Genomic DNA, 57671 nt, shown 5'->3' on the forward strand with positions numbered 1-57671 from the left:
CCCCGCAAGGGGGGGAGGGAGCCGGGTGGCGTGCGTGGCGCCACCTTTGCCGAGCAGCGAGAAAATCGCTCTCTCAGAATACCACGCCCACCCGCGTGCCGCGCTTCCACGCGATGCGGCAGCGCTTCTTGGTGTTGACGTGCAACAGCTCGAAACGATCGGGGATGCTCACCTGGCCACCGAGATCGACGCAGGCCCCGCCCGGCGAATAGTCGATCAGCGTGCAGTTGATGGCCGGGGCGCGCGCGTCGGTGATGATCTTGGCCTGGCGGGACACCAGCCCCGCCGGTTTCACGCGGGCATATTTGCGCGGATACATTGGCACTCTCCTCCAATGCCGCAGGGACCGCGGCGGATGATCTGTCCCAATCATGGGCAGCAGATCATGCGATCCGGCTAAAGCGCGCCGAAGAATTTTAATGAAAAGTAGCGGCGAAGGAGAAAAGCGGCGGTAGCATGCCACCCTCCCCTGGAGGGGGAGGGTCGATTCACAGCGAGCGTAGCGAGATGTGAAGCGGGGTGGGGTGATCTCTCAGCACGGGCAGTGCGGCGGTGGAGAGACCGTCACCCCACCCCGTCTCACATTTCGCTGCGCTCAATGCGAGCCGACCCTCCCCCTCCAGGGGAGGGTAAGAGAGAGCGCGCTTCACCGTCACCCCGTCACGATCTCCTCCGCCGCCAGCTCCACCCTAGGCGCCACCGGCATCGGCACCGTCACATACTCCTTCGGCATGTTCACCGGCCGGTAATCCGGCTCCACGGCCATCCGCTTCAACACGCTCTCATGCACATGCGCGCCCTCGGGGATGACGCGCGGCTCGCAATCGGGGATGTAGAAGCCGAGAAACACCTTCCGCTCCGGCCACTCCTTGTACTTCGCGCTCTTCGGCAAAAACTCCAGCAGCCGCCAGCCCGCCGTCATCGAATTGTGCAGCATGCCCGTCTTGCCGGTGTAGGCCGGCTCGACATATTGAAACGGCGAGTTCTTGCGCTGGATGCCCCAGGCAAGCTGCTTGATGGTCGCCGGGTTGAAGTTCAGCCCCGCCTTCTCCGCCTCCGCGATCATCCAGAGCAGCGGATATTTGGAGTCTCCGCTCTCGGCTTCCGGATAGCCGCCGCCGACGTCGCTGTGCACGCCCGCGAACCACACCTGCAGGATGTCCTGCGGCACCTTCTTTTCATCGGGCACATAGCGGTTGCTCCAGAACTCCTGCGGCTGTTCGTACTTCTTCAGGCGGAACATGCAGCGCCGCTCGTCGATCGCGATCGCCTGCCGGAAGATCCTGACGCTCGGGTTGCGCAGCGTGAAGGCGAGCTCCTCCAGGCTCGGCCAGAACAGCCGGTCGGCGCGCGGCACGATCACGCTCGCCACCGTGTCCCACACGCCGATGAAATGGATGGTCGGCCAGCGCGTCGAGGTGATCCGCGCGAACTGCGCTGCGAGGTCGAACGCATCCTTCGGCAGCGGCCCCTGCTCGTCGAAAGCGACGTTCGCCGAGTCCTCGACGTCGTTGCCGCGCCCGGTGCCGGAATACTGCTTGTAGGCGACGAGGCCCGAGCCTGCGAGGTTCGCCTGCTCAGGCCTGATCAGCCCGATCTTGTGGATCAGCCCCGCCAGCACGCGCACCGTATAGGCCCCGCGCGAAAAACCGAACAGGTAGATGCGGTCGCCCGGCGCGTAATGCTGAACCAGGAAGCAATAGGCCGAGAGCACGTTGTCGTCGAGCCCGTAACCGGTGGCGAGCCCCAGCACCAGGTTGATATTGGCTTTGAGCCGGTGCCACGTCGTCGGCTCCGTCACCGTGCCGACCCCGGGATCGTAAAACACCATCTGCCGCGGCTGCGTCTTGTCGGTCTTGCGCAGGCAGCGATACAGCTTCAGGACGTTGGAGATGTTCTCCGAGATCTCGTTGCCGGTGCCGTCACAGCAGATGACGAGGTTTTTGGGGGCGGGGTGGGGGGCGGGGTTGGCGGCGTGGTCCATGGGATGCGCCTCGGGGTGATGCTACCGGGGCGAGTATAGCGGAAAATGGTGAGAATAGGCAGAATGTAGACCAAACGAACGGGACACTCTAATTGCTGATCAAGCAAAACAGATGCTTAGATTAGCCGTGATAGATAACCCCAATGATTGCGCGCGCGCTTGTAACAGTTCGAAATCCCTTTTGGGGCTTGCCAATCGAAAGGACCTGAGATGAGCCAAGACCGCCGATGCTTTCGAATTGCCAAAGATGATTTAGTTCGGCCGGTAACGAGGCCCCAATGCGCTTAAAAATACTTGACCCATCGTCGAGAGCCAATGCTACGAGCGCATCTCTATGTTGCCCAAGTTCATTTAGCTCAATGAGCGCTCCTCCTAGTACCACTTGTTTTTCAAGTGCTAGCGGAACAGCGCTGTCGTCGGAAACTCGAAAGGCTATCTCAACGCGCTTCAGAACGCCACTAGCGTCGACTTGAACTGCCTCATCCTGACCTTGTGAGGGCACCAAGTTATGATCGAAAACTATTCCAACTACTCGATGAATAGATACGTCGGCCTCAGGTAGAAAGATGGTCTTAGGAGATTTAGTGCGAGGATCTGGGACCTCTGCGGTGAGACCGATGACATTCGAACTTGCGCTGCGCACCAAGCGCCGCGCATACGTCGTCGTGCCGTGCCTAGCAATTACGAGCCGTCGGTCGGCGACAGGGGCTGGGATCGCCTCGACAATAGCTATCGAATTAGCGGGGGCAGCAAAGCCAAAATTGGAACGTCTCAGAAGGTATGCGGCTGTATTGTCGAAAATACTCGGGGAGAGATGCTCCGGAGCAGCCTGTGACTCGCCTGGCGGAGAGTGGTGGGTGAATGCCGCTAAGTCAGGGCAAACCAAAACGTTCACGCTGGGACTGGTCACCGGAGCAAGCGCTGGCGGAAACACCTTACCCTGAGCCTGGTTTGGGAGTGCGTCCCTGCGCCGCCAGCGATAGCATTCCTCGTACATGGCTTCGACTATTTCAAGAAGCTCGCTTAGATCGCGAGCACATTGCGCAACTTCAGCGGCTCGGATCTCATGGCGCCGACCGTGATGCGACTTATTCATAAGAGCAGTGACAGGAGATCCATCAACAAGTGCCGGATGGTCGACAAAGCGCCTGAAGATGTGAGCGCTGAACATCCCCTGCGGAGCGGACTTTACCAATGGGCGGAGACGTTGCACAAAAGTTGACAAAGTCGGATCGGGATTTGCGATAGTCCAAGCCGCTGAAGCAGGATCGTCAAACATGTCTCCAAGCTTTGCTTCGAGGAAGACGCGGCAACTATCCGCGAATTCCCGGGCGGGCTCCTCCATGTTAGGGTCCGCTTCAAATCGCCGTCTCCGTTGCTCGATGGCGGGAAGCGATGGCGTGGTTCTGATCACGGGCTGTAGGCGTGTCGCCGGATTAACTTCGAGATGCTCAACGCCTCCCGAAATCGGAAGTCGCGAAACTCGCGCAGAAAAGCGGGGATCGTACGACGAAACGACGAGTTGTGCGCCAGTTTCAACCAATGGAACAAGCGCTGACGCTAGACGCTCTCGATTTTCATCATCCAAGAGTTCTTGCGGGTCATCTAGAATCAATATGACGAGCCCGCCACGATCTTTCAGTACATACTCCCAAAATGCGAGAAAGAACGCGACCAAGCTTGCGCGTAGTGCGGAGGCATTTGTCACATGTTGTGCGGGGGCCGCAACGCCACCGGTCTGAACGACCAGATCCAATTCGCCCTTGCGACCGAGCCCCGTATCGATCAATTCGTGGGCGGTATCAGGAAATGCGCCAAGATAGATTCGCTTTCGCCATGCCGCTGCCTCGTCTCTCAAGGTAGCTCGCAGGTGGTCGACTTGCTGGTCGGCGAGTTGGCCTAGGTCGAGAAGATTTAATAGTGCCGCACTTGCAATGCGGTATTCGCGAAGGCGACTTTCGGCCTTGCGCCGCTCTTTTAGATGCTGCCTGAGGCGATCGCACAGCATTATTGCATCGGAGATTGGTTTTGCGTCCTGTACAGTCGTTTGCAGGTGTAGCAGCTTGCCCGTGAGAGTGGTTATCTCCTTAGCGTCGTTCTCTCTAGCTGACCGTCCTAGCACTTTGCTCACTATGTCTCGTACAAGCGTATCGTTGCTTTGGCGCCATCTCGAAAAGCGAATGGCGCAATCAAGCCGCTTAAGAGTTTCACTGAGTGAGTAACATCCCTCTGGGAGGACTATCTCAGTTGGCTCGGGTAGAGCAGCTCGATTCTTGACGATCTCGTCAAAATCAGAAGCGGTTTGTAGCTTCAACTCCCTCAAGACGCCACGGAATGGCTCAAAATTGAAGAGTTCGTCTACAATGGCGGTTCGAAGCAAATCGCATGGATGCGAAGGAAGAGTTCGCGTGCACTCGGCCCGAAGTGCCTCAGGCAAGTTCCGCAACAACTCTCCTTGTGCATTTTCGGCCCAACGACGGATAGTCTGAGAAAGCAGACCCGCATCGGACGCAGCGTCGTGCAGATGTGTTCGCACCGGCACACCTGTTACCGGATCCTTCGCTTCATTAAGATCATTGCCACAAACGACGCAAACATCATCCTTGCGTTCTGGATCGGGGTGATCGGCGATCCAAGTAGCTACTCGCGCGTAGAGGCGGATGCGCGCGGCTTTGGAAGGGTCTTGTGCCAAGGCATCGAGGACCCTTGCCTCGGTGAGAATGTTTTGGATTCTATCGTCGGCCGCTTCCAGTTGTTGGGATTCGATCTGGCGTAAGACTGCAAGTCGAGACGCAGAGGGAAGGTCCTGAGGTCGGCCGCTTCTCTCAACCGCTCGGCTAGTGTTTGACACAAGATCCGAAATGAGAGTCGCGTTCGCCGGATCAAAGCTTTGACCGAGAATATCTTTGGCAGCCTCAAAAGCCGACGCCTTGGCGCCCTCGAAATGACGTGCGATCTCGTTCAGCGCTTCCTCGATATCCGCAGCCCCGGATGGAGGAGGTGCCGGAGGAGCCGAAGACAAGGTTGGATGGCTAAGCAAGATACTACTCAGGTCATCCCTCGCGAGGCTGTAGCTGCGATCGGCCTGCTCAAGTTCGGCAATCTTTGCTTTGATGAATTCTTTGTCGATTTTGGTCTTCGTGCGCCGTGCGTGCTCCGCTAAATCGACGAGAGCGGAAAGGCCCGTGAGCTGAGAAACGGCGCGCCCCAACTCGGACTCTGATCCGACTTCAATCATCGGAAGTAGTCCCGGCATGACGGAGCCGATTCTTATCGCGATTGGATCAATTCCTAGGATCGATAGATCTGGAGGAGTCTCCTTCAACTTTCCTTGTGGCGATCGGCTCTGGCTGCGACGAATAGCCGGTAAGACGACTCCGGCTTCATCAACGAATGTCAGCTCGACCCAGGTATCGCTAGGTATCCATGGCTCGCTAGGGCGATACTGCTCCACATTTGGTAAGGGTGTAATCGGCGAAAGCTTATGTGCAGTTCGATCCTGGCCGGCCGTAGGCGAGTCTATCCAGCACTCAAAGTCTTCTGCAGTTTCGGGAGCGCGCTGCGGACGGAGCATTTCGCCTGTAAGCGTCCAGATGATAGCGTTGAGCAGCGAAGTTTTGCCTGAGCCGTTTCGTCCCTCGAAAAGTGTGAGTGATGTCGAAAATTCGTGGACATAGTTGTCCGGAGCAACTCCCGGCGTTCCAAACTTGTGCAGTCCCGCAAACCGATGTGCCTCGACTTTTTTCAGCCGCAAACGACGATTGTTTGAGTTGATCGAGCCCGCACTGGAAGGAGGCAGTTGGGGTGGCTCCCGAAAGATACTATCGACTAGATCTTCGGCATGAGCCGCGCTCACATTAGCTGCCCATGTCGCCGGATCTCGCTTCCGGTACCATTCTAGCGCGCTACGCGTCCGTTCGTCAGGTAAGGAAAAACTCGTGCCACCACGGATAGAAATTGACTCGCCGCCAATCAGGCTAACAACAAGCGAAGTGAGCGTGTGAAGGTGCAGAGCGCGCGGTTTGAGTTCAGACACGCTTTCTCCAATATCAATGGTCTTCAATTCAAGTTGGTAGTTCTTCGTGAGCTACCCGATCTTATTCGACTGCTAACTGTGCTGTTCATGCCGACAAAAAAGTCGCGGCAGCTGCGCATACAAAAGCAACCATAGGCGGTATGCAAGGTTGCATGCGCGCTAAATCACACCGTGGAAATACGGTCTACCTTTGAGGGATTAGGTCGCCGCCTCGGCAGCGACTGTTTTCATGGCGATAGAAGGGCAGTCGCCCCTCCCCCCCCAACAAAAACGGCCGGATCTTCCGATCCGGCCGCTACTCAAACTCTACTCGGCTAAGCCTACGCCACGCGACGCAACTTAGCCCCCGCCCTGACGGTAAAACTCAGCTGGCCTTCTTCGCCGGTGCGGCGGTCGGGCCGACCTTCTTCTGGATGGCGCGCTTCAGCTCGAGGGCGCGCGGCGACAGAACGTCGGCCTTGGCCTTGAGCAGATAGGCATCGAGGCCGCCATTGTGGTCGACGCTCTTCACCGCGTTGGTGGAGACGCGCAGGCGCACGTTGCGCTCGAGGGCTTCCGAGATGAACGTCACGTTGACGAGGTTCGGCAGGAAGCGGCGCTTGGTCTTGATATTGGAGTGGCTGACCTTGTGGCCGACGAGGGGGCCCTTGGCCGTCAGTTCGCAGCGGCGAGACATGGCATCAATCCTTATCCTAAACCCCCAACGATTTGCGGCCGCCATTCTGGGCGCCACGGGGGCGAATTCTCTGTCCTTGCAGGGAGCGGGCGGACGTATAGGGGGGAAGGGGCGGGACGTCAAGGCGACGGGCCATTTTTGGCCTGTCGTCCCGGGGCGCGCGCGAGCGCGAACCCGGGATCTCAGGCGGCAAATCAGGTGCCATCACCCGCCTTGTGCGCACTGGGGCGGGCGATCCAGTACGCCGCGGCGGCGCGGCTGACCAGAGGGGCCGCGGCGTACCGGAAGCCCCGGTCAAGCCGGGGCATGACGGCGGAGGACGGGGAGAGGTGTCAGGGTCCGGCGCCCCCTCCCGATCACCAAAACGGCAATGTTTGTCGCGCGTTACCATCACATAAAGGGCGTATTCGCCGCCGAAGAGTCCGGTGGAGTTCCGCGCCTCGACATACCCGGACACATTGTTTGCCGCGATTTTTGGCTTAAGTAACTTCGCATCGCGGCCCCGATTGGATTGTTTCGTGCTCATCACGCCCCCTCTTGCGCACAATTTGCGCTCGGTCCGTCCGCGCTCTGCCGGCAGGCTGACGGCGCTTTGCGGCGTGATCCTTCCCCTGGCGCTGGCGTGGGGCGCGGCGCCGGCCGCGGCGCAGGGCAAGCTCGAGGCGCAATATGAGGCCTCGCTGTCAGGCATTCCCGTCGGCAAGGGCGGCTGGAACATCGACATCCAGGACGACGTGTTTGCGGCGGCCGCCGCCGGCGGCACGTCGGGCCTGCTGAAATCGTTCACGGGCGGGTCCGGCACCGGCGCCTCGCAGGGCCGCGTCGTCAATGGCGCGCTGGTCGCGACCGGCTACCAGGCCTCCACCACGACACAGAAGAAGACCGAAGAAATCCGCATCACGCTCGACAAGGGCAATGTGAAGGATTTCGCGATCCTGCCGGAGCCGCCGGTCGATCCTGACCGCATCGTCGTCACCGATGCGCATCGCCGCGGCGTCTGGGACCCCATGACGGCCTCGCTCTTGCGCGTGCCCGGCACCGGCGATCCCGTTTCGCCGGAGGCCTGCCACAGCTCGGCGCCCGTGTTCGACGGGCGCATGCGCTACGATCTCAAGCTCGATTTCAAGCGCATGGAGACGGTGAAGGCGGAGAAGGGCTATCGTGGCCCGGTCGTGGTCTGCTCGCTCTATTTCGTCCCTGTCGCGGGCTACATCCCCGACCGCCCCGTGATCAAATACCTCGCCGCCCAGCGCAACATCGAGATCGCCTTCGCGCCGATCGCCGGCACCCGCATCCTCGTTCCGTTCTGGCTGAAAGTGCCGACGCCGCTGGGGCCTGCCATGCTGGAAGCGACCAGCTTCGTCACCACAGCCCAGCCGCCAAGGGTGGCGAAGACGCAGTAGGGCGTCTTCCCCCCCGCCGTCATTCCGGGGCGCGCCGCAGGCGCGAACCCGGAATCCATCCTGCCACCGTCTCCGCCGCCCAATGGATTCCGGGCTCGCGCCAAGAGGCGCGCCCCGGAATGACGAGCGAATTTTTGGCTCAAAAAAGTGTCAGTAATTTCAAGCGCATACCTACTGTGCATGGGGTTGTTTTCGCAAAAATGAGTCCGGGCAGGCCCAGGTCCGGGGAATCCATTTGACTCCTCCCCGATTCTGATTCGACTCCGCGCCGTCCCCAACTTAACGCTTTGCGCCATCGAAACGCCGCTTGTACGGCAGCCCGAAACTCCATCTAGTTGCGGCCAACAAGACTCCCGCGACATGTTGCGTGAACGGAACGGGACTCAATCTGGAGTCAGCGATTCGGCCGCGATTCGTTCTAGAGTCGTTCCGAAGCTTAACACCAACGGGAAAAGCGTCGCAAAGTGAGACAGTTGCGCGGGATTTGGGCGATGCTCCTACACCCACCGCCGTCATGCCCCGGCTTGACCGGGGCATCCAGTACGCCGCGGCGTCCCGGCTCAATCATTGCTGACTCTGGAATACTGGATCGCCCGGTCGAGCCGGGCGATGACAGCGGTGCGCATGTTTGGGGCCATGCACCTCACCGCCCCAGACAGCACTGACATTCGCCCAAATCGCCATTACCTAATCCCCCAGATGCCCTTTTCCTCCTCCCCCTTCGCTTCCGAGCGCGCCGCTTCCGATCGTGTGCCTGGCGCCGGCGTCACTGCGGTGCTCGGCCCGACCAACACCGGCAAGACCCATCTCGCCATCGAGCGGATGCTCGCGCATCCCTCGGGCATGATCGGCCTGCCGCTGCGGCTGCTCGCGCGCGAGGTCTACAACAAGATCGCGGCACGGGTCGGAGCCGAGGCGGTCGCGCTCGTCACCGGCGAGGAGAAGATCAAGCCGAAGAGCCCGCGCTATTGGGTCTCGACCGTCGAGGCGATGCCGCGCGACCTCGATCTCTCCTTCCTCGCCGTCGACGAGGTCCAGATCGCATCCGATCTCGAACGCGGCCACGTCTTCACCGACCGCATCCTCAACCGCCGCGGCCGCGACGAGACGCTGCTCTTGGGCGCCGCCACGATGCGCCCGATCATCGAACGTCTGCTGCCCGGCGTCTCCATGATCACGCGGCCGCGCCTGTCGCAGCTGGAATTCGCGGGCGATCGCAAGATCACGCGCCAGCCGCGCCGCACCGCCATCGTCGCGTTCTCGGCCGATGAAGTCTACGCCATCGCCGAGCTGATCCGCCGCCAGCATGGCGGCGCCGCCGTGGTGCTGGGCTCGCTGAGCCCACGCACCCGCAACGCGCAGGTGGCGATGTTCCAGAACGGCGATGTCGATTATCTCGTCGCCACCGACGCCGTCGGCATGGGCCTCAATCTCGACGTCGACCACGTCGCCTTCGCCTCCGACCGCAAGTTCGACGGCTACCAGTTCCGCCGCCTGACGCCGTCCGAATTCGCGCAGATCGCGGGGCGCGCCGGCCGTGCCACGCGCAACGGCACCTTCGGCACCACGGGCCGCTGCGCGCCGTTCGAGCCCGAGCTCGTCAACGCGCTGCAGAACCACACCTTCGATCCCGTGAAGATGCTGCAATGGCGCAACGCCAGGCTGGATTTCGCCTCGCTCGGCGCGCTGCAGGTCTCGCTCAACCTCGCCCCCGGCCACGAGGCGCTGACACGCGCCCCGATCGCAGAAGACATGCGCGTGCTCGACCACGCCGCCCGCGACGTCGAGGTGCGCGATATCGCGCATGGCAAGGCAGCGGTGGAGCGCCTCTGGGAGGCCTGCCAGGTCCCGGACTACCGAAAACTGTCGCCGGCGGCCCATGCCGAGCTGGTGACGACGCTCTACGGCTTCCTGATGCGGAAGGATTGCATCCCTGATGCCTGGTTCGCCGCCCAGATCACCCAGGCGGACCGCATCGACGGCGATATCGACACGTTGTCGGCCCGGATCGCGCAGATCCGCACCTGGACCTTCGTCGCCAACCGCCCGGACTGGCTGAAAGACCCCGAACGCTGGCAGGGAATCGCGCGGGAGGTCGAAAATAAATTATCGGATGCGCTCCATGAACGCTTGACTGAGCGTTTCGTTGATCGCCGTACCAGTGTATTGATGCGCCGCCTGCGGGAGAACACGAGCTTGAATACTGAAATCGGCAAGACCGGCGAAGTCATCGTCGAAGGCCATGTCATCGGCCGTCTCGATGGCTTCACCTTTGCACCGGATGCTGCGGAAGCGGGCTCCGATGCGAAAGCCTTGCAGGCTGCAGCGCAAGCGGTGCTCGCCGGCGAGATCAACACGCGCGCCGAACGGCTCGGCAACGCGCCGGACGATCAGTTCGTGCTGACCTCGGAAGGCATCATCCGCTGGACCGGCGATGCCGTGGCGCGGCTGTCTGCCGCAGAGGACGCGCTGCATCCGCGCATCCGCATCATCTCGGACGAGCGCCTGACCGGCGCTCCCCGCGACAAGGTGCAGGCGCGGCTCGAACTGTGGCTCAAGACCCATATCGAGAAGCTGCTCGGGCCGATGTTCGAGCTGTCGAAGGCCGAGGACGTCACCGGCATCGCCCGCGGCATCGCCTATCAGCTCGTCGAGGCGCTCGGCGTGCTGGAGCGTCCGAAGATCGCGAACGAGCTGAAGGATCTCGATCAGCCCTCGCGCGCGGTCTTGCGCAAATATGGCGTCCGTTTCGGCGCCTATCACATCTATTTTCCCGGCCTGCTCAAGCCCGCCGCGCGCGCGCTGGCCGCGCTGCTATGGGCGCTCAAGCAGGACAATGTCGATCTGTCCTCGCTGTCGGGCGCACAGCATCTGGCATCCTCGGGTCGCACCTCGTTCCCGGTCGACAAGGCGCTGCCGCGCGATGCCTATCGCGTGCTCGGCTACAAGCAGGCCGGCGAGCGCGCCGTCCGCGTCGACATCCTGGAGCGCCTTGCCGATCTGATCCGCCCGGCGCTGGCCTGGCGGGAGAATTCGTCCGGCGAAAAGCCGGCCGGCGCCTTCGATGGCCGCAGCTTCGTGGTGACGCAGGCGATGACCTCGCTCACCGGCTCTGCAGGCGAGGATTTTGCGTCGGTGCTGCGTGCGCTCGGCTATCGCATGGAGAAGCGTCCGCCGCTGCCGCAGAAGCCTGTCGTCGCCGAGCAGGTCGTGACTGAAACGGTCGCGGCGGAGACGCCGCCCACCGAGGGCAGTGCGGAGACATCGAGCGAGACCGCTGCGGAGGCCGTCGCCGGCCTGCCCGAGGAGGCATCCACCGAAGCCGCCGCGGAAGCCGTCACGGTCGAAGACGCTCCCGGCATGGACCGGCAGGACGAGGCCGCGCCCGCAGAGCCCGCGCTGGAAGCCTCTTCCGGGGCTCCCGTCACGCCCGAAGATGCTCCCGGCATCGCGCCGCCGGCCGAAGAGCCGGCAACCGCCCCGGAGGCCGCCGAGCTCGAAGCTGCTGCCGCCGAGACCGTGGCCATTGAAGCTGCCGCATCGCCCGACGCTGCCGCGCCTGAAGCCGCGGCGACGCCCGCAGAGCCCGAACTGGTCGAGGTCTGGCGTCCCGGCGGCCGTCACGAGGACCGCAAGCCGCGCCACGAGCGCCATCGCCATCAGCGTCACCACCATCAGCGCCCGCAGGCGGGCGCTGAGGCTGGAGCTGCACCCGGTGCGGCGAGCGCCGCGCCCGGCGAAGCGGCCGAAGGCGCGAAGCCGGGTCACCGTCACGGTGGTGGTCATCGCAGGGATGGCGGCAGGGACTTCCGCAAGCCGCGCGAAGGTGGTGGCGAAGGCGCGCCGCGTCCCGAGGGGCGCGACGACAAGAACCGCCGCTTCGAGGGCAAGGATCGCGACAACAAGGGCCGTGATCGCGACAACAAAGGCAAGTTCGGCGGAGATCGCGACAAGGGCCGTGACGGCCGAGGCCGCGACCGTGACAAGGGCCGCGACCGCCAGGGCGGTCCGTCGCTGCGCCCCTACGCTTCGAGCGCGAACCCGCGCGAGCGCGATCGTCCGGCCGATCCGAACTCGCCCTTCGCAAAACTCGCCGCGCTGAAAGAGCAATTGTCCGGTCGGAAGGAGTGATCCCACGACCGAGCGCCAGCGCCTCGACAAATGGCTGTGGCACGCGCGGGTGGTGAAGGCGCGCACCTCGGCCGCTGAGCTCGTCGAAAAAGGTCACGTTCGCATCAACGGCGCGCGCGAGACCTCCCCAGGACATGCGGTCAAGATCGGCGACGTGCTCACCATCGCGCTCGATCGCACCGTGCGCGTCTTGAAAGTGACGGGCTTCAACGAACGCCGCGGCGATGCTGCCTCGGCGCGGGTGCTCTACGAGGAGCTCGGCGCGCGCAATTAATTGCGCATTCAATTCATTTCTTGGCCGATCAAGCGCACACAAGTGTCATGATCGCGCTTTCACGACCTTGCGGCGCCGGGCCATCCGCGCTACGCAAGCCGCGACTTTTAAAAGAGCTTTTCGGAGCGTTGGATGACTTACGTCGTCACTGAAAACTGCATCAAGTGCAAGTACACCGACTGCGTCGAGGTCTGCCCGGTCGACTGCTTCTACGAAGGCGACAACATGCTCGTCATCCATCCTGACGAGTGCATCGATTGCGGCGTGTGCGAGCCGGAATGCCCCGCCGACGCCATCAAGCCGGACACGGAACCGGGCTTGGAAAAGTGGCTGTCAGTCAATGCCGACTACGCCAAGAGCTGGCCGAACATCACCCAGAAGAAAGAATCACCCGCCGACGCCAAGGAATTCGACGGCATGGAAGGCAAGTTCGAGAAATATTTTTCTCCGAACGCCGGCTCCGGCGACTAATTCGGGCCCAAACTTAACCCTAATAGCGGCGGCGCCGCGAAAACCAGCCCTGAAGACCCCTAAATCATTGATTTTTGCGGGAAATGTGCTATATTGGGCACATTAAGCCGAACCCCGTCAGCCCCGTTGGCCCCTCTGGGTTCCCGTGAAACCAAATGTCGAACAGGGGCGTGGCAGTTTCCGCGCGCAGGCTGTGTCACAGAAAACGCGTAAAAAGAGTACTTCAGCGAGGGCTTCCCATAAGGAGGCCAAGAAAGTCGCCGCGGCCAGCCGTAGCGCATCCAAGGGTCGGACCGCGACGAAGGCGCCGGCTGCAAAGTCCTCGAAGAACAAAAGAAGCGCAATGCCTAACAAGACTGCCAAACCGGCCGCGAAAGCGACCGCCGCTAAGCCTGCTGCCAAGCCTGTGACTGCCAAGGCTCCGGCGGCCAAGGCTCCCGCTGCCAAGCCCGCCGCGCCGAAGGCTTCCGTTGCTGCTGCTCCTGTCAAGGCTCCCGTCGCTGCCGCCAAGCCGGCCGCGAAGCCCGCTGCTGCGCCGAAGGTCGAGGAAAAGAAGGTCGTGACCCAGCGTCAGGGCTTCAAAGCCAACGAATTCGTGGTCTATCCCGCTCATGGCGTCGGCCAGATCCTGGCCATCGAGGAGCAGGAGATCGCCGGTGCGAAGCTCGAGCTGTTCGTCATCAACTTCATCAAGGACAAGATGACGCTGCGCGTGCCGACCGCCAAGGTCGCCAATGTCGGCATGCGCAAGCTGTCCGATCCGGTGCTGGTGAAGAAGGCGCTGGAGACCCTCAAGGGCCGCGCCCGCGTCAAGCGCACCATGTGGTCGCGCCGCGCCCAGGAATACGAAGCGAAGATCAATTCGGGCGATATCGTCGCGATCGCGGAAGTCGTGCGCGACCTCTATCGCTCGGAGTCGCAGCCGGAGCAGTCCTACAGCGAACGGCAGCTCTATGAAGCGGCGCTCGACCGCCTCTCCCGCGAGATCGCGGTGGTGCAGCACTCGACCGAGACCGAAGCGGTCAAGGAAATCGAGTCCCAGCTCGCCAAGAGCCCGCGCCGCAACGCCAAGGCGGAAGCCGCCGAGGGCGAAGCCGACACGGATGCCGAGGGCGATGCCGACGACACCGATGGCGACGACACCACCGTCGCCGACGAGGCCGCGTAAGCGGCTTCGTTCTGCGCAAGCCATCAAGAGCCCGGCCGTTCGGCCGGGCTTTTTGTTGGGCTCGTGACAGCGGCGTCGAGCGCGATCGGCATGCTACGAGCCGCGGACCTGAGTCCATATTCCGATCGGACGCTGGATCCCGCGGACGGCCTGTGGCTCTCGCGCCATCAGCGGCTGGAATGCTTCGGCTGCGCTGCCAAGCTCGTCCTTTGCGCGGCTGATGAGATCGTCGCTTGCCACCAGCGCGCAGTCGAGCGTGCGGGTCAACGCCTCGAGACGGCTTGCAGCGTTGACGGTGGCACCGATCACGGCAAATTCCAGACAGGTCTGCCCGATATCGCCGAGCACCACCGGCCCATAATGCAAGCCGAAACTCACACGCAGCGGTGGCTCCCCCACTGCCGTTCGTTGTCCGTTCCAACCGTCCGCCGCGGCGATCATGGCCTGGGCACACCGCAGCGCGTTGCTGGCATCGTGCGCGCCGGTAAAGGGGGTGCCGAACGTCGCCATCAACCCGTCACCGAGATATTTGTCGAGCGTGCCGCTGTGACGGAAAACCTCCTGCTCCATCAGTCCGTGGAATTCGCGCAACGTCCGCACCACCTCCTGCGGCGCGCGCGCATCGGCAAAGGCTGTGAAGCCGACGATGTCGACGAATAGCACCGCAGCGTGTTGCGTGCGCACCTGCTTCAGCGGCTCGTCCTGCTTCGACAATTCCGCGACGACATTGGGCGAGAAGTAGCGTGCCAGATTGCCGCGTTCGCGCTCGACCGCGGCATGTCGGACCAGCAGGTCATTACTGCGGCGGACCGCCAGCGCCAACGTGACGGCCACGATCATGAATACGACGATTTCCTGGATGCGAAGGTGGAATCCGATCGCATTGGGCGAGATCATTGCCAACAAGCGGTGATCGTCGCCGACTGCGGCCGCGATGCGGGCCGTCAGCGCAGGATCCCGATCGGGCTGCCACCACACCCAGGCCATGCCGACCAGCCAGAGCGCGGCGGTCCACGTTCCGACCGCAATCACGGTCCGCCAGGAATAGGCCAGTGTGGCACCTGCGAGCAGTACGAAGAAATAGATGAAGTTGCCGAAATGGTACTGCATCGCGACCGGCCAGTGCGTAGTCCCGAATGGATTTGGGACCACGATGAGGAGGGTGAGCAACGCCAAATCGCAGAACAGGAGCGCCAATTCGGACCGTGAGACGCCCACCCGCCCAACCCTGACCTGGGCCCAGCCGATCAGTGCGAACAGGCCGAGCAGCGCCACGTAGTAGAGCTGCTCCCACGCGGGATTGATCGCCAGCAGCAGGCAACCGATGACGGCGAGGGCGAAATAGCGCGCCCGCACTGCGAGTTGCAGACCCTCATGCTTGGCGGAGGTCAGCGCGGCCTCTGCGAACTCAACTGTTTCGCTGCCGCGCTGGCCGCGCGCGGGCGAAAGCGCGGCAGGTAGGTCGAACCGCTCGACGAGCATTGTCACGGGAGACTCCTCGCTGGGACCTTTGCAGCAAAGCGACGGCCATCAGCCGCAGCAATCGGCAGTCTAGAGGTGCTTGGCCGCGAGGTCATCAGCCAGGCTGGGCATTTGGACGCTGAAAGACGTGCCTACCTGACCGGTCGCTTCTCGAGCTTCCTTGCCAGCGTGCGCCGGTGCATCCCCAATCGTCTTGCCGCTTCCGAGATGTTGAAATCAGTCTCGATCAGGGTCTGGTGGATGCGCTCCCATTCCAGCGTCTTGATCGAGGTTGGCCGCGCATCCAGCGCGACTTCGGTGTTGCCTTCGGCCTTGTTGAAGGCGGCCTCGATATCGTCGGTATTCGACGGCTTTGCCAGATAATGGCAGGCCCCCAGCTTGATCGCCTCCACGGCGGTAGAGATGCTGGCAAAGCCGGTGAGCACCACGATCAGCATGTCCGGGTCGTGGGTGTGCAGGAGCTCTACGCAGGCGAGGCCCGAGGCGCCGCCGAGCTTGAGATCGACCACGGCATGGCCGAAGGAGCGCTCCTCCAGAACGTTGCGGACCTCTTCGATCGAGGCGGCCAGCACGACCTCGTAGCCGCGGCGCTCGAACGAGCGCTTCAGCGTGCGCGCGAAGCCTGCGTCGTCCTCGACGACGATGAGCGAACGGTCAGGCGTCAAAATTTCCTCCGATCGCCAGCGTTGCGAGCGGCAGCGTCAGGCGCACGGTGGCGCCCCGCTTCCTGTGATTCTCGGCGGTCACGGTGCCCCCCAACTTGCGCACCACGTTCACCACCAGGAACAGCCCGAGCCCGCCGCCGGCGCGGCCCTTGCTCGACTGATAGGGCTTTCCGAGCTGCGCCAGCATCTCCGGCGCAAAGCCCGGGCCGCGATCGCTGATCGACAGCACGAGGTTGTCGCCCTCGCGCTCGGCCACGAGTTCGACCCAGTCGCGCGAGACCTCATAGGCGTTGTCGAGCACGTTGAAGATGACCTGCTTCAACGCGATGTCGGAGACGATGGCGACGTCCGCGCCGAACGTATTGACGAAGTAGAGCGTCCGTGCCGAGCGCGCGTCACGCCACTCGTCGACCAGCGCGGTCACGAACGCCGTCACCGTCGTCGGCGAGGAGCCTTCGCCGCGCGCTTCGCCCGCCGACACCAGGATGCCCGTCACGATCGACTTGCAGCGTTGCAGCGAGGTTTCCATCTCCGCAAGGTCCTCGGCGAGCTCCTGATCCGCGGCGAGATCCGGCATGCGACGCCAGTCGCTGAGGATCACCGACAGCGAGGCCAGCGGCGTCCCGAGCTCGTGCGCCGCGCCGGAGGCGAGCAGGCCCATGCGCACGATGTGATCCTGCTCGGCGGCATGCTGGCGGAATGCCGCCAGATGCGCATCGCGCTCGCGCAGGTTTCGATTGATGCGGGTGACGAACACGACCAGCAGCACGGCGTTGAGCACGAAGCCCAGCAGCATGCCGGCGACCGAGAGCGTGTAGGTCTCGCTCAGCGGGTTTGGCGGCAGGTCCAGCGGGCGGTATGCCAGCGTCAGCCACACGAAGCTCGCGCAGGTCAGCGCGACCAGCGACCAGGTCGAGCGGGCATCGAGCAGCACCGCGCCGAGCGTCACCTGGAGCAGGAACAGCGAGGTGAAGGGATTGGTGGCTCCGCCGGAGAGATAGAGCTGCGCGGTCAGGGCGGCCACGTCCAGCATCAGGGCGACCAGCAACTCGTTGTTGGTGATCGCGGCGCGATGGCGCACCCAGATCAGGCTGGAGACGTTGAGCAGCACCAGCGCGCCGATCACCGCGCCCATCCGCTCCAACGGCAGCGGAATGCCGAGCCCAAAATGCACGCCGCCGATGGTCACGATCTGGCCGACGACCGCGGTCCAGCGCAGCTGGATCAGCAGCGCCATGTTCTTGCGATTGGTCTCGTCGTCGGTCGGCGCGGCACCGATCAGCTCGCTGCGCGCGTCCGCCGGCGATTGCAGCGTGACGGCCAGCCCGCCATGCGCAAGTGTTTGGGAAAGCGTCTTCCCGTCGTCAGGCCTGTTCGACGATCGTTCCAGCATCTGATCCCGTCCTGCGCGCGGCGGCATCCAGGCCGCCGGCCGGTTCGTGGACGAAGCGCCGGCGGCGGAACGGCCCGCCGCCGAATGTAACGAGAAGTTTGCCGGCCAGCATGAAGGCCAGGGCAAACCACGTCAGCGCGTAGATCAGGTGGTTATTGGGAAAGCGGACCACGGTCAATCCGCCGACCGGCCCGCCTGCGATTTGTGATCCGGCGTCGGCATCGACGAAGAAGGGGGCGACATCGTGGAGGCCGCGTGCCGCCGCGATCGCCGCGACATCCCGCGAGTACCAACGGTTGTGCTGGGGGACGTTGTTTCGGAGGAACCCGCCTTTGGGCTCCGTGATGCGGAGCAGACCGATGATCTCGACCCGGCCGTCCGGATTGCCGCCTCGGCGGGTCGATGCGTCGCGCCGCTCGGACGGTACGAAGCCGCGGTTGACCAGGACTTGCGTGCCGTCGTCGCGCAGAAGCGGCGTCAGCACCCAATAGCCCGGGCCTTCCTCGGTGACGGCCTGAACCAGCGTCTCGCGATCATGCAGGAAGCGGCCGGTGACGCTGACATGCCGGTATTCGTCGTTCGCGGCGGAGACCGCGGACCATGAAGCAGGCGAGGGGATCGGCACCGCCGGGGCATGAACGCGTTGCTCGACACGGTCGATCAGCGTCAGCTTCCAGGCGCGGCGCTCGATCTGCCAGACGCCGAGGGCGATCAGGGTCACGAAGGCCGTGAGCGAGAGGACCGTGAGCCACAGGGAGGGGCACGCAGCATGGCCACGCGTCCCGTCTGCCTTGCTCGTCACGGTCCGGACCTCGTTCACTTCATACCGCTCATCTGATGCATCGGCATCATGTTGCTGTTGAGGTGGCTCATCACCCACAGCGAACCCGACAGCGCGATCACCACCATGACGATGGTGAAGATCAGCGCCATCATGCTCCAGCCGTTCTCGGACGTCGTGTTCATGTGCAGGAAGTAGACCATGTGCACGACGATCTGCACGACCGCGAAGGCCATGATGACGAGGGCGGTGATCTGCTTGCTCGGCAGCGCGCCGCTCATCACCAGCCAGAATGGGATCGCGGTGAGAACGACCGAGAGTACGAAGCCGAGCATGTAGGTCGAGAACGTGCCGTGGGCGTGGCTGTCGCCGTGATGATGGTCGTCCGCATGGGCGGTGTGAGTGTCGGTGTTCATCGCAGAACTCCCAGGAGATAGACGAAGGTGAAGACGCCGATCCAGACCACGTCGAGGAAGTGCCAGAACATCGACAGGCACATCAGACGGCGGCGGTTGGCCTCGATCAGGCCGAACTTCTGAACCTGCACCATCAACGTCACCAGCCAGATCAGGCCGCAGGAAACGTGCAGGCCGTGGGTCCCGACCAGGGTGAAGAAGGCGGACAGGAAGGCGCTGCGTTGGGGCGTCGCACCCTCATGGATCATGTGGGCGAACTCGAAGAGCTCGATGCCGATGAAGGCGAGGCCGAACAGGCCGGTGATTGCCAGCCAGATTTGCGTCTGCGCGACCTTGTTCTGCTGCATCGTCAGCATGGCGAAGCCGTAGGTGATCGACGACAGCAGCAGCATCGAGGTGTTCACCGCGACCAGATTCAGGTCGAACAGGTCCTTCGGCGCTGGGCCGGCGGCGTAATTGCCGCCGAGCACGCCGAAAGTGGCGAACAGGATCGCGAAGATGAGACAGTCGCTCATCAGGTAGATCCAGAAGCCGAGCGAGGTGCTCCAGCCTTCCGGATGCGGGTGTTCGTCGGCGAGATAGAAGACCGGCTCGCCGGTTTGGGAAGAATTGACGGCAACAGTCATTTACTTGGCTCCGGCGAGCAGTTTGGTGCGCGCGTCCTCGGTCCGGATGACGTCTTCAGCCGGAATGTCGAAGTCGCGGTGATAGTTGAAGGTGTGGCCGATGCCGACGGCGAGCATCGCGATGAAGCTCACGGCAGCCAGCCACCAGATGTACCAGATCAGGCCGAAACCCATCGCGGTGGCGAGACCGGCGAGGATGATGCCGGTGCCGGTGCTGCTGGGCATGTGGATCGGCCTGAAACCGGTGAGCGGACGCTGGTAGCCGCGCTTCTTCATGTCCCACCACGCGTCGTTGTCGTGAACGACGGGAGTGAAGGCGAAGTTGTAGTCGGGCGGCGGCGAAGAGGTCGCCCATTCCAGCGTGCGCGCGTCCCAGGGATCGCCGGTGACGTCCTTGAGCTGCTCGCGCCTGAGGAAGCTGACCGCGAACTGCATCAGCATGCACATGATGCCGAGGAGCACGAGGCCGGCCCCGATCGCGGCGATGACGAACCAGATCTGCAAGCTGGGATCGTCGAACACGCGCAGCCGGCGGGTCACGCCCATCAGGCCGAGCACGTAGAGCGGCATGAAGGCGAGGTAGAAGCCGGTGACCCAGAACCAGAACGACAGCTTGCCCCAGAACGGATCGAGCTTGAAGCCGAATGCCTTCGGGAACCAGTAGGTGATGCCGGCAAAGGCGCCGAACACCACGCCGCCGATGATCACGTTGTGGAAATGCGCGATCAGGAACAGGCTGTTGTGCAGCACGAAGTCGGCCGGCGGCACCGCGAGCAGCACCCCGGTCATGCCGCCGATCACGAAGGTCAGCATGAAGGCGATCGTCCACATCATCGGCAGCTCGTAGCGGATACGGCCGCGATACATCGTGAACAGCCAGTTGAACATCTTCGCGCCCGTCGGGATCGAGATGATCATCGTGGTGATGCCGAAGAACGAGTTGACGCTGGCGCCCGAGCCCATCGTGAAGAAGTGATGCAGCCAGACCAGATACGACAGGATGGTGATGACGACCGTGGCGTAGACCATCGAGGTGTAGCCGAACAGCCGCTTGCCGGAGAAGGTCGAGGTCACCTCGGAGAAGATGCCGAAGGCCGGGAGAACCAGGATGTAGACTTCAGGATGGCCCCAGATCCAGATCAGGTTCACGTACATCATCGGGCTGCCGCCGAAGTCGTTCGTGAAGAAGTTGGTGCCGACGTAACGGTCGAGCGACAGCAGCGCGAGCACGACGGTCAGGACGGGGAAGGAAGCGACGATCAGGACGTTGGTGCAGAGCGAGGTCCAGGTGAACACCGGCATCTTCATCATGGTCATGCCGGGGCAGCGAAGCTTGACGATGGTGCAGATCAGGTTGATGCCTGACAACGTCGTGCCGACACCGGCGACCTGCAGCGCCCAGATGTAATAATCGACGCCGACATCGGGGCTGTAGCCGATGTTGGACAGCGGCGGATAGGCCAGCCAGCCGGTGCGGGCGAACTCGCCGATGAAAAGCGAAGCCATCACCAGCACCGCGCCGCCGACCGTCATCCAGAAGCTGAAATTGTTCAGGAACGGGAACGACACGTCGCGCGCGCCGATCTGCAGCGGCACCACGTAGTTCATCAGGCCTGTGACCAGCGGCATCGCCACGAAGAAGATCATGATCACGCCGTGGGCGGTGAAGACTTGGTCGTAGTGATGGGCGTTGAGATAGCCTTCGGAACCGCCAAAGGCCAGCATTTGCTGGCCGCGCATCATCAGCGCGTCGGCAAAGCCGCGCAGCAGCATCACGATGCCGAGGATCATGTACATGATGCCGATGCGCTTGTGGTCCACCGTGGTGAACCATTCGCGCCAGAGATAGCCCCAGAGGCGGAAATAGGTGAGAGCGCCGAGCAGCGCGGCGCCGCCGAGCGCGACCACCACGAAGGTGCCGACGACGATCGGCTCGTGCAGCGGCAGCGATTCGAAGCCGAGCCGGCCAAAGATGAGCTTGAGAAGATCAGGAGACATGCGAACTCTCTTTAGGAGTCTGACTTCACGAGTCTGACTTGGGACGTTGTCCGAGGAAGAAGGACGAGGACTTCAGCGGCGTGAACGACGGCCGCTTCAGGCCGGCGCCGAGCAGGGGCGCGGTGTCGGTGGGCGCCGTGATGGCGGCGGTGGTCTTGCCCTGCGGCGCATCCGGCGTGCAGGTGCCGGCAACGAAGCTCGGCTCCGGCCCGAGTGCCGTGCCGCGGCGGGCGTATTTGTCGTAGGCCAGCGGCAGGGTGTTGTTCAGGCCCTGGTGGCCGGCGCCGCCCTTGGCGTCGATCGCCATCATCTCGCTCTGGCACATCTTGCCGGTCTCGACGCACATGTTGAGGATCAGGCGGTAGAGATCGGCGTCGACGGTGCCCCAGCGGCGCACCGGCTCGTTCTGGCTCGGCTTTTCGAGCTGGAGATATTCGGCGCGGCCGAGCGAGCCGCCGGCGGATTTGGCGTTGGCGATCCAGGCGTCAAAGCCCTTGTCGTCGAGGCCCTGGAAATTGAAGTGCATGCCGGAGAAGCCGGCGCCGCTGTAGTTCGCCGAAAAACCCTTGTAGGTGCCGGCGTGGTTGACGACGGCGTGGAGCTTGGTCTCCATGCCCGGCATCGCGTAGATCTGGCCGGCGAGCGCGGGGATATAGAACGAGTTCATCACCGAGGAGGCCGTGATGCGGAAGGTGATCGGACGATCGACTGGAGCTGCGAGCTCGTTGACGGTGGCGATGCCGTAGTCGGGATAGATGAAGAGCCATTTCCAGTCGAGCGCGACGACGTCGACCTCGAGCGGAGCCTTGGACTTGTCGACGGCGCGCTCCGCATGGATGCGGCCGAGCGTGCGGTAGGGATCGAGCAGATGCGTGCCCATCCAGGTCAGCGCGCCCAGGCAAACGATGATCAGAAGAGGCGCCGACCAGATCACCAGCTCGAGCTTGGTCGAGTGATCCCAATCCGGCTCGTAGCGGGCCTCGGTGTTGGACTGGCGGTAGCGCCAGGCGAACAGCACCGTCAGGGCCATCACGGGGACGACGATCAGGAGCATCAGGACGGTGGAGATGATGACGAGGTCGCGCTGCTGGGCAGCGATATCGCCGGCTGGCGCCAGCACGACGTAGTCGCAGCCGCTAAGCGCGGCAGCCAGAGGTAGTAGCGCCAGGATCTTGAGACGAGACACGGGCCGAGCCTTTGAGAATGAGTTTCTTTTGCGGGGCCAACGGGTAGCTGCGGCGCAACAATCCGGACATTGGACAATTTGTCCAATGTTGCAGTGCGGGATGTTGGGTCAGACAGGACCGGATTGCCTGGCGCCCCGCCGGGCGGTCGGCTTTGGTTTTCAGGACGTTAAGGGCGCACGCATGGCGACGGCACAGACCCCCGCAATGGCAGACCTCCACACGGGCGAGCACGGCCACGACCAGGCCAGTCCCGGCGAGATCGCCATCGGCGTCATCATCGGCCGCACCTCGGAATTCTTCGACTTCTTCGTCTTTGCGATCGCCTCGGTGATCGTGTTCCCGCGCCTGGTGTTCCCGTTCGCGAGCGAGCTGACCGGCACGCTCTATTCCTTCATGGTCTTCGCGCTGGCCTTCATGGCCCGCCCCATCGGCACGGTCATTTTCATGACCGTCGACCGTGCCTACGGCAAGACGGCCAAGCTGATCTCGGCGCTGTTCCTGCTCGGCACCGCCACCGTCGCGCTGGCGTTCCTGCCCGGCTATCACGACATCGGCGTTGCCGCGATCTGGCTGCTGGCGCTGGCGCGCATCGCGCAGGGTCTGGCCTGGGGCGGCGCCTGGGACGGCATGGCTTCGCTGCTGGCGCTGAACGCGCCGCCCTCCAAGCGCGGCTGGTACGCGATGGTGCCGCAGCTCGGCGCCCCGCTCGGGCTGATCGTGGCGAGCGCGCTGTTCGCCTATTTCGCGGGTAACCTGTCGGCTGACGATTTCTTCGACTGGGGCTGGCGCTACCCGTTCTTCGTTGCGTTCGCCATCAACGTCGTTGCGCTGTTTGCCCGCCTGCGCATGGTGACGACGGAGGAATACGCGACGCTGTTCGAGACCCGCGAATTGCAGCCCTCGCGCATCTCCGAGACAGTCGCGCGCGAAGGACAGACCATCATGCTCGGGGCGTTTGCGCCGCTCGCGAGCTTCGCGCTGTTCCACATGGTCACGGTATTTCCGCTGTCCTGGGTGTTCCTGTTCACCCGCGAAAGCCCGGTGCGCTTCCTGATCATCGAGATCGTCGCCGCCGTGTTCGGCGTCGCCGCGATCGTGGCGTCGGGCATTATCGCCGACCGCGTCGGGCGCAAATCGCTGTTGATGGGATCGGCGATCGCGATCGCGATCTATAGCGGCTTTGCCCCGCAGCTGCTCGACGCCGGCGCGTTCGGCGAGACCATCTACATGGTGATCGGCTTCATCCTGCTCGGCCTGTCTTTCGGCCAGTCCTCCGGCGCGATCGCCTCGAATTTCAAGCAGGCGTACCGCTACACGGCTTCCGCGCTGACTTCGGACATGGCTTGGCTGTTCGGTGCCGGCTTCGCGCCGCTGGTCGCGCTGCTGCTCGCCACCAATCTCGGCGTCATCGCCTCGGGTGCGTATCTGTTGTCCGGCGCGTTCTGGACCCTGCTCGCCCTCTGGCTCAGCGGCCAGCGCGAGAAGGGCGACATGGACACGGGGCGCTAGGCTCGCGTCGTTGCCGCATCACAGGTCTCACGGGGTGGCCAAAGGCGCGCAAGCGCCGTGCCTATCATCTGTGTCCGATTGAGAGAGGTGGTGGGCACGCTTGCGCCTTGCCCAGCCTACGGTAGCGGAGCTCGTTGGTTCGAGATCCCGGGTTTGCGCTCAGCGCGCCCCGGGATGACGTGCGCTTAGCGCGCGTCAATCCGCCACGATCTTCACGCGATCGCGCACCTTCACCTGCGCGTTGCGATCGAGTCCGTTCAGCACGCGGAAGCGCTCGGCGGGATGATCGACGCCGGCCATGCGGTGGGACAGCGATTCCACGGTGTCACCGGGCTGCACGGTGATGACCTTGATGCGCAGCGGACGCGCGGCCTGGATCTCGTCGAGCGTCAGGCGGCGGAATGAATTGACGGTCTCGCGCGCATTGCGCTCGCTCTCGGTCGATTTCTGCCGTGTCGCGAAGATGAAGCGGTAGACGTCGCTGCCGAAGCGCAGCGCATAGACCTTGAACTGCCACTGGTCGCCCTTGGCGGTGGCGGACGCGGCCGGGAAGCCGTTGATGGTGATGTCCTCGGTCGACGCCTTCTCGACGCCTTCCATCCAGCCGGAATTAAGGTAGTCGCCGAGCGATTGCTCGGACGGCACGCGCACCACGTCGAAACGCATGGCCTGTGCGCCGCCCTCGCGCACGCCGATCACGGCCTGGGCGGTGTTGTCGAGCGTGAAATTGTCCGGCGCCTGGAAGGTGAAGCCCAGCTTCGGATGAAGGAAACGGCGGCCGCGCACGAAACCTTCGCTGGGGTCTTCGCCGTAGACGAGATTGTCGATCGCGGCGAGATAGGTCTCTCGGTCGCGCTCGGCGCCCTCCGGGGCAGTATACTGCCGCGCAATGGCCTGCGCGTTCTGCACGCGCTCCGGGGTCGCCGGATGCGACGAGGTGAAATCCTGCGCGCGCGGATCGAGCGAGGACTTGCCGGCCTTCAGCTCGGCATTGCGCTCCATCGCGGAGAGGAAGCGCGCCGCGCCATAAGGGTCGAAATGCGCCTTGGCGGAAATGCCCACCCCGATGCCGTCGGCCTCGATCTCCTGCTTGCGTGAAAAGCTCGCCATGGTGAGCTTGGTCTTCGCCAGTGCCAGCGCCGTGAGGTCCGGGTCGTTGCTCATGTCGGTGACGACCCGGGTGACGATCGCGGCCTGGCGGGCCTGGTCCTCGCGCATCGCGGCGTGCTTGGACAGCACATGCGCCATCTCGTGGCTGAGCACGGAGGACAATTCCGACGTATCGCTCGCGAGCGCAAGAAGTCCGCGCGTGACATAGAGCTGGCCGTTCGGCAGCGCGAACGCGTTCACCGCGCCGGAATTGAGGATGGTGACCTTGTAGCCCTGGTCGGGACGATCGGAGGCCGCGACGAGCCGGTCGACGGTCTTGCTGACGAGTGATTCGAGCCTGGGATCGTCATAAGTGCCGCCATAGCTCGCCAGGATGCGCTCGTGCTCCTTCTCGGTGGCGGGGGTCTGGGCGACGGCCGGCTTCGGCTTCGGCATCGCGACCGTCGCCGGGACCGCCGCGGTCTGGAACCGGCCCATGTCGCCGCAGCCCGCGAGCGCCGTACCCAATACGAGGCATAGCGCGGCCGGCGCCGCCCGCAGGCGGCGGCGTTCGTTCCGTACGTGCCTTTCTAGCACCCCATTCACGTCGCTTAACCCGTGCCTGGCCCTCGTTAGGGCCTTTCCCCTGTCGGCTCGCTTGCGCCCAGCAACTCGACTTGCCCTATGAGCCGCACATCGATCCGCGGCCCCGTATTTTCCTCAACCCAGCCCCGGACTCGAATACGTTTATTTTCCAAGGACTTGAGGGTGATGCCGGCGCCTTCGAACACCGGTAGCGTGCGCTTTGAAATAGTCGCCGCAAAGCCGCGTGTCCAGTTCCGTCCAAAGTTGAGGTAGGTCATTGCCCCAGCTTGCCGGACCGACAGAACTTTGCCCTCGACCACCATAAAGCGCCCGATCCCCGCCAAAATATCGTCCGGACTTTCCGCGTTTTTTATGGCCGACGGGTCAGCCCAACTGCCCTTTTTTTGGCGCCGCGCCGCTGCTTCCGACGCCATCAGGGCGGCTGCGCAGTCCTTGTCCACGATCTCGGCGGAGACGAGGGCGTCGCCCTGGGCCAGCAACATGGCCTGCACGGAGGCGTCGCTCTCGCCAACAAAGAGAAGCGCGCCTTGGCGGCCGTAGCGGTCCGGCGTGTCGTCGATGCCGCGGAGCGTGACGTTGCGTCCGACGAGCAGCGACGCCAGCGCCTGCTTCGCGGACGCCGTGGGCTCGATCCCCAGCAGGCGGATCTCGCGGCCGTCGTCCAGACGCACGCTGCGCGCATCGACGATGGCGGCGACGCGGCCTTCGCCTTGCGTCTCGAACCGGCATGGCGCCGCGAACGCGGTGTGACCCGCGGCAATCAAGAATGCGACGATGAGGTGAAGCTGTCGCGTCACGTGACCCGGAGAGGTTGCGTTGTACGTCGATCCTAACTCAAACGATGCCAACGACGAAGCGGACCTCGTAGGTTCGGCGAAGCGACTTGTCCGCCACAGCTCGAAGAGCGATGGCGGAAGCGTGCCCGCGTCCTTGCCAATCGCGAGAGCGGTGGGCACGGCAGCGAAGAGCGCGCCTTTGCCCCACTACGGCAGCGAGTGTGGGGCTTCTCTGTTACGTCCCACGCGCGCGACGATGGCGCGGAAACATCTCTCGTCATCTCACCATTCCGTTTTGCGGAAAACGTGCCGCAGTCGCAAGACGCGCATAGCGCCCCGCGCTTGCTGCGCAGTTGCGCATGCGGCATGATTGCGGCAACACCAATAACCAAGCCGCCATCAGAGACAGGCGATTAAAGGGAGACTATTTTGATGAAGCACGTTCTGTCGGGCATTTTTGCCGCCGCGTTTGCCCTCAACGCGAGCGCCGTGCAAGCCCAGGACAAGCCACCTCTCAAGATCGGCGGCATCCTGGACATGTCGAGCCTCTATGCCGACATCACGGGCCCCGGCAGCGAGACTGCGGCCAAGATGGCTGTCGAGGATTTTGGCGGCGAGGTGCTCGGCCGCAAGATCCAGGTGCTCGCGGCCGACCATCAAAACAAGGCCGATCTCTCCGCCAACATCGCCCGCGACATGCTCGACAACCAGGGCGTCGAGATGATCTACGACGTCGCCGCCTCCGCCACCGCGCTTGCCGCCGGCGAGATCGCCAAGGCGCGCAACAAGATCGTCATCTTCAACGGCCCGGGCTCGATCCGTCTCACCAACGAAGCCTGCGGCCCTTACACCATCCACTACGTGTTCGACACCTACGGTCAGGCGAACGTGACCGGTCTTGCGGCCGTGAAGACGGGCCTCGACAGCTGGTACTTCCTCACCGCCGATTATGCTTTCGGCCAAGATCTCGAAAAGGACACCAGTGCCGTCGTGACCAAGACCGGCGGAAAGGTGCTCGGCAGCGTGCGCCATCCGCTCAACACGTCGGACTTTTCGTCGTTCCTGCTTCAGGCGCAGGCTTCCAAGGCCAAGGTGATTGGCTTGGCCAATGCCGGCGGCGACACCGTCAACGCCATCAAGCAGGCCGCCGAGTTCGGCATCACCAAGGGCGGCCAGAAAGTGTCGCCGCTGCTCGCCTTCGTCACCGACATCGACTCGATCGGGCTCGAGACCGCGCAGGGCCTGCTGCTGGCCGAGGCGTTCTACTGGGACATGAACGACGACACGCGCGCCTTCTCGAAGCGCTTTCAGGAGCGTGTGAAGCGGCCGCCGACGTCGGCGCAGGCCGGCGTCTACTCCTCCGTGACGCATTACCTGAAGGCCGTGAAAGCGGCCGGCACGACCGACGCGGCCACGGTGATGAAGGTGATGAAGGAAACGCCGATCAACGATTTCTTCGCCAAGGGCGGCAAGATCCGCGAGGACGGCCGCATGATCCACGACATGTATCTGTTCGAGGTGAAGAAGCCGTCGGAGTCCAAGGGCCGCTGGGACGATTACAAGCTGCTTGCCACCGTGCCCGGCAGCGAAGCGTTCCAATCGCTTGAGCAGTCGCGCTGCCCGCTGGTGAAGAAGTGACGGGGGTAAGTCGCCTTGGTGACGAGCGTGTCCAACGATAGGTCGTCATCCCGGGGCTCGGGTTCGCGACTTCGTCGCGCCCCGGAATGACCAAGTGAGAGAGTGGCACCACAGAAAGAGGCCAACATCCATGAACGACATGGTCCTGCAAAAGCTCGAAGGCGGGCTGCTCACCATCACGATGAACCGGCCGGAGCGAAAGAATGCGCTCAACCCCGAGATGGTCGCGGGGCTGGTCGACGCCGCGCGGCGCGCGGCCGACGATCCGGAGGTGCGGGCGGTGCTGTTCAAGGGCGCCGGCGGATCGTTCTGCGTCGGCGGCGACGTCAAGTCGATGGCGGCAGGCCGGGCGCCGCTGCCGTTCGAGCAGAAGCTCGCTAACCTCCGTCGCGGCATGGAGGTCTCGCGCATCCTGCACCAGATGCCGAAGCCCGTGGTGGCGCAGCTCGATGGTGCCGCCGCCGGCGCGGGCCTGTCGATGGCACTGTCCTGCGACCTGCGCATCGCCTCCGAATCCTGCAAGATCACGACCGCCTTCGCCAAGGTCGGCTTCTCCGGCGATTACGGCGGCACCTATTTCCTCACCCAGCTGCTCGGCAGCGCGCGGGCGCGCGAGCTCTATCTGATGTCGCCGGTCCTGACCGCGAAAGAGGCGCATGCGATCGGCATGGTCACCAAGGTCGTGCCCGACGCCGAGATCGACGCCGCTGCCCACGAACTCGCGCTGTCTCTGGCGCAGGGGCCCTCGATCGCGCTCGGCTTCATCAAGCGCAACATCAACAATGCCGAGCATCTGGCGCTGGAGGATTGCTTCGACGGCGAGGCGATCCATCACACCCGCTGCGGCGACACCGAGGACCACAAGGAGGCCGCAAAGGCGTTCGTGGAGAAGCGCAAGCCGACCTTCAGGGGGGCATGACCATGACACCCTATATGCGGTTGCGACAGATCTGCCTGGTCGCGCCGCAGCTCGCGCCTGTCGTCTCCGACATCGCGGAGATCATGGGCCTTGCTGTGTGCTACCGCGACGGCAATGTGGCGAAATACGGCCTGGAGAATGCGCTGCTCCCGGTCGATACGATTTTGCTGGAGGTGGTCGCCCCCTTCAAGGACGGCACCACGGCCGGCCGCTTCATCGAGAAGACTGGCGGCCGCGGCGGCTATATGGCGATTTTCTGCTGTAACGATCCCGACGAGCGCGGGCGCATCGCCAATGCGATGGGCGTGCGCACCGCCAACGTCATCGACCACGCGCCCTATCACGGCGTGCAGTTACACCCCCGCGACTGCCGCGCCGCCTTCATCGAGTTCAACCATACCGAAGGCAGCGACGACGTTTCGGGGCCGTATCCGCCGGCCGGGCCGGACTGGCAGAGCTTCATCCGCAAGGATGTGACGGAGGCGCTGACGGTCGTGGAGATGCAGAGCCCGGATCCGCAAGGGCTGGCGGAGCACTGGGGCAAGATCATAGGCATCACGCCCAGCGGCGCAGAACTGAAGCTGCCCAATGCGACCTTCCGCTTCGTGAAGGGCGCCAGCGAGATCATGAGCGCACTGGAGTTTCGGGTGACCGACGTGGCGCGTGTGCTGCACGCGGCACGGGCGAAAGGGCACGCGGTCGCGGGGAACGAGTTCTTGCTGGGCGGGGTGACGTTTCGCGTCGGTTGATTTCCAATCTTGTCCGTCACCCTGAGGAGGCCGCTTCTTCAGCGGCCCTCGAAGGGCGACGGCCCGGCTGCATCTCTGCCGTCCATCCTTCGAGGCTCAGCACAGCGCGCTGCACCGTGCTGCTCGCACCTCAGGATGACGGGTCGAGAGGGCTGCATGCGGTGCAGCGGAACTACCTTCCCTTGAAATTCGCCGCGCGCCGTTCTTCCGTGGCCTTCACGCCTTCCTTAAAATCTTCCGTCGCGCGCAACCGCGTCTGCTCGGCGAGCTCGTGATTGGTGGCGGCCATGACGCGATCGGCCAATCCCGCGCGCATCGTGGCGCGGGTCGAGAGCAGGCCGAGCGGGGAGCATTCGGCGATCTCGCCGGCGAGCTTCATCGCGGCCGCCTTGACTTGGTCCTGCGGCACCAGCTCGTTGGCGAGCCCCCATCTGTAGGCCTCCTCGCCGGTGACGCGGCGGCTGGTGTAGAACATCAGCTCGGCGTTGTTCTTGCCGATCAGCTCGGGCAGTGTCGTCGTCAGGCCGAAGCCGGGGTGGAAGCCGAGCTTGGTGAAGTTTGCGGAGAAGCGCGCCTCGGGGCAGGTGACGCGAAAATCGGCGGAAACGGCGAGGCCCAATCCGCCGCCGATGGCGGCGCCCTGCACGGCGGCGACGATCGGCTTCTTGGCGCGGAAGATGCGCACGGCCTGGATGTAGAGATGGTTGATCGCCCCGAGGCTGTCGGCGGGGTCGCCCTTCTTGTCGGCTTCGCGCGCTTCCTGCGCCTGCCGCGCCGGATCCTGGAAGTTGGCGCCGGCGCAAAAGGCCTTGCCCTGTGCGGAGAGCACGGAGGCGCGGATCTCGATGTCGCGGTCGAACTCCTCGAGCGCATCCGCAATCTGGTTGATCAGCGAAATGTCGAAGAAGTTCAGCGGCGGGCGGCGGATCTCGATGGTGCCGACGTGTCCGACCTTCTCGACGCCGATATCCTTGTAGGTGCTCATGATGATCCCTTGATGATTAGCGCAGCCCAAGTCCGCGGGCGATGATGCCGCGCAGCACCTCCGTGGTGCCGCCCTGGATAGTGAGTTTCGGCGCCGTCTTGATGGCGAAGTCGAGCTGCCGCTCCAGCGTCTCGCGGTTGGTCGCGGTCTCCTCGACGAAGGCGGCGAGATCGCGCACCCGATGCGGAAGCTGCTGCTCCCATACCGTGCCGATGTCCTTGACGATGGACGCCTCGACCACCGGCTCCTTGCCGGCCTCGAGCATGCCGGCGACCGAGACCGACATGCGCCGCATGGTGTGGAGCTGCGCGACGAGACGGCCGATGCCTTCGGCGCTGCGCGTATCCGGGTTGCGACCGACGGCGCGGACCAGTTCGGTCAGCACGTAATAGGTTTCGAGGAAACGCTCGGGGCCCGAACGCTCATAGGCAAGCTCGCTCGTCGCCTGCTTCCAGGCACCGTCGACCTCGCCGAGAACGTGGTCGTCGGGGACGAAGAAGTCGGTGAAGACGACCTCGTTGAACTCGTACTGGCCGGTAATCTGGCCGATCGGGTTCACCTTGATGCCCGGCTGCTTCATCTTAACCAGGAACTGGGTCAGGCCGTGGCGACGGTTTTCCTTGGTCGGCGGCGAGGTCCGGAAGATCGCGATCATGTAGTCGGCGATGTGCGCCGACGAGGTCCAGATCTTGCTGCCGTTGATGAGATAGCCGCCGTCGGTCTTGGTCGCGCGCGTCTTCGCGGCGAACAGGTCCGAGCCTGAATTCGGCTCGCTCATGCCGATCGCAAAGCAGATCTCGCCTCGGCAGATCCGCGGCAGAATCTCCATCTTGATATGTTCGGGCGCGTATTTGATCAGCACCGGCCCACTCTGGCGATCGGCGACGAAGAAGCGCCGCGTCGGCGCGTTGGCGACGCGCATTTCCTCGGTCACCACGTAGCGCTCGAGGAAGGAGCGCTCCTGGCCGCCATATTTCTTCGGCCAGGTCATGCCCAGCCAGCCCTTGGCGCCGACCCGGCGGGAGAATTCCGGCGCGTCGGTGTCTTCGCGGTTGGGCTGGTGCGGATCGAAAGTGCCGGCGGCGATTTCCTCGGCGAGAAAGGCGCGCACTTCCTTGCGCAATTGCTCGCACTTCTCGGGCAGACGGATCGGATCGAAACGGAGCGCGGCGGTCATGTGTTTCTCTCCCTGATCAGCGCGATGCCACGAGCGGCCACAATTCGTCGGCGCCGCGGTTTGCGACCAACTTGCCGAGCTCGACGGCCCAGTGGCTTTCCGAACCGAAATCGTCGCGCCAGGCCAGCGCCCGGAGCGAATAGCGGTGCAGGATGTGCTCGAGGGTGAAACCGATCGCGCCGTGCACCTGATGCGCGATGGCGCCGCCTTTCTCGGCGGCTTCCGCGCAGCGGATCTTTGCGGAAGCGGCTTCCAGATAGACCTCGTCGTCGAACGATTTTGCATTCGCGATCGCATCGGCCGCGGACGTCGCCGCCGCAAGTGCCGCGGCGGATTCGCCGGCGAGGCGCGCCAGATTGTGCTGCACCGCCTGGAATTTCGAGATCTTCTTCTCGAAGGCGACGCGCTCGTTGGAATAGCGCACCGAGATGTCGAGCATCGATTCCAGCGCGCCAGCGATCTGCAGGCTGCGCGCAACGCCACCCATCAGCATCATCGTGGTCTGGTCAAAGCCGTTCGGCGCGACCTTGAGCGTGACGGGCTGGACCTTGTCGAGCGTCACGGTGTCGCTGTGGTCGTAGCCGACATTGAGCCCGGCCTCGATCCGCGCCTTGGCCGCATTGACCAGCGCGATCGAGACGCCGTCCTTGCCATGTGCGAGCACCGCAAAATGCTTTGCCGCCTTCGCAAAAGGCACGCCGCGGGCGCGGCCGGAGAGCGAGCCGTCGGCGTCGAGGACGATACGATCTTTCGGGCTTGCCGGCAGCACGGTCATCTCGCCATCGGGCGATGCGATCTTCGCCCGCGCCAGCAGCCAGCCCGCCAGCATGGTCTCGGCCAGGGGAACCGAGACGGCGAAACGGCCGGCGGCGTTCAGCAGCGCAAAGCCATCGGCAAGGCTCGCGCCAGAGCCGCCGAGATCATCGGGCACCCAGGACAATGGCAGGCCGGCTTCGCTCAGCGCCTGCCACAGCGGCGCCTGCCAGGAGTTCTTCTTGTCGTTGTTGATGGTTTGCGGATCGGCGAGATCGGCGAAGATCTTCTCCGCGGTCTCGACGACGATATTGTCACTCTCCGCCACAGCGTTCCCCGTGTTTTGCCGTTGGCGCGTCCCGCCTGGTGGAGCGTACCGCGCAGGTCTTCTTGCGCCCGATGATCCGAAAAAGCCATGGCCCTGACAAGCGTTGATCGCAGGTCAACCTGCGGCGCGGGCATGGGCGCAAGGATCAATAGAAGGCTAATTCCGCTTAGCGGAGTTTGCTCGATTTGCAGGGCGCGACAAACTCGCTAAACAGGGCACGAAAGATCAGAGCCACGGGGAAGGACATCAGGATGGCCAAGGACAATCTGTGCGCAATCGTGACGGGGTCGGCGTCCGGCCTGGGCGCCGCGACAGCGGAAATTCTCGCGCGCAGCGGGGCGCGGCTCGTCATCAACTATTCGTCGAGTAAGACCGAGGCCGAGGCCACCGCGGACGTCTGCCGCAAGGCCGGCGCGGCGGAGGTGCTGGTCGCGCAGGGCGACGTTTCGAAGGACGACGATTGCCGCAGGATCGTCGCGGCAGCCAGCGGCTGGGGCCGGCTCGATATCCTCGTCAACAATGCCGGCACCACGAAACATGTGGCTCACGCCGATCTCGATGGGTTGTCGGCGGAGGATTTCCAGCGGATCTATGGTGTCAACACCATCGGTCCGTTCCAGATGGTGCGCGCGGCACGCAGCCTGCTCGAGGCCGGCGCCAAGGCTTCGGGGCGGCCCTCCGCCGTGGTCAACGTGTCCTCGGTCGCCGGCATCAGCGGCGTCGGCTCGTCGATAGCCTACGCCGCGAGCAAGGGCGCGCTCAACACCATGACGTTGTCGCTGTCGCGTGCGCTGGCGCCGCTGATCCGCGTCAATACGGTCTGCCCCGGCTACATCGACACGCCCTGGTTCACCAAGGGCCGCGGCGAAGCCGGCGCCAAGCAGGTGCGCGACAGCGTGGTGGAGAAGGTGCCGCTGAAGGTCGCATCAACAGCCGAAGACATCGCGCAGCTCGTCTGCTTCCTGGCGATGCCGGCCTCCAGCAACATGACCGGCGAGGTCGTGCGCATGGATGCGGGGATGCATTTGATTACGTGATTGATGTGACTGGCCGCGGTGACGCTCTGCTGCTGCGGCAAATATAGGTGTCGTCCCCGCGAAGGCGGGGACCCATAACCACAGGGAGAAGTTTGGTGCGCGACTCCGATCACTGCGAGTCTTCGCCAAACCACCGCCTGTGGCTATGGGTCCCGGATCTGCGCGCGCTTAGGGCGCGCTTGTCCGGGACGACACCGAGTTTGGTCACCCCTTGATCACGCCGCGCGCCACCAGGCGGTTCCAGATGAACAGCACCACGACTGCGCCGATGGTGGCCATGATGAAGCCCGCGCCCTGGTCGGGACTGTAGTGACCAATGGCCTGGCCGATGAAGGTCGCGAGAAATGCGCCGGCGATGCCGAGGATGGTGGTGAGGATGAAGCCGCTCGGGTTATTCGGTCCCGGCGCCAGCCAGCGCGCGATGAGGCCGGCGATGAAGCCGACGACGATGATCCACAACAGGCCGCCCATGCTCATGAGTGTGCTCCCCTTCCCGAAAGCGCGTCGATCAAAGTCTGCCCGAGATCTCGTTCTCGGTCGGCAGCCGTCCGTCCGGTGTCAAATGATCGATCACCTGCGGCAGATACTGGCTGAGGCCGTTGAGCAATTCGTCGCGCGACAGGCCGCTCTGGGCTGACAGGCTCTCGATCTGGTCGGCGCCGAGCGCGCTGGCGAGATCGCCCGGTGCGATCGGCTTGTTCTCGCCCTTGCCGACCCAGGAATTCGCGGCCTCGCTGTGGCCGCCTTGCTGGAGCTGGTTGAGGAGATCGCCAAGGCCGCCGCTGAGCACGGTGCCGGCCGCGCCGCCGGCGAGCAAGCCGCCGAGGCCGCCCTTGAGCAGGCCTCCGAGACCGCCAAGACCGCCGCTGTCCGCGTTCACCGGCGGCGGGGCAGGCGTCGGCGACGGTTGCGGCGCCGTGCCGGACTGGTTCGACGTCATGTGCTTGAACGCCTTCCAGGCGAGCAGGCCAAGCAGCGCCATGGTCATCGGCGACATGCCGCCGGAAGATTTCTCGGAGCTAGGCGTAGAGGGACCGCGCGGGCCGTTCTGCATGCCGTTGAGGACGTCGAGTAGACCCATGGTGCTCTCCTTTGGCGTCTCGTTCGGCGAGCGCTCGCCGATGACAGCCCCCGGGGCGAAAACATATGGGGCTCTCATGACGGTTACAAGGCGCATGCGCCGCGATTGGTTGCCGGCCTCGCCTCTGCTATCGAAGGCGGGTCGTTCAGGGAGCAAGGCGAGGTGATGACGGATCGACCGATCGTGGTGGCTGGCGCGGGTGCCATCGGCTGCTTCGTCGGCGGCATGCTGGCGGCCGCGGGCCGCCGCGTCGCGCTGCTGGTGCGACCGCGGGTGAAGACCGAGATCGAGCGATTTGGTCTGCGGCTGACCGATTTCGACGGCTCCGAGAGGAAGCTCGGCGCGGGCCAGCTCGCGCTGTCGGAGGATCCTTCGATCCTGCACAGCGCCGGCATCGTGCTGGTCACGGTCAAGAGCGCCGACACCGCCGATGTCGCCGATCAGATCGCGCAGCACGCGCCGGAGGATGCCGTCGTCGTTTCGCTTCAGAACGGCGTCGGCAACGTCGCGGTGCTGCGCGAACGGCTCGGCGACCGCCGCGTGCTCGCCGGCATGGTGCCGTTCAACGTGATTGCGATGGGCGAGGGGCGCTTTCATCGCTCGACCTCCGGCGACATTCATATCGGCGAGGACGCCGAGAACACGGCCGCCGCGCTCTCGGTGCCTGGCCTCGCCATGCGTGCAAGCGGTGACATCACCGGCGTGCAATGGGGCAAGCTGATCATCAATCTGAACAACGCGCTCAGCGCGCTGTCCGACATGCCGCTCGCCGCGCAACTGGCCAACCGAGACTGGCGCAGGCTGTTCGCGGACCAGATGGCCGAGGGGCTCGCCGCGCTGAAGGCCGCCGGCATCGCACCGGTCTCGGCGACGCCAATTCCGATGAACTGGTCCCCGACATTGCTCAGATTGCCCGACATGATCTTCAACGCGATCCTGGGACGGACCATGAAGATCGATCCCGAGGCGCGCTCGTCGATGTGGCAGGACCTGAAACAGGGCCGCAAGACCGAGATCGACTATCTCCAGGGTGCCGTCATCGCCCTCGCCGAGCAAAACCATGTCGATGTGCCGCTGATGCGCCGCATTGTTGCGCTGATCAAGCAAGCCGAGGCGGACGGCAACGGACCGTCCCGCCTGACGCCGCAGGAAATTCGCGGGTAGTGCTCGAGAGCGAAGGAGGAACGCGATGAACCGTGGTTGTGTGATCGGGCTCGCGCTGGCCGCATTCTGCGGCGCATCGACGCTGGCCTATGCGAGACCGCCGACGGTTATGAACTCGCCCGGCTATGACAGGCGATTGCAGGAAAGCCGGTCGCAGTTGGGGAGTTCGCAGACAGTCGCCGAGCCAGCGACGGCGCCGGTGGTCAAGCCGAAGCGCAGCAAGAAGAAGCATCCCCATTGAATTTGTAGGGTGGGCAAAGCGAAGCGTGCCCACCATCCTGTTTCGTCTTGCCGGTGTGGTGGGCACTTTGCCTACCCCACAGGTCGGTGCGAGAAAACTCAGCTCTTCTTCGCCGGCTTGCTCGGCGTCGGGTTGAACAGCTTCTTCAGATCGTTCAAGCTTTCCGATAGCCGCGGCCATTCGCAGGAGAATGAGCCCTTGGTGCATGGCGCGCCCTTCGGACGCTGACCTATGGTCTGCTGCACCTTCGGCCGCTCGACGGGGATGGGCACGCGCTCGACCTCGGTCCGCAACGCGACCTGCTGGAGTTGCCGCACCTGTTGCTCCTGCAGCTCGCGCTGTTGACGCGCGGCGGCCTGGGCGGCTTCGTTGTTGCGGCGCTCTCTGGCGAGATAGGCGGTGTAGGCCTCGTCGATCTTCTTCTGCTCCTCCGGCGTCGGATTGGGCCCGGCGATGTCGAAGGTGCGATCCTGCAGGAAGTCGTAATAGGCATAGCCGCCGCCCGGCTTGCGGCGGCCGGCGAACTTGGCGTTGCAATCGGCAAGCGCGGATGTCTTCTCGGCCTTGGTCGCGGCCTTCTCGGCGGCGTCGGCGCATTCCTCGAAATCGACCGGCGCGCGTTTCCACCATTGCGCCTGGGCATGCGGCAGTGTCAGCAGAAAAAATCCTGCTGCGGCAACGAGAAGCAGCGCCGCACGACGCAATGCAATCACCGACGACATTCTACGAGAGCATTCCTTGCAAAACTCAACCCGAACTGAGTCGAGCCAGATTTTTGCCTCTTTATTGCCGGCTTGTCACCCATGGAACCTGGGAAATACATGGCTGTGATGCTGACATTTTGTGCTTGACGTGGCGCAGGAGTCACAGCGCCGTGCCGGCCGGCTGCTACACTCGCCCCGCGAGCGCGCTCATCCGAGGCGACGCCAAGAAAACGAAATGGAAACCGCCTGATGTTGCTGCCCCTGTCCGACGTGCCACGCTGGTACGCTGAGCGCAAACCACACGGCACGATCGCCGTTCGCCATGGGCAGGACGCGCTGACATGGGACGAGCTCGAGCGCGGTGCCAACCGGCGCGCGCGGGCGTTCATGGCAAAGGGCGTCAAGCCCGGCGATTTCGTTGCGATCGGATTGCCCAACGGCAACGCGTTCTTCGAGACCTCCTTCGCGGTGTGGAAGTGCGGCGCGACGCCGACGTCGCTGTCATGGCGGCTGCCGCGCGGCGAAGCCGCCGCCGTGCTCGACATTCTCAAGCCTGCGCTGGTGGTCGGCGGCGAGGCCGACTGGAACGCGCCGAACCGTCTGCCGGCTGATTTCGTGCCGGACGGATTTTCGGATGAGCCGCTGACGCCCCCGGTTGCGCGCTACTGGAAAGCCATGACTTCAGGCGGCTCGACCGGCCGCCCGAAAGTGATCCTCGACCACCATCCGGCGGTGACCGACACTGTTGCCGCGCCGCCGCTCAACATGCCCGTCGGAGTCTCGCTGCTCAATCCCGGTCCGCTCTATCACAATGCGCCGTTCATCGTGTCGCATTATGCGCTGTTCGTGGGAGGCCAGCTCACCGGTCTCGTCAAGTTCGACGCCGAGGAGACGTTGCGGCAGATCGAGCGCGAGCGCGTGCAATGGGTCAATTTCGTGCCGACCATGATGCATCGGATCTGGGCAATGCCGGAGCGCGTGCGCAGCGCCTACGATCTGTCGAGCCTGCAGACGGTGTTCCACATGGCTGCTCCGATGCCGCCCTGGCTGAAGGAGAACTGGATCGCCTGGCTCGGACCGGAACGAATCTGGGAGCTCTATGGCGGCACCGAGCGCCAGGGCGCCTGCATCATCTCCGGCACCGAATGGCTGACGCACAAGGGCTCGGTCGGCAGGATCGGCGACATGGCGAAGCTTCGTATCATCGGCGAGGACGGCAACGACGTCGCGCCCGGCGAGACCGGCGAGATCTATTTCCTCAACAACGACGGCAAGGACGCCACCTACCACTATCTCGGCGCCGAGCCGAAGCGCCGCTCCGACGGCTGGGAATCGCTCGGCGACATCGGCCGGCTGGATGCGGAAGGCTATCTCTATCTCGGGGACCGCCTCGCCGACATGGTGCTCCGCGGCGGCGCCAACATCTACCCGGCCGAGGTCGAGGCTGCCGTCTCCGAATGTCCCGGCGTGCGGTCCTGCGTGGTGGTCGGCTTGCCTGATGCGGAATTGGGCCAGCGCGTGCATGCCATCATCGAGCCGGAAGGCGACGCCGACGGCCAGGCCATCGCCGACGGCACGGCAGAGTTCCTGAAGGACCGGCTTAGCCGCTACAAGCATCCGGAGAGTTTCGAGATCGTCAGCGTCCCGCCGCGCGATGATTCCGGTAAAGTCCGCCGCACCCTGTTGCGCGACGAGCGCGCGGCGTGGATGAAGGAAGGGCGCGCCTTCCGGATTTGGCCTTCCAAGGCGCCGGCGCACGCCGAATAAGAAAAGTGACGAAAGGATTCTTTGACATGACGATTCACATCGCAGCGAACAGCGTGCCGAAGCCGCCGGCCGAGATCATCGAGGGCTTTCGAGGTGCACCGACGTCGGTCATTTCTGACAATCTCGCCCGCCTGCCCGGCGCGGTCGGGCTGAAGCCCTATCATCGCGGGGCTAAGCTGGTGGGCACGGCCTTCACCGTGCGGACCCGTCCCGGCGACAATCTCGCCATCCACCGCGCCCTCGATCTGGTCGGTCCAGGCGACGTCATCGTGGTCGATGGCGGCGGCGACGAGACGCGCGCGCTGGTCGGCGAGATCATGAAGAACATCGCGCAGTGGCGCAAAGCGGAAGGTTACGTCATCGACGGCGCGATCCGCGATGTCGCCGCTTTCGCGGCCGACGACTTTCCCTGCTACGCCCGCGCGGTGATCCATCGCGGCCCCTACAAGAACGGTCCCGGCGAGATCAACGTGCCTGTGACGATCGGCGGCAGCGTGATTGCGCCCGGCGACATCGTTGTCGGCGACGAGGACGGCGTGGTGTCGTTTCCCGCCGCGGGTGCCGCCGCGCTGCTGGACGCCGTCCGCACCCAGGTCGCGCGCGAGGAGGAGACACTGAAGGCGATCCGCGAGGGCCGCTACCAGGGGTCGTACGGCAAATCCTGATCAGGCGGGAGCAAAGGGAGGACGACGTGAGTCAAAAAGAAGAATTCCACAACATCGACGATCCCAGCGATGGGCTGTTTCGCGAGCTCGCGGCAGGCGTGACCACGCGCATCTTCTCCGGCGAGCAGGCGATGCTGTCGGTGGTGACGCTGGCGCCGCATGCGCAAGGCACCCTGCACCATCATCCCGAGGAGCAATGGGGCGTGCTGCTGGACGGCTCGGCCATCCGCGTTCAGGGCGACGAGGAAATCCCAGTGAAGAAGGGCGATTTCTGGCGTACCCCGGGCAACGTGCCGCACACCATGCGCGCTGGCGCCGACGGCGCGCGGGTGCTGGACATCTTCAGTCCGCCTCGGCCAGAATACAAGAAAGCCGGGTCGGGCTTCGGCACGAGCTAAAGCGCTTTGCGCTTTAGATGCATCTTTTGAGCATGATCTTGTCGGAAAACCGCTACACACTTTTCCGGATCATGCTGCAGCGCCAAAGAGCAAAAGCCGGGCGCACCACAAGGGAGGGGACCATGACGATCACACGACGCACGCTGCTGGCCGCGCCGGCCATTCTCGCAATGACGCCGGCGCTGGCACAGGCCGGCAAGATCACGCTGGTGGTGCCGTTTCCGCCGGGCGGCTCGACCGATGCGATGGCGCGGCTGCTGCAGACCAATCTGCAAACCAAGCTCGGCCGCATCGTCGTGGTCGAGAACAAATCGGGCGCCGCCGGCGCGCTCGGTGCGGCGCAGGCCGCCAAGAGCCCGGCGGACGGCTCGACCTTCCTGGTCACCTTCGATTCCCACGCGGTGATTCCGTCCATCCTCGACAAGCCGCCGGTGGACGTCGAGCGGGAGCTGATGCCGGTGCTGCTGATCGGCACCGCGCCCTACGTGATCGCGGCGGGTGCCGATCGTCCCTATAAGAGTTTTGCCGACGTCGTGGCGGCCTGCAAGGCGAAGCCCGGTGCGGTGAAATATGCCTCTGTCGGCATCGGCACGCTCGGCCATCTCGCCATGACCGTGCTCGGCAGCAAGGCCGGCGTCGAGATTATGCACGTGCCCTATCGCGGCGGCGGCCCGGCGATGAACGACGTGCTCGGTGGCCATGTCGATCTCATCGCGGGATCGGCGGCGCTGGTCGCCGCCCAGCTCGGGACCAACATGCTGCGTCCGATCCTGCAGCTCGGCCGCGAGCGGCTGCCGGCCCTGCCTGATACCCAGACCGCGATCGAGGCGGGCTTTCCCGATTTCGAGACGCTGGCCTGGTGGGGCATCTTCGCGCCCGCAGGCACGCCGCCTGACATCGTCGCGGCCTTCGCGGCGGCGTCCAGGGAGATCCTGAGCGAGCCCGCGACCGCCACCCAGCTCAAGGAGACGCAGCACATGACGCTGCTGCTCCAGGACGGCGCCGCCTTCAAGACCTTCTTCGACAAGCAGGTCGCCTTTTGGGGCAAGGTGGTGAAGGACAATAATATCAAAGCGTAGGGCTCGCAGCAGTCTTTGCGCATGGGGCGCGGCGGGGCTTCCGATCCCGCCGCCGCTTTGATATGTACACCCTCAGGCAACCCGTCTAGGAGCGGGTTCCGCGGTCCCGTAGCTCAGCCGGATAGAGCGACGGTTTCCTAAACCGTAGGTCGCATGTTCGAGTCATGCCGGGATCGCCAGTTTTTCGATGCAAGAAACACAATAGCCACGGGCCTTTCCCTCCCGTACGCGCTCCGTCCCGGCGCCGATTTCGGTGTCTCGGGACCGATTCCCAAAGCTCCGTCCAGTACGTGTAATTACAAGGGGTTACATGGAGTGACGTCTGCTCCAGTCGCGAGCGCGTGAAGCCGCCTCATATCAACGTTTGATGTCCCTCGCGGCTCATTCGAGGACCCGTGGACTCTCTTCGGCGTCGGGTCGGACCGAAGAAGCCTCGGCGAACTCATCCCGCAAGCTCAGTAGCAAGCAGACACCAATCCAAGTTGCGGATACTGCCGGTCGATCGCGGCCACCTCTTTTCGCATCTGCGCGATGATCCAATCTCGGATCTCGGCGGCGATCGGCCGCATCAAGCGGTTGCGCGGCGGCAGGAATTCGCAGATGCGGCGCGTAGTGGCGAGCGTGTCGGAGGCCGGCACCAGCGCGCCGGTGAGCAGCCAGTGCGAGGTGACCGTCAGCCAGCCGAGCGCGATGCCCTGGCCGAGCAGCGCAGCCTGCACCACGACGGCATAGTCGGTGAAGCTGAGCGCTTTGGCCGCCCCGCGCCGCCCCGTGAGAAGCGAGGCGTAGTCGGCGGCCCAATCACCCGGCGTCTCCCCGAGACGAATGATGGTATTGCCTTCGGTGGGATCGGACTCGCCGAGATAGCCGGGGCTGCACATCGGCAGCATGACTTCCTTCATGATCAGCGTGCCGCCGGAGGATGGCTCGTCGCGATCGCGGAAGCGCATGCCGAGATCGACATTCTCCACCGGCCCGCGCAGCGCGCCGGAGATGAGCTGGAAGCGCAGATCCACTTGCGGAAACTGCTTCTGCAGCTTGTCGATGCGCGGCATCAGCCAATGCGTGGTGAAGGCGGACGAGACCGACAGCGTCACCGTCTCGGTGCCCTTGCGGCGCCGCTCGATCTCGACGAGCCCGCTCTCGATGCTGCGGAAACCTTCGAGCACGCGGCGATACAGGAGCTCGCCCTCTTCGGAGAGCACGGCACGGCCCGCCTTGCGGTCGAACAGGCGGACGCCGAGATGCTCCTCGAGCTGTCCGAGCATGCGGCTCACCGCCGGCTGCGTGACGTTCAATTCGGCGGCTGCGGCGGTGAAACTGCCATTGCGCGCCGCGGCGTCGAAGACGAACAGGGCGTTGCTGGAGGGCAGCATGCGGCGGAGCTCTGGCATAACGTCATGTTATGAGCCGCGTGAGAATTTGGCAATTGCCGACTTTTGCCAAGTCTGGTGTCATCGAGACGACTGCCTGACCATAGGGGCATCGGAAGAAGATTTGGCGCGGTGCACGCTTTGGACGGCGCGTGCTCACACCCCTGTCTATAAAGCAGGCTTATGGCGTGCAGTGAGGCACGCCATTGCAGGACATGGCGAGGTCGATCGTTGGACAAGCGAGCGGAAAGCGTCGAAATCAGGTCCGCGAGCAAAGCTTACGGCGCGTTGCGCGCCCTTGACGACGTGTCCCTCAATGTCGGCGCCGGCGAGTTCGTCTCCCTGCTCGGCCCCTCCGGCTCCGGCAAGACCACGCTGCTCGGCATTTTGGGCGGCTTCATCCTGCCGACGTCAGGCACAATCCTTTTTGGCGGGCGCGACGTCACCTACATGCCGCCGCACAAGCGCGGCATCGGCGTCGTGTTCCAGAACTATGCGCTGTTCCCTCACATGAGCGTCGGAGAGAACGTCGCCTTTCCCCTGCGCGCGCGGCGCCTGCCGAAGGCCTCCTGGCCGGACAAGGTGCGCGCGGCACTCGGTATGGTCGGCCTTGCCGGCTATGAAGAGCGCGGCATCGCGCAGCTTTCCGGCGGCCAGCGCCAGCGCGTCGCACTCGCACGCGCCATGATCTTCGAGCCGCGCCTGATCCTGATGGACGAGCCGCTCTCCGCGCTCGACAAGCAACTGCGCGAATCCATGCAGATCGAGCTGCGCGCGCTGCACAAACGCATCGGCGCCACCATCATCTACGTCACCCACGACCAGCGCGAGGCGCTGACCATGAGCGACCGCGTCGCCGTGATGAAGGACGGCCGGCTGGTCCAGATCGACGCGCCCGAGCGGCTGCACGACCATCCTGCCGATTCGTTCGTCGCCAGCTTCATTGGCGAGGCGACGATGCTGCCTGTTCGCCGCGTCGATGCGTCCAGCGTCGCACTCGGCAACGTCTTGCTGCGCACCGCGCGCGCCATTCCGGACGGCGATGCGCTGATGCTGGCCGTGCACAGCGAGAAGCTTCTGATCGACGATGGTGCGCAGGATGGCGCCTGCAACCGGTTGACCGGGACGGTCACCGACGTCGTCTATCAGGGCGAGAGCCTGCGCATCTTCCTGGCGCTGGACGGCGGCGTTGCGCTCAGCCTGCGCCAGCCGGCCTATCACCAGGCCCATAGCCGCATCCCGCCGCTCGGCGGCAGCCTCACTGTCGCGCTCCATCCCGAGGACACCATCGTCGTGCCCCGGGTGGGGGACTGAACTTGAAGCCGGGACCAACCAGAGAGAAGAAGCCAGATGTCGACCCAAGCCGCGTTCAGCAATTTCAAGGTTCTCACTTTCGACGTCGTCGGCACCTTGATCGACTTCGAAAGCGGTGTGCTCGCAGCAGTTCGCAAAATCTCCGGCAAGACGCCTGCCGAGCTCAGCGACGAAATGATCTTCGAATCCTACAAGCGTGGCCGCGACAAGCACTATGAGCGCTCCAGCGAGGTAATGTTCCACGTCTATCGCTATCTGGCCAAGGATCTCGGGCTGCCTGCCGACGACGCGTCTTGCGATGTGTTCCAGCTCGCCGTGCTGCGCTGGGGCCCGTTCCCGGATTCGGTCGAGGCCTTGAAGCGCCTGCGCACCAAGTTCCGCCTGGTGGCGATGACCAATGCCGACCGCGTCGCGCTGTCCTGCTACGCGCATGCGCTCGGCAATCCCTTCGACGACACGGTCTGCGCCGACGATACCGGGGTGGCAAAACCGAATCCGGAATTCTTCGCCTACAACAAAGGTCGCCAATCCGCCTTCGGCTACAAGCAGTCCGACATTCTACACGTCGCGCAGAGCCAGTATCACGACATCGGCATTGCGCGGAAGCTCGGCTACAAGGTGTGCTGGATCGAGCGCCGCCAGGGTATCGCCGGCTTCGGCGGCACGCCGGCGGTCGAGACGCTGACCAAGCCGGACTTCCATTTCCCGACCCTGAAGGCCCTCGCGGACGCCGCGATCGGTCCGGCGGCGTAGCGGTGAGCGGCGGCATGACACGGGACCGGAGCGCGCTGCCATCGGCCAATTCGCTGTGGGAAGCCACGGCGGAGCCGGCGCGCGACTATCCCGTGCTGTCGGGCGAGTGCCAAGCCGATGTGGTGATCATCGGTGCCGGCTACACGGGCCTCTCCGCCGCGCACCACGTCGCCAAGAGCGGCCTGTCGCCCGTCGTGCTCGAGGCGAACCGTCCTGGCTGGGGCGCGAGCGGGCGCAATGGCGGCGTTATCACCGCAAAATTTCGCCTGTCGTTCCGCGAGATCGACGCCGTGCACGGCCGCGCCATGGCGCGGCGCATGTACGAGATCGCGCATGAATCCACCGACATGGTCGAGGAACTGGTGTCTGAGTTCGGCATCGCCGGCGCGAACCTGACGCGCACCGGTCAGGTCAAGGCCGCACATAACGAGACGACACTCCGGGCCGCGATAGAAGAAGCCAATTGGATGACGCGCGAGATGGGTTCGGCCGAGGTCCGCATTCTCGACAAGAACGGCGTGCGCGAGGAGACCGGCTCCGACATCTTTGTCGGCGGCGTGCTCAATCCCGGCTCGGGCGGCATCCACCCGCTGAACTATCTGCGCGGACTTGCCGATGGCCTGGCGCGCCGGGGCGTGCCGATCTACCAGCAGTCGCCGGTCACCGAACTACGGCGTGAGGACGGTGGCATCGTCGCCGAGACGCCACGAGGAACGATCCGCGCCAAACAGGCAATCATCGCCACCAATAGCTACTCCGACCTGACCAGTGCCACCGCGCATCTGCAGCGCACGCTGATCCCGTTTCGCAGCGCCATGGTCGCCACCGAGAAGCTGCCGCGCAATCTCGCGGGAAAACTGATGCCGACTGGGCGCACCTATACCGAGACCAAGCGCATGATGCGCTGGTTCCGCATGGTCGACAATCGCGTCATCTTCGGCGGCCGCGGTGCCTTCGGCAAAGAGGACTCGCAAGCCGCGTTCGACGCGTTGCGCAAGGCGATGGTCGGGATCTTCCCTGATCTCGCCGATATTCGGCTCGAATACAGCTGGTCGGGCCTCGTCGCGATGACGCTGGACTCGGTGCCGCATATCGGCCGGCTCGACGAGCGCACGCTGGTCTCGATGGGCTACAACGGCGCTGGCGTTGCGATGTCGAGCCTGATGGGGCGCTATCTCGCTGCCCTCGTGCGCGGCGAGACGCCCGACGTCGGCCTGCTCGATGTCAGGCGCATGAAAACCATTCCGTTCTATCCGCTACGCGAGCCCGCCGTGCGCATGGTCGCCGGCTGGTACCAGTTTCTCGATGCGATCGGCCGGTGAGATCATTTTGGCGACGGAGGAGGAGAGGATGAACATGAAGCGGAATCTTGGACTGGGCTGCGCCCTGGCGGGCGCAATCGGATTGACCAGTGCGGCCGATGCGGCCGAGCAAATCACCTTCGTCTCGCAAGGCGGCGCCTATCAGCAGGCGCAAACGGTGGCGATCCTCGATCCCTCCGCCAAGAAGCTCGGCATCACCATCAACCAGGATTCCATTCCCGACGCCTGGCCCGCGATCAAGACCCAGGTCGGCAGCGGCAAGCCGATTTGGGACGTGGTCGACACGCCGACCGGCAACTGCCTGCGCGGCGGCGAGCAGGGCCTGATCGAGAAGCTCGATTTCTCGAAGATTCCGAACGGTGCCGCGATGCCGGAGGCATATCGCAGTCCCTATTCGGTGTCCTACGAGTTCTATTCCAGCGTGCTGGCCTACAGCCAGAAGACCTTTGCGAAGGACGCGCCGAACAGCTGGGCCGACTTCTGGGACGTGAAGAAATTTCCCGGCCGCCGCGCACTGCGCAACCACCCGTTCGCGACGCTCGAGGCCGCGTTGATGGCCGACGGCGTTGCGCCGGACAAGCTCTATCCGCTCGACGTGGACCGCGCCTTCAAGAAGCTGGAGGAGATCAAGCCGCACATCACGGTGTGGTGGACCTCGGGCGCGCAGTCGGCACAGCTGCTCAACGACGGTGAGGTCGACATGGAGATGGCGTGGAACGGTCGCGTCAGCGCGGTCGCCAAGGAGGGTGCCAAGGTCGCCTTCACCTACAATCAGGGCATCCTGCAGAGCACCTCGCTCTGCATCCTCAAGGGTGCGCCCAATCTCGCCACGGCCGTGAAATTCCTCAACGAGGCCGTCGACCCCGTACATCAGGCCAACCTGCCGCTCCACATCGATTATGGCCCGGGCAATCCCAAGGCGTTCGAGACGAACGTGATCAAGCCCGAGCGCGCCGCGCAATTGCCGAGCGAGCCGGCCAATGCGGCCAAGCAGGCGCTGATGTCCTATGCCTGGTGGTCCTCGTCGGCCGGAGAGGCCGCCGAGAAGCGCTGGGCGTCGTTCATGCAGAAATAGATGGAGCGAGCGTTGACGACATCCGTGCCAGATCCCTCCCAAAAGCATCAGCGCCGTGAGCACGGTCTTATGCTGGCATTGGTGTCGCCGGCGCTGCTGGTCATCCTGGCTCTGATCGTGCTGCCGGTCGGTTGGCTGGCCTGGCAGTCGATCTACCAGGACGGCTTCACGCTGGAGAACTACCGTCGCGTCTTCACCGAAGACGTCTACTGGCGCAGTTTTGCGCTGACCTTCGAGATCAGCCTCGCGGTCACGGCCATCGCGCTGCTGCTCGGCTATCCGATCGCATATCTCGCCAATTCGGTGCCGAAGGGATGGAGCATCCTCATTCTGTCGCTTGTCGTGCTGCCGTTCTGGACCAGCGTCCTGGTGCGCGCCTATGCCTGGCTGGCGCTCCTGCAGCGGACCGGCGTGATCAACCAGTTCCTGCGCTATCTCGATGTGATCTCGGAGCCGCTCGCGCTGGCCCACAATACGTTCGGCACGGTGGTTGCGACCGTGCACATCCTGCTGCCGTTCATGGTTCTGCCGCTCTATGCCACGATGCAGAAGATCCCCGGCGACCTCATGGAGGCCGGCGCCAGCCTGGGCGCAAGCCCGTCGCTCACCTTCTTTCGCGTGTTCCTGCCGCTGTCGCTGCCGGGCGTGCTCGCCGGCTGCACCATGGTGTTCGTGCTCTGCCTCGGCTTCTACATCACGCCGGAGCTACTCGGCGGCGGACGCACCGTGATGGTGTCCATGCTGGTGAGCCGCAATGTCGAGCTCTACAATCAGTTCGGTGCGGCGAGCGCCGTCGCGGTGGTGCTGCTCCTCGGCGTGCTGGCGATCTTCTTCGTCGTCAGCCGCTTCATCTCGCTCGATCGCGTGCTGGGGCAGAGATGATGCGCGTCTCGCCCGCACGGATCGTTCTCTACGTGATCAGCGCGCTGGTACTGGTCTATCTGATCCTGCCGGTGCTGATCATCGCGCCGATTTCGTTCTCCAGCGCGCGCTTCCTGACCTTTCCGCCGCCATCCCTATCGCTGCGCTGGTACCAGCAATACTTCTCGAATCCGGCCTGGATGCAGGCGACGCGGGTGACGCTGACGGTCGCGCTGCTGACCGTCGTGATCGCGACCCCTCTTGGAGTAGCCGCTGCCTATGCCATCAGCCAGTCGAAGCTGCGGATCATGCGCACCATCCACATGACGCTGCTGTTGCCGCTGGTGGTGCCGATCATCATCACCGCGGTCGGCATCTTCTTCGTCTATGCCAAGGTCGGGCTAGTCGCGACCATGCCCGGCCTCGTGCTGGCGAACGTGATGCTGGGACTGCCTTATGTCGTCATCTCCGTGCTGGCGGGCCTGCAGAGCTTCGATCCCGCTCAGGAGATGGTGGCTCGCAGCCTCGGCATGAACCGCCTGCGCAGCTTCTTCGTGGTGACGCTGCCGCAGGTCAAGTCCAGCGTTACGGCGGGCGGCATCTTCGCCTTCATCTCGGCGATGGACGAGACCATCGTCGCGCTGTTCATCTCCGGCGGGCAATACCAACCGCTGACCAAGCGCATGTTCACTGCGCTTCGAGACGAAATCGATCCCACAATCGCGGCGATATCGACGCTGATGACAGCGGCCTCCTTCATGCTGGTGCTGCTCGCAAGTACTCGGCGACGAGCTGCAGCGGGGAGGCTTCAATAATTGGGATTCGAGTTCGTCGGTCAGTTGACCTTGGTCCCCGTCTGCTCGACGACCTTTCCCCATTTCCGGGCTTCAGCCGATATGACCTTGCCGAAATCGGCAGCTGTGCCGAACGAGAATCGCGTTCATTTCTCCGTCCAACCTATCGACTGATCTGTTGGGCGGCATCGAGCCGATCCTGCCACCGCTCGGCGTGCTTGCGGTCGCACAGGTGATGCGCGCGATGCTGACCCCCGAACCGCCGCCAATCCGTAAGCGGAAGTTCGGAAGCATCATGGCCGGCCAATGGGCGCCCCCAATCCGGGTGGTCGATCAGAAGCGGGCGTCGATATCCACGACGTCGATCAGCTTGTGGTTGACGAATTCCTTGAGGCCGAGCCCGAGGAGCTCGCGGCCGTAGCCTGATCGCTTGATGCCGCCGAACGGCAGGTCCGCTTCCACCTTGGTCGGATGATTGACGAACACCATGCCGGTCGAAATCTTCCGCGCGACTTCCGCTCCGTGTTTCGGGTTGGACGTGAACACCGAGCCGCCGAGGCCGAAGGGGGAGTCGTTTGCGATGCGCACGGCGTCGGCCTCGTCCTTGGCGCGGAACAACATGGAGACCGGGCCAAAGAATTCCCAATAGCGGGCCGGATTGTCCTCGGTCACCTCGGTGAGAATCGTCGGCTGCACGAACGCACCCTGGTTAGGCACCGATGGACCGACCTCCTCGGCTTTGGCGCCCTGCTGCACGGCCTGCTGAATCCTCTCCTTGATCTCGTCGGCGGCGTGCTGTGACGAGAGCGGCGCCAGCGTCGTCTCGGAATCGAACGGGTCGCCTGCCTTCAGGGCAGCGACACCCTTGCGATAACGCGCCAGGAATTCATCGTACACCTCATCCACGACGATCATGCGCTTGGAGGAGACGCAGACCTGGCCGCCATTCCAGTGCCGGCCGAACACGGCCCATTTGACGGTCTTTTCCAGATCAGCATCGGCCAGGACGACGAACGCATCGGCACCACCAAGCTCCATCGTCGATTTCTTCAGCGCCTTGCCGGCCTGGGCGGCGACGATCGCGCCGGCGTCCTCGGAGCCGGTGAGCGCGACACCATGGACCCTGGGATCATTGATGATCATCTCGACCTGTGAGCGGGTGGCGTAGAGCTTGGTGAAACATCCCTCGGGCAGCCCGGCCTCACGCATGATGCGTTCGAAGGCTGCTGCGCTCTGGGGCACGTTCGAGGCATGCTTCAGCAGGACGGTGTTTCCGACCGACAATTGGGGCGCGATGATGCGGGCGATCTGGTAATAGGGAAAATTCCACGGCTCGATGGCGAGGATCACGCCGAGCGGATCGTGAACGATCATCGCCTCGCCTTCCGCCGGGTCTGCGACAGGCAGCTTCTCCGGCCGCAACAACTGCTCGGCATTGTTGACGTAGTATTCGAAGATGCGCGCGCAGAGATCGACTTCGGCCTTGGCCTCGGCAAAGAGCTTGCCCATTTCCAGCGTCAAGAGCTTCGCATAACTATCGCGATCCCGTCGCAGAATGTCTGCCGCTTTTTGAAGCACTGCCGTGCGTGCCGAGATGGGGACCTCGCGCCAGGCGTGAAAGGCTGCGTGCGCCCGATCGATGGCGGCGCTGACCTCCTGGTCGCTCGTGTTGGGAAAAGTCTTCAGAGTCTCGCCGGTATATGGATTGATGGTGGCATAGCTCATGTCCGTGGTCCTTTCGGGCGAGCAGATTGTTGGAAGCCAGATCACAGTCGGCTTGCCGGTCGATCGGACCATAGGATTGAGCCCGGCTCGGACATTGACATGAATCATGTCGCGTTTATCGATGTGCAGGGGGATGCCTTCCTGTCTGGCCGGCTGATCCAGCCTGCATTTGGCCGCTACATCCGGAGACCATGATGACTTTCGACCTGATCCTGCGCGGAGGCCGCGTGATTGACCCCTCGCAGAAGCTCGATGCCGTGACCGATGTTGCCTTCGCCGGCGGCAAGGTTGCCGCCATCGGCGCCGGACTCAAGGCCGATCCGGGCACGGATGTGCGCGATGTCTCGAAATACATCGTCACGCCGGGACTGATCGATCTGCACACCCATGTCTATTGGGGCGGCACGTCGCTCGGCATCGATGCCGAGGAGTTCTGCCGTGTCTCCGGCGTCACGACGGCGGTCGATACCGGCAGCGCCGGCCCCGGCAATTTCGCCGGCTTCCGCAAACATGTGATCGAGCCGAGCCAGGTCCGCATCCTCGCTTACCTGCACGTCTCGCATGCCGGCATCTTCGGCTTCTCGCACCGGATCATGGTCGGCGAGAGCGAGGAGTTGCGGCTGATGAATCCGATCGAGGCGGCCGAGGTGGCCGATGCCAACCGCGACCTCATCGTCGGCATCAAGGTGCGCGTAGGGCTGCATTCTTCGGGGACATCAGGGACCGTCCCGCTCGACATCGCGCTGCAGGTTGCCGACGAGGTCGGCATGCCCTTGATGGCGCATATCGACCATCCGCCGCCGAGCTATGAGGAGGTGCTGGCACGCCTGCGTCCCGGCGACGTGCTCACCCATGCGTTCCGCCCGTTCCCCAACACGCCGGCGACCGCGCAAGGCACGGTGAAGAAGGCGGTGCTGGATGCACGCGAGCGCGGCGTGCTGTTCGACATCGGCCACGGCAAGGGCTCGTTCGCGTTCAAGACCGCCCGTGCGATGCTCGCCAACGGGTTCTATCCGGATACGATCTCTTCGGACATCCACCAACTCTGCATCGACGGTCCCGCCTATGACCAGGTGACGACGATGTCGAAATTCCTATGCATGGGCATGGAGCTGTCGGATGTGATCGCGGCGTCCACCGTCAATGCCGCCATGGCGCTGCGGCGCCCCGAGCTCGGCAGCCTCAAGCCGGGTAGCGTCGGCGACGCCACGCTGATCGCCGTGAAGCAAGGCCAGTTCGATTACGAGGACGTCGTCGGCGAGCACCTGATCGGCGACCGCAAGATCGTCTCCGAAGGTGTCGTCATCGGCGGCCGCTGGTGGCATCCGAACGAGAGCATGTGAAGTGGCGATGAGAGATATTATTCGGGCCCCTTTAGCTCTTCCGGCAATGAGATTCATGCGGAAGGCCGCGGTAGTCACCCTGCTCGTCGCCATTGCTTCGTTGCTGCTCGTACCGAGTTGTCGGGCCGCATCGCAATCGCGCGACAACTGCAAAAACAGGGACTACGACTCTGATGGAACAATCCAGGCTTGCACGGACCTTCTGCGGAAGCGGAGCTGGGATAGCTTCGTCCATCTTCACGTCCGTTCAAGAGCCTGGCTTGCGAAACGAGACTGCGATCGCGCCTTGGCCGACGAGAATGAGTCCATGCGATTGTTTCTCAGTGATCCGCTCGTCGCACGAAAGAAGATGAGCGGGGAGGATCGATGGTTCTTTCGAATGCACGGGTTCTTGGGAAAGATCGAAATCCATCTCTTTTGTTTTCTGGATTACAACAAAGCGCTCTCGGTCGTCGAAGAAGCCATGGCGATCTATCCAAATGAGACCGACTTGTACAACCGTCGCGGCCTCATCTTCATCCAAACCAAGAATTTCGATCAGGCGTTCAGCGATCTGCAGCGTGCCATTGATCTGGCAGACAAGAAGGACGCCGCGTTCAATAACCGCGCAAGCGTTTTTAACGGTCTCGGAGATTTCGACAACGCCATTCGCGATGCAAACAGCGCTATTGCCTTCAATCCGAAGAGCGGAGAGGCTTATGGCAACCGGGCTGTAGCCTTCAGTGGCAAGGGAGAACATGGCCGCGCCATCGACGACATCAATACGAGACTCAAACTTGATCCGGAAGGCCAGGCGGGGCCGTTAGCTCATCGCGGCAAGTATCACTTGAAAGGCGGGGATCTGGAGTCCGCGCTCACGGATCTCACTCGATCGATTGCATTGTTCGAGAAAAACAAGGTCGAGCCGGTAATCGCACTTTGCGCGCGCGGAGACCTTTTCCGATTTCGGGGGGAGTTTTCTCGCTCACTCGAGGATTTTGATAGAGCGATCAGTTCGCGGGCCGATTTTGCTACCGCGTATACTGGTCGCGGGCTAACCTATGAGCGGATGGGCGATCTGAAGAGGGCCCGGAGTGATTTCGAAAAAGCCCTTGGATTTCCCGCGCAGCAATATGACAGCAATCTCGAAGCGCAAATAACCGCGAGAGCGAGGCTTGCGGCGTTGGATTCGGGTGAAGCCCAGCCCGTCATACCCGTCACGACGGGCAAGCCTGTGGCCCCATTTGCGGTCACCACGTCGCCCCTGATTGCGCCAGTATTGACCGCTCCCCGTTTGCCGTCCGGTTCCGAGCGTCAGGGACGCCGGGTCGCACTCGTCATCGGTAACGCCGCCTATCAAAAAGCCGGAGTTCTTAAGAACCCCCTGAACGATTCTGAAGCCGTTGCGGCCGCACTTCGAAACATTGGTTTCGACGAAGTGATGGTGGCGACGGATACGACGAAGGAGCGACTTACGGCAGCTCTCCAGCGGTTTGCACGCGCTTCTGACGCTGCCGATTGGGCCGTCGTCTACTATTCGGGCCACGGCATCGAGATGGCGGGAAGAAATTATTTGCTTCCGATTGACGTTGTGCTGAGGACTGACCGAGACGTGCAGTTCGAGGCAGTGCCCGTTGATCAGGTGATGGCATCGATAGATGGCGCGCGTAAGCTGAAGCTGATCGTGCTGGACGCCTGTCGCAACAACCCATTCGCGGACACAATCAAGCGAACGGGGCCGCGCGAGGCCGTGACGCTCGATGCGAGCAACGTCGGCGAGATCGGGACTCGCGCGGTCGGGCGAGGACTTGGCGAAATCAAGGTAAAGGGCGCTTCGCTCGTCGTTTTCGCGGCAAAGCACGGCCAGACTGCCCTCGATGGCGAAGGACGGAATTCGCCCTTTGCAATTGCACTGGTTCAGCGCGTCGCAACGCCTGGCGTGGAAATGAACAAGGTCTTTCGGCTCGTCCGCGACGATGTGTTGGAAGCGACGGCGGGAAGGCAAGAGCCCTACACTTACGGATCCCTACCGGGCAAAGAGGATTTCTTCTTTGTCAGTAAATGATGGCCTTCCCTATTCGGAGATCGCGAGGTCGACGCCGAAGGCGTCGTCATCGCGACGCGGGATGAATCGCGTAGATCGGCTCAGTCGCGTCCCGCCGCCATGATCGCCCTGGCGAGCCGGGCCGGATCGGAGAAGCACAGCTCATGGCTTCCCGGCACCTGCAGCAGGCGGAACAGGCCGAGCTTCTCCGATAGACGCGGATGCCAGCCATAGCTGTGCGGCAGCGCGGTGTCCTCGGTGCAGTTGATGTAGGATTTGGCCAGCTGCATCTCGGCCGGATCAGTCTTCAGCGCGATCTTGTCGGTGAAGGTCGCCAGCGGATGGGGATTGAGGACGTCGTAGGCCCTCTGCGCCGTGTCCAGATCGGCATCGTTGATGAAGGCCTCGCGCCAGATCGGGAAAGGCAAGACCACCGAGCCGTCGCCGCGCTCGGCCGCAATCGCGTCGAACAGGCCGACATAGTGCGGCGGCACCATGTCGTTGAGGCATTCGCCATTGTTGGGCACGAAGGCATTCCAGTAGACCAGGCGGCGGATGCGCTCGGGCGCGAGGTCAGCGACGCCGGTGATGACCATGCCGCCATAGGAATGGCCGAGCAGGATGACGTCCTTCAGGTCATTCTCGGCCAGGTAGTCGGCGATCGACTGGATCGCTTCCTTCAGGCCCGTGGTCTTGGCATCGCCCGGACGGTTGCCCTTGATGGTGGGGGTATGGACCTGATGGCCGGCCGCGCGGATCGGTGCGGCCACGGGCTCGAATTCGGCACCGGTGTGCCAGGCGCCGTGCACGAGGACGTAGGTCGGCATGTTGTGGCTCCTCCCGAGGGTGTGGTTAGATCGGCGCAGTGTCGCCGCGCGGCCAGTGTGGTCCGGCGGCGGAACTTTTGCTTGGCTGGAAATGAACCGGACTGGTCTCGGAGTGAACCGATGCAGCAGATCGAGCGCGCCGTTCCGTCACGCCAATCGGCCTGGAATACCGCGGGCGTGCGGCCGGACGAGCAGTTCGCCTATTATCGCGAGGCGATCTGCCAGGCCTTCATGAACCTGACGCCGGAGCCGGCGGCCGCAACGGGCTTTCCGGCCAGTGTCGAGCACGTCCGGCTCGGCGATGCCGCGATCAACCGCGTCAGCTTTCCCGAACATGTGGTGCGGCGTTCCGCGGCCGACATCGCGGCATCCGATCGCAGTTGCTTCTACCTCAATCTGAAGCTGGCCGGCCGCTGTCGCATTAAGCAGGGGGACCGCGAGATCAGCCTGTCACCCGGCCAGGTTGGAATCTTCGACAGCGACCGGCAGTTTGCGCTCCTGCATGATCGTGGTCCGCAACTGCGCGTTGCCTCGTTCTGGGTGCCGAGAGAGACTTTGCGCGAACGGCTGCCGCCTTCGTTCGACGTCGCTGCGGCGCGCGTCTCTGACGATCCCTTGGTCGGCCATCTCATCGTCGAGACCGCGCGCACGCTCAGCGGCGGCGCGATGCGGATGAGCGAGGACGAGGGCGTGCGGCTGTTCCGGGCGTTGATCGAGCTGGTCGCCGTGAGCCTGTCGCGGCGGAGCCGGGCGGGCGCTGCGGAGTCCGAGAGTCTTGCCGACGCAACCGCGCTGGCGCTGAAGCGTGCCATTCATCGGCGGCTCCGCGAGCCTGGACTTGTGGTCGCCGATGTCGCTGACGCCGTCGGCATCAGCGAGCGCTACGTGCACAAATTGCTCGCGCGATCGGGCTCCAGCTTCACCGATTACGTCATCGACCATCGGCTCGATGGTATCGCCAGGGATCTCGGCGATCCCGCGATGGCGGATCGTGCCATCGGCGCCATCGCGTTCGACTGGGGCTTCTCGGACCTCTCCCACTTCAGCCGGCGCTTCAAGCAGCGCTTCGGCTGCCGACCGCGCGACTGGCGTGCGCGATGACCTACAGAGACCTTGCTATCAGCAGCTTCATGATCTCGTTGGTGCCGCCATAGATCTTCTGGATGCGGGAGTCGATGAAGATGCGCGAGATCGGGTATTCCTGCATGTAGCCATAGCCGCCGAACAGCTGAAGGCATTCGTCGGCGGTTTCGACCTGCTTCTCCGAGCACCAGTATTTCGCCATCGACGCCGTGACGGTGTCGAGATCCCCGGCGACTAGGCGCTCGATGCACCAGTCGACGAAGACGCGCGCGATCATTGCCTCGGTCTTGCGCTCGGCGAGCTTGAAGGCGGTGTTCTGGAAGTCCATCAGCGGCTTGCCGAACGCCTTGCGCTCCTTGGTGTACTCTGTGGTGAGCTTGACCGCGCGCTCCATCGCGGCGACGGCGCCGACCGCGAGCGCGAGACGTTCCTGCGGCAATTGCTGCATCAGCTGGACAAAACCCTGGCCCTCCTCCTTGCCGAGGAGGTTCTCGGGCGGGACCGTGACGTTGTCGAAGAACAGCTCCGACGTGTCGGAGGCGTGCAGGCCGATCTTGTCGAGGTTGCGCCCGCGCTTGTAGCCATCCGCGCCTGAAGTCTCGACCACGATCAGCGAGATGCCCTTCGCCCCGGCATCGCCGGTGCGCGCGACCACGATGACCAAGTCGGCGGCCTGGCCGTTGGTGATGAACGTCTTCTGGCCGTTGATGACGTAGGAATTGCCCTGCTTCTTCGCCGTGGTTTTCACGGCTTGCAGGTCCGAGCCGGTGCCGGGTTCGGTCATGGCGATGGCGCCGACCATCTCACCCGAGGCCATCTTTGGCAGCCAGCGCTTCTTCTGCTCCTCCGAGCCGTAATTGAGGATGTAGTGGGCGACGATGGCGCTGTGCACGGAAACGCCAGTCGTCAGCTCCGGCACGGTGCTTTCGAGGTCGTCGAGCACCGCGGCGTCATAGGCGAAGGTCGCGCCCAGGCCGCCATATTCCTCGGGCACGCTGGCCAGCAGCGCGCCCATTTCGCCGAGCCCGCGCCAGGCAAAGCGGTCGACCATCTTCTGCTCGCGCCATTTTTCGGCATGCGGCGCGAGATCCTTGGCGAGATATTTCCGGAACTGGTCGCGAAACGTGTCCAGCTCTTCGGTCATCCATGACGATCGATAATGCATCGGGGCCTCGTTCTCAGACAATCAGGCCGCCGCCGGCGACGACCACCTGGCCGCTGATATAGTTGGATTCCGGACTACAGAACAGATAGACCGCGTCGGCCGCCTCTTCCGGCGTGCCGCCACGGCCGAGCGGGATCATGCGCGACATGGCATCCAGCATGTGCGGCTGCACACCCACCTTGATGTCGCGGCCGGCGACGTCGATGGTCTTCTGCTGGGCCTCGATCGGCTGGGTCAGACGGGTGTTGATGAGCCCGAAGGCGACGCAATTGACGTTGACCTTGTAGCGGCCCCACTCCTTGCACATGGTCCGGGTCAACCCAATCAGCGAGGCCTTGGCCGAGGAATAGCTGGCCTGTCCGGCATTGCCGTAGAGGCCGGCGATCGAGGAGATGTTCACGACCTTGCGGAACACCTCGCGGCCTTCCTCGGCTTCCTTCCTGGCGAAGACCCGGATCGGCTCGGCCGCCGCGCGCAGAAGCCGGAACGGGGCGACGAGATGGACGTCGAGCATGGCCTGGAACTGCTCGTCCGTCATCTTCTGGATGGTGGAGTCCCAGGTGTAGCCGGCATTGTTGACGATGATGTCGAGCCCGCCGAACTTGTCCAGTGCGGCGCCGACAAAGCGGTCGGCGAAACCCGCTTCCGAGACGCTGC

General features: G+C 63.8%; 49 protein-coding genes, 1 tRNA gene and 1 pseudogene (1 of these 51 running past the window's edge). 26 read left to right on the forward strand and 25 right to left on the reverse strand.

Going from position 1 to position 57671, the window contains the following annotated elements:
• Positions 1–73: 73 nt before the first annotated feature.
• The 4 genes from RX330_RS03175 to rpmB form a co-directional block, all read right to left on the reverse strand.
• Positions 74–319: a PilZ domain-containing protein gene (locus RX330_RS03175; protein ID WP_212079567.1), complete on the reverse strand. Its 246-nt coding sequence runs from the start codon at positions 317–319 to the stop codon at positions 74–76.
• A gap of 333 nt (positions 320–652) precedes the next feature.
• Positions 653–1984, reverse strand: coding sequence for a DUF2235 domain-containing protein (locus RX330_RS03180; protein ID WP_317242048.1), 1332 nt, complete (start codon positions 1982–1984; stop codon positions 653–655).
• 121 nt (positions 1985–2105) lie between these two features.
• Positions 2106–6047 carry an ATP-binding protein gene (locus RX330_RS03185; RefSeq protein ID WP_317242049.1) on the reverse strand — a complete coding sequence of 1314 codons (3942 nt, stop codon included), beginning with the start codon at positions 6045–6047 and terminating at the stop codon, positions 2106–2108.
• Positions 6048–6384: 337 nt separating this feature from the next.
• Positions 6385–6696, reverse strand: coding sequence for a 50S ribosomal protein L28 (gene rpmB / locus RX330_RS03190; RefSeq protein ID WP_212079575.1), 312 nt, complete (start codon positions 6694–6696; stop codon positions 6385–6387).
• Positions 6697–7295: 599 nt separating this feature from the next.
• On the opposite strand from rpmB, the gene RX330_RS03195 reads away from it, so the two are divergent.
• The 5 genes and pseudogenes from RX330_RS03195 to RX330_RS03215 all read left to right on the forward strand — a co-directional run bounded on the left by RX330_RS03195 (position 7296) and on the right by RX330_RS03215 (position 14143).
• Complete coding sequence (locus RX330_RS03195) at positions 7296–8099, forward strand: DUF3108 domain-containing protein (protein ID WP_317244049.1); 804 nt, start codon at positions 7296–7298, stop codon at positions 8097–8099.
• Positions 8100–8798: 699 nt separating this feature from the next.
• Positions 8799–12230 (forward strand): helicase-related protein, encoded by a 3432-nt coding sequence (locus RX330_RS03200; RefSeq protein ID WP_317242050.1) that lies wholly within the window; start codon positions 8799–8801, stop codon positions 12228–12230.
• Positions 12231–12240: 10 nt separating this feature from the next.
• Positions 12241–12504 (forward strand): annotated as a pseudogene (locus RX330_RS03205) (RNA-binding S4 domain-containing protein); the annotation flags it as partial.
• A gap of 132 nt (positions 12505–12636) precedes the next feature.
• Positions 12637–12975, forward strand: a complete 339-nt coding sequence (fdxA, locus tag RX330_RS03210) for a ferredoxin FdxA (RefSeq protein ID WP_317242051.1) — start codon at positions 12637–12639, stop codon at positions 12973–12975.
• 343 nt (positions 12976–13318) lie between these two features.
• Complete coding sequence (locus tag RX330_RS03215; RefSeq protein WP_212079578.1) at positions 13319–14143, forward strand: CarD family transcriptional regulator; 825 nt, start codon at positions 13319–13321, stop codon at positions 14141–14143.
• Positions 14144–14236: 93 nt separating this feature from the next.
• On the opposite strand, the gene RX330_RS03220 is transcribed toward RX330_RS03215, so the two are convergent.
• From RX330_RS03220 to cyoA, 8 genes are all read right to left on the reverse strand, one after another.
• Positions 14237–15625: an adenylate/guanylate cyclase domain-containing protein gene (locus RX330_RS03220; protein WP_317244050.1), complete on the reverse strand. Its 1389-nt coding sequence runs from the start codon at positions 15623–15625 to the stop codon at positions 14237–14239.
• Between the two features lie 131 nt (positions 15626–15756).
• The gene (locus RX330_RS03225) at positions 15757–16290 is read right to left on the reverse strand and encodes a response regulator transcription factor (protein WP_212079580.1); all 534 of its coding nucleotides are present in this window, start codon (positions 16288–16290) and stop codon (positions 15757–15759) included.
• Entirely contained in the window at positions 16280–17683 is a 1404-nt protein-coding gene (locus RX330_RS03230; protein ID WP_317242052.1) for an ATP-binding protein, read from the reverse strand. Before RX330_RS03230 ends, RX330_RS03225 begins: the two co-directional genes overlap by 11 nt.
• Positions 17655–18503, reverse strand: coding sequence for an SURF1 family protein (locus RX330_RS03235; protein ID WP_317242053.1), 849 nt, complete (start codon positions 18501–18503; stop codon positions 17655–17657). Before RX330_RS03235 ends, RX330_RS03230 begins: the two co-directional genes overlap by 29 nt.
• Positions 18500–18880 (reverse strand): cytochrome o ubiquinol oxidase subunit IV, encoded by a 381-nt coding sequence (gene cyoD / locus RX330_RS03240; RefSeq protein ID WP_212079583.1) that lies wholly within the window; start codon positions 18878–18880, stop codon positions 18500–18502. Before cyoD ends, RX330_RS03235 begins: the two co-directional genes overlap by 4 nt.
• Positions 18877–19506, reverse strand: a complete 630-nt coding sequence (gene cyoC / locus RX330_RS03245) for a cytochrome o ubiquinol oxidase subunit III (RefSeq protein WP_317242054.1) — start codon at positions 19504–19506, stop codon at positions 18877–18879. The genes cyoD and cyoC overlap by 4 nt, the downstream gene beginning before the upstream one ends.
• Positions 19507–21504, reverse strand: a complete 1998-nt coding sequence (gene cyoB / locus RX330_RS03250) for a cytochrome o ubiquinol oxidase subunit I (RefSeq protein WP_317242055.1) — start codon at positions 21502–21504, stop codon at positions 19507–19509.
• Between the two features lie 25 nt (positions 21505–21529).
• A complete protein-coding gene (gene cyoA, locus RX330_RS03255; RefSeq protein WP_212079586.1) occupies positions 21530–22690 on the reverse strand; it encodes a ubiquinol oxidase subunit II in 1161 nt (386 codons plus the stop codon).
• Between the two features lie 181 nt (positions 22691–22871).
• Here cyoA and RX330_RS03260 point away from each other — a divergent pair, with 181 nt between their 5' ends.
• Positions 22872–24200, forward strand: a complete 1329-nt coding sequence (locus RX330_RS03260) for an MFS transporter (RefSeq protein WP_212079587.1) — start codon at positions 22872–22874, stop codon at positions 24198–24200.
• A gap of 195 nt (positions 24201–24395) precedes the next feature.
• Here the strand turns inward: RX330_RS03260 and RX330_RS03265 are convergent, their stop codons facing one another.
• Positions 24396–25787, reverse strand: coding sequence for a M48 family metalloprotease (locus RX330_RS03265; protein WP_249152854.1), 1392 nt, complete (start codon positions 25785–25787; stop codon positions 24396–24398).
• A 134-nt stretch (positions 25788–25921) separates the two neighbouring features.
• The gene (locus RX330_RS03270; protein WP_375847599.1) at positions 25922–26692 is read right to left on the reverse strand and encodes a thermonuclease family protein; all 771 of its coding nucleotides are present in this window, start codon (positions 26690–26692) and stop codon (positions 25922–25924) included.
• A 411-nt stretch (positions 26693–27103) separates the two neighbouring features.
• Here RX330_RS03270 and RX330_RS03275 point away from each other — a divergent pair, with 411 nt between their 5' ends.
• From RX330_RS03275 to RX330_RS03285, 3 genes are all read left to right on the forward strand, one after another.
• Positions 27104–28309 carry an ABC transporter substrate-binding protein gene (locus tag RX330_RS03275; RefSeq protein WP_212079590.1) on the forward strand — a complete coding sequence of 402 codons (1206 nt, stop codon included), beginning with the start codon at positions 27104–27106 and terminating at the stop codon, positions 28307–28309.
• Positions 28310–28439: 130 nt separating this feature from the next.
• Positions 28440–29228 (forward strand): enoyl-CoA hydratase, encoded by a 789-nt coding sequence (locus RX330_RS03280; RefSeq protein WP_212079591.1) that lies wholly within the window; start codon positions 28440–28442, stop codon positions 29226–29228.
• A 2-nt stretch (positions 29229–29230) separates the two neighbouring features.
• Complete coding sequence (locus RX330_RS03285; RefSeq protein WP_317242056.1) at positions 29231–29977, forward strand: hypothetical protein; 747 nt, start codon at positions 29231–29233, stop codon at positions 29975–29977.
• Positions 29978–30149: 172 nt separating this feature from the next.
• On the opposite strand, the gene RX330_RS03290 is transcribed toward RX330_RS03285, so the two are convergent.
• Genes RX330_RS03290 through RX330_RS03300 form a run of 3 tightly spaced genes read right to left on the reverse strand, consistent with a single transcriptional unit; the run spans position 30150 to position 33220 of the window.
• A complete protein-coding gene (locus RX330_RS03290) occupies positions 30150–30962 on the reverse strand; it encodes an enoyl-CoA hydratase/isomerase family protein (protein WP_317242057.1) in 813 nt (270 codons plus the stop codon).
• 16 nt (positions 30963–30978) lie between these two features.
• Positions 30979–32139 carry an acyl-CoA dehydrogenase family protein gene (locus RX330_RS03295; RefSeq protein WP_317242058.1) on the reverse strand — a complete coding sequence of 387 codons (1161 nt, stop codon included), beginning with the start codon at positions 32137–32139 and terminating at the stop codon, positions 30979–30981.
• A gap of 16 nt (positions 32140–32155) precedes the next feature.
• Positions 32156–33220, reverse strand: coding sequence for an acyl-CoA dehydrogenase family protein (locus RX330_RS03300; RefSeq protein ID WP_317242059.1), 1065 nt, complete (start codon positions 33218–33220; stop codon positions 32156–32158).
• A gap of 251 nt (positions 33221–33471) precedes the next feature.
• On the opposite strand from RX330_RS03300, the gene RX330_RS03305 reads away from it, so the two are divergent.
• Positions 33472–34257, forward strand: a complete 786-nt coding sequence (locus RX330_RS03305; RefSeq protein WP_317242060.1) for an SDR family NAD(P)-dependent oxidoreductase — start codon at positions 33472–33474, stop codon at positions 34255–34257.
• A gap of 204 nt (positions 34258–34461) precedes the next feature.
• On the opposite strand, the gene RX330_RS03310 is transcribed toward RX330_RS03305, so the two are convergent.
• Positions 34462–34734 (reverse strand): GlsB/YeaQ/YmgE family stress response membrane protein, encoded by a 273-nt coding sequence (locus tag RX330_RS03310; RefSeq protein WP_244642748.1) that lies wholly within the window; start codon positions 34732–34734, stop codon positions 34462–34464.
• 31 nt (positions 34735–34765) lie between these two features.
• The gene (locus RX330_RS03315) at positions 34766–35338 is read right to left on the reverse strand and encodes a YidB family protein (protein ID WP_212079597.1); all 573 of its coding nucleotides are present in this window, start codon (positions 35336–35338) and stop codon (positions 34766–34768) included.
• A 162-nt stretch (positions 35339–35500) separates the two neighbouring features.
• Between RX330_RS03315 and RX330_RS03320 the strand changes: the two genes are divergently transcribed.
• A complete protein-coding gene (locus tag RX330_RS03320; protein WP_212079598.1) occupies positions 35501–36502 on the forward strand; it encodes a 2-dehydropantoate 2-reductase in 1002 nt (333 codons plus the stop codon).
• Positions 36503–36527: 25 nt separating this feature from the next.
• On the forward strand, positions 36528–36743 hold the full coding sequence (locus RX330_RS03325; RefSeq protein ID WP_317242061.1) for a hypothetical protein: 216 nt from the start codon (positions 36528–36530) through the stop codon (positions 36741–36743).
• Positions 36744–36841: 98 nt separating this feature from the next.
• On the opposite strand, the gene RX330_RS03330 is transcribed toward RX330_RS03325, so the two are convergent.
• Positions 36842–37465, reverse strand: coding sequence for a hypothetical protein (locus RX330_RS03330; RefSeq protein WP_317242062.1), 624 nt, complete (start codon positions 37463–37465; stop codon positions 36842–36844).
• A 231-nt stretch (positions 37466–37696) separates the two neighbouring features.
• Here RX330_RS03330 and RX330_RS03335 point away from each other — a divergent pair, with 231 nt between their 5' ends.
• The 5 genes from RX330_RS03335 (at position 37697) to RX330_RS03355 (ending at position 41535) form a co-directional block, all read left to right on the forward strand.
• Positions 37697–39214 (forward strand): AMP-binding protein, encoded by a 1518-nt coding sequence (locus RX330_RS03335; RefSeq protein ID WP_317242063.1) that lies wholly within the window; start codon positions 37697–37699, stop codon positions 39212–39214.
• A 26-nt stretch (positions 39215–39240) separates the two neighbouring features.
• Positions 39241–39879, forward strand: coding sequence for an RraA family protein (locus tag RX330_RS03340; RefSeq protein WP_212079602.1), 639 nt, complete (start codon positions 39241–39243; stop codon positions 39877–39879).
• Positions 39880–39905: 26 nt separating this feature from the next.
• Positions 39906–40277 carry a dimethylsulfonioproprionate lyase family protein gene (locus RX330_RS03345; protein ID WP_212079603.1) on the forward strand — a complete coding sequence of 124 codons (372 nt, stop codon included), beginning with the start codon at positions 39906–39908 and terminating at the stop codon, positions 40275–40277.
• A 122-nt stretch (positions 40278–40399) separates the two neighbouring features.
• On the forward strand, positions 40400–41356 hold the full coding sequence (locus RX330_RS03350; RefSeq protein WP_317242064.1) for a tripartite tricarboxylate transporter substrate-binding protein: 957 nt from the start codon (positions 40400–40402) through the stop codon (positions 41354–41356).
• Between the two features lie 102 nt (positions 41357–41458).
• A tRNA-Arg gene (locus tag RX330_RS03355) sits at positions 41459–41535 on the forward strand.
• A gap of 276 nt (positions 41536–41811) precedes the next feature.
• Here RX330_RS03355 and RX330_RS03360 read toward each other — a convergent pair.
• A complete protein-coding gene (locus tag RX330_RS03360) occupies positions 41812–42750 on the reverse strand; it encodes a LysR family transcriptional regulator (protein WP_317242065.1) in 939 nt (312 codons plus the stop codon).
• Positions 42751–42960: 210 nt separating this feature from the next.
• On the opposite strand from RX330_RS03360, the gene RX330_RS03365 reads away from it, so the two are divergent.
• The 6 genes from RX330_RS03365 (at position 42961) to RX330_RS03390 (ending at position 48869) form a co-directional block, all read left to right on the forward strand.
• Positions 42961–44043, forward strand: a complete 1083-nt coding sequence (locus RX330_RS03365; RefSeq protein WP_317242066.1) for an ABC transporter ATP-binding protein — start codon at positions 42961–42963, stop codon at positions 44041–44043.
• Positions 44044–44079: 36 nt separating this feature from the next.
• Positions 44080–44796 (forward strand): HAD family hydrolase, encoded by a 717-nt coding sequence (locus RX330_RS03370; protein WP_317242067.1) that lies wholly within the window; start codon positions 44080–44082, stop codon positions 44794–44796.
• Positions 44797–44810: 14 nt separating this feature from the next.
• On the forward strand, positions 44811–46118 hold the full coding sequence (locus RX330_RS03375) for an NAD(P)/FAD-dependent oxidoreductase (RefSeq protein ID WP_317242068.1): 1308 nt from the start codon (positions 44811–44813) through the stop codon (positions 46116–46118).
• A 28-nt stretch (positions 46119–46146) separates the two neighbouring features.
• Positions 46147–47193 carry an ABC transporter substrate-binding protein gene (locus tag RX330_RS03380; protein ID WP_212079609.1) on the forward strand — a complete coding sequence of 349 codons (1047 nt, stop codon included), beginning with the start codon at positions 46147–46149 and terminating at the stop codon, positions 47191–47193.
• Between the two features lie 69 nt (positions 47194–47262).
• On the forward strand, positions 47263–48075 hold the full coding sequence (locus RX330_RS03385; protein WP_212079610.1) for an ABC transporter permease: 813 nt from the start codon (positions 47263–47265) through the stop codon (positions 48073–48075).
• A complete protein-coding gene (locus RX330_RS03390; RefSeq protein ID WP_317242069.1) occupies positions 48072–48869 on the forward strand; it encodes an ABC transporter permease in 798 nt (265 codons plus the stop codon). The genes RX330_RS03385 and RX330_RS03390 overlap by 4 nt, the downstream gene beginning before the upstream one ends.
• A gap of 312 nt (positions 48870–49181) precedes the next feature.
• Here the strand turns inward: RX330_RS03390 and RX330_RS03395 are convergent, their stop codons facing one another.
• On the reverse strand, positions 49182–50573 hold the full coding sequence (locus tag RX330_RS03395) for an NAD-dependent succinate-semialdehyde dehydrogenase (RefSeq protein WP_317242070.1): 1392 nt from the start codon (positions 50571–50573) through the stop codon (positions 49182–49184).
• Positions 50574–50767: 194 nt separating this feature from the next.
• Between RX330_RS03395 and RX330_RS03400 the strand changes: the two genes are divergently transcribed.
• On the forward strand, positions 50768–51916 hold the full coding sequence (locus RX330_RS03400; RefSeq protein WP_317244052.1) for an amidohydrolase/deacetylase family metallohydrolase: 1149 nt from the start codon (positions 50768–50770) through the stop codon (positions 51914–51916).
• A 307-nt stretch (positions 51917–52223) separates the two neighbouring features.
• Positions 52224–53960, forward strand: coding sequence for a caspase family protein (locus RX330_RS03405; protein ID WP_317242071.1), 1737 nt, complete (start codon positions 52224–52226; stop codon positions 53958–53960).
• An 80-nt stretch (positions 53961–54040) separates the two neighbouring features.
• Here the strand turns inward: RX330_RS03405 and RX330_RS03410 are convergent, their stop codons facing one another.
• Complete coding sequence (locus RX330_RS03410) at positions 54041–54766, reverse strand: alpha/beta hydrolase (RefSeq protein WP_317242072.1); 726 nt, start codon at positions 54764–54766, stop codon at positions 54041–54043.
• Positions 54767–54886: 120 nt separating this feature from the next.
• Here RX330_RS03410 and RX330_RS03415 point away from each other — a divergent pair, with 120 nt between their 5' ends.
• Entirely contained in the window at positions 54887–55867 is a 981-nt protein-coding gene (locus tag RX330_RS03415) for a helix-turn-helix domain-containing protein (protein ID WP_317242073.1), read from the forward strand.
• A 1-nt stretch (position 55868) separates the two neighbouring features.
• Here the strand turns inward: RX330_RS03415 and RX330_RS03420 are convergent, their stop codons facing one another.
• Entirely contained in the window at positions 55869–57014 is a 1146-nt protein-coding gene (locus RX330_RS03420; RefSeq protein WP_317242074.1) for an acyl-CoA dehydrogenase family protein, read from the reverse strand.
• A 13-nt stretch (positions 57015–57027) separates the two neighbouring features.
• A protein-coding gene (locus tag RX330_RS03425) for an SDR family NAD(P)-dependent oxidoreductase (RefSeq protein WP_317242075.1) crosses the window boundary here: on the reverse strand, positions 57028–57671 show its 3' portion. It continues 184 nt past the right edge of the window; only the last 644 of its 828 coding nucleotides appear in the window; the start codon falls outside the window, past its right edge — the gene reads right to left on this strand; the stop codon is at positions 57028–57030.

This window comes from Bradyrhizobium sp. NDS-1 (assembly GCF_032918005.1).
Taxonomy (GTDB): domain Bacteria; phylum Pseudomonadota; class Alphaproteobacteria; order Rhizobiales; family Xanthobacteraceae; genus Bradyrhizobium; species Bradyrhizobium tunisiense.

Coding starts and splice junctions, on each gene's coding strand:
- RX330_RS03310 (WP_244642748.1), bottom strand. CDS start 34,734: ATGAGCATGGGCGGCCTGTTGTGGATCATCGTCGTCGGCTTCATCGCC.
- RX330_RS03275 (WP_212079590.1), top strand. CDS start 27,104: ATGAAGCACGTTCTGTCGGGCATTTTTGCCGCCGCGTTTGCCCTCAAC.
- RX330_RS03280 (WP_212079591.1), top strand. CDS start 28,440: ATGAACGACATGGTCCTGCAAAAGCTCGAAGGCGGGCTGCTCACCATC.
- RX330_RS03230 (WP_317242052.1), bottom strand. CDS start 17,683: ATGCTGGAACGATCGTCGAACAGGCCTGACGACGGGAAGACGCTTTCC.
- RX330_RS03370 (WP_317242067.1), top strand. CDS start 44,080: ATGTCGACCCAAGCCGCGTTCAGCAATTTCAAGGTTCTCACTTTCGAC.
- RX330_RS03390 (WP_317242069.1), top strand. CDS start 48,072: ATGATGCGCGTCTCGCCCGCACGGATCGTTCTCTACGTGATCAGCGCG.
- RX330_RS03220 (WP_317244050.1), bottom strand. CDS start 15,625: ATGCTCGTCGAGCGGTTCGACCTACCTGCCGCGCTTTCGCCCGCGCGC.
- RX330_RS03295 (WP_317242058.1), bottom strand. CDS start 32,139: ATGACCGCCGCGCTCCGTTTCGATCCGATCCGTCTGCCCGAGAAGTGC.
- RX330_RS03415 (WP_317242073.1), top strand. CDS start 54,887: ATGCAGCAGATCGAGCGCGCCGTTCCGTCACGCCAATCGGCCTGGAAT.
- RX330_RS03380 (WP_212079609.1), top strand. CDS start 46,147: ATGAACATGAAGCGGAATCTTGGACTGGGCTGCGCCCTGGCGGGCGCA.
- RX330_RS03175 (WP_212079567.1), bottom strand. CDS start 319: ATGTATCCGCGCAAATATGCCCGCGTGAAACCGGCGGGGCTGGTGTCC.
- cyoC (WP_317242054.1), bottom strand. CDS start 19,506: ATGACTGTTGCCGTCAATTCTTCCCAAACCGGCGAGCCGGTCTTCTAT.
- RX330_RS03305 (WP_317242060.1), top strand. CDS start 33,472: ATGGCCAAGGACAATCTGTGCGCAATCGTGACGGGGTCGGCGTCCGGC.
- RX330_RS03285 (WP_317242056.1), top strand. CDS start 29,231: ATGACACCCTATATGCGGTTGCGACAGATCTGCCTGGTCGCGCCGCAG.
- RX330_RS03340 (WP_212079602.1), top strand. CDS start 39,241: ATGACGATTCACATCGCAGCGAACAGCGTGCCGAAGCCGCCGGCCGAG.
- RX330_RS03395 (WP_317242070.1), bottom strand. CDS start 50,573: ATGAGCTATGCCACCATCAATCCATATACCGGCGAGACTCTGAAGACT.
- RX330_RS03200 (WP_317242050.1), top strand. CDS start 8,799: ATGCCCTTTTCCTCCTCCCCCTTCGCTTCCGAGCGCGCCGCTTCCGAT.
- RX330_RS03400 (WP_317244052.1), top strand. CDS start 50,768: ATGACTTTCGACCTGATCCTGCGCGGAGGCCGCGTGATTGACCCCTCG.
- RX330_RS03410 (WP_317242072.1), bottom strand. CDS start 54,766: ATGCCGACCTACGTCCTCGTGCACGGCGCCTGGCACACCGGTGCCGAA.
- cyoB (WP_317242055.1), bottom strand. CDS start 21,504: ATGTCTCCTGATCTTCTCAAGCTCATCTTTGGCCGGCTCGGCTTCGAA.
- rpmB (WP_212079575.1), bottom strand. CDS start 6,696: ATGTCTCGCCGCTGCGAACTGACGGCCAAGGGCCCCCTCGTCGGCCAC.
- RX330_RS03360 (WP_317242065.1), bottom strand. CDS start 42,750: ATGCCAGAGCTCCGCCGCATGCTGCCCTCCAGCAACGCCCTGTTCGTC.
- RX330_RS03290 (WP_317242057.1), bottom strand. CDS start 30,962: ATGAGCACCTACAAGGATATCGGCGTCGAGAAGGTCGGACACGTCGGC.
- RX330_RS03180 (WP_317242048.1), bottom strand. CDS start 1,984: ATGGACCACGCCGCCAACCCCGCCCCCCACCCCGCCCCCAAAAACCTC.
- RX330_RS03375 (WP_317242068.1), top strand. CDS start 44,811: ATGACACGGGACCGGAGCGCGCTGCCATCGGCCAATTCGCTGTGGGAA.
- RX330_RS03330 (WP_317242062.1), bottom strand. CDS start 37,465: ATGTCGTCGGTGATTGCATTGCGTCGTGCGGCGCTGCTTCTCGTTGCC.
- RX330_RS03385 (WP_212079610.1), top strand. CDS start 47,263: ATGCTGGCATTGGTGTCGCCGGCGCTGCTGGTCATCCTGGCTCTGATC.
- RX330_RS03315 (WP_212079597.1), bottom strand. CDS start 35,338: ATGGGTCTACTCGACGTCCTCAACGGCATGCAGAACGGCCCGCGCGGT.
- RX330_RS03215 (WP_212079578.1), top strand. CDS start 13,319: ATGCCTAACAAGACTGCCAAACCGGCCGCGAAAGCGACCGCCGCTAAG.
- RX330_RS03350 (WP_317242064.1), top strand. CDS start 40,400: ATGACGATCACACGACGCACGCTGCTGGCCGCGCCGGCCATTCTCGCA.
- RX330_RS03420 (WP_317242074.1), bottom strand. CDS start 57,014: ATGCATTATCGATCGTCATGGATGACCGAAGAGCTGGACACGTTTCGC.
- RX330_RS03260 (WP_212079587.1), top strand. CDS start 22,872: ATGGCGACGGCACAGACCCCCGCAATGGCAGACCTCCACACGGGCGAG.
- RX330_RS03325 (WP_317242061.1), top strand. CDS start 36,528: ATGAACCGTGGTTGTGTGATCGGGCTCGCGCTGGCCGCATTCTGCGGC.
- cyoD (WP_212079583.1), bottom strand. CDS start 18,880: ATGAACACCGACACTCACACCGCCCATGCGGACGACCATCATCACGGC.
- RX330_RS03405 (WP_317242071.1), top strand. CDS start 52,224: ATGCGATTGTTTCTCAGTGATCCGCTCGTCGCACGAAAGAAGATGAGC.
- RX330_RS03335 (WP_317242063.1), top strand. CDS start 37,697: ATGTTGCTGCCCCTGTCCGACGTGCCACGCTGGTACGCTGAGCGCAAA.
- RX330_RS03265 (WP_249152854.1), bottom strand. CDS start 25,787: ATGGGCCGGTTCCAGACCGCGGCGGTCCCGGCGACGGTCGCGATGCCG.
- fdxA (WP_317242051.1), top strand. CDS start 12,637: ATGACTTACGTCGTCACTGAAAACTGCATCAAGTGCAAGTACACCGAC.